We start from the raw sequence: 54,426 nt of genomic DNA on the forward strand, positions 1-54,426 counted from the left end.
GGCTTCCAGCACGATCGACTCGTCGATCATCTTCTCCTGCGCCACCGCGCGGGCGATTTGCAGGATTTCCAGCTTGTTGGCGCTGACCCCGATGGCCATATCCGCGTTCCTTCTCGTTCTACTCGTCAGCCTGACCGTCTTCACCCTCGATGGGACCACGAGCCTTCAGGCTCGCCTCCACGAGAGCGTCGGTCATGACCAGCTTGGCGTCTGCGATCCACTCGAACGGGATGACAGCCGTGTCTTCCTCGCCCGCCAGATCCATCAGTACGTTCTCATCCTCGATCCCGGCGAGCATGCCGCGAAACCGCTTGCGGTTCTCCACCAGGCGATCGAGCTCGATCTTGGCCTCGAACCCTTCCCAGCGCGCAAAGTGCGCCAATGCGGTCAGGGGCCGGTCAATACCGGGCGAGGACACTTCCAGATCATATTCGCCCGAAACCGGATCGGCCTCGTCAAAAATTTCCGACAGGGCGCGCGACAGGCGTGCACAGTCTTCAACCACCATCGTGCCGTCATGACGCTCGGCCATGATCTGCACCGTGGTCTTCTTGCCGCCCATCACGCGCACACGCACAATTTCAAGCCCGAGGGTCTCGGCCAGGGGCTCGGCGATCTCGAGGATGCGCTTGTCTTGCGGGCTGTTTGCTTTCATGGGCGTCGTGTATCTGCGTCTGGGCCGGATGCGGGTACGAAAAAAGCGGCCCGGGACCCCGAGCCGCTCGAACATGTCATCCGACATATCGAACTGTTGAGGCGCTTATACGCCCTGAGCGGCCTCAAAGCAATGGGGGGCGCTCAGCCACCTGTCCAAAGTTTAACCCCGCCCTCTGAAATGACCGGGCATTATTTCCCCCTCAGGGGGAGGAATCACCATGCTCAACGCACTTGCCATAACGCTCGCTCTCATGGCCTGGCAGGCCGAACCCGGCGACGCCTATGCTCAGCTCGCCCCTGACGCGCGCGAGCGCCTGACGGCCTGTGACGTTGATGCAGAGCGCTTTGACGCCCTGATGCAGCTTGAGCACGACGCCTTTGATCAGGATATGGACGGCGGCTGGCGGCGGATCGCCCATCAGGACGGGTGCGAGCACGCCGCCGCCGACCTTCTTGTCGCCTATATGGATCATTCACCGCACTTCAATCCCGAGCAGCCCGGCGTGATTGGCTGGCATGCCGGACAATTGCTGGCCGTCGCAGGGGAGACCGAGCAAGCCATCCCCTATTTCGAAGCCAGGCGCGTCGGCGAGCGGGACTGGGTGCTCTATGTGGACGCCAGCCTGGCCTTCCTGCGCCGCGACCGCGCCGCCGCCGAGGCCGCCCGCGCGGAGCTGGCCGAGCTGCGCCCCAGTGAAGAGATGATGGCGGCGCGCCGTCAGTTCCTGGCCGACAATCCCAACATCACCATGCCCGAAGGCTTTGTGGAACAACCGCAAAATCTCGGCGTGGTGGATCGCCTGCTGGCGTGCTGGGACATGTCCTATGCCGACGCGTATTCGGGCGCCTGCCTGGACTAGGCCTTCACAAAATCAAAGAAGACCGGGTCGATGTCCCCCAGATGCTTGGACTGGTAGCGGGTCACGATGTGATCGGCCGGATTCTGCGTCCAGTCTGACGCCTGCTCGCCCGTCCAGCTCAGCCCACCAGTGTCCATCAGGATCGGCAAGGCGTGATCGGCATAGGCGCGCACATCGGTGGCCACGCGCAGACGGCCGCCCGATTTGAGAAGCCGCGCGAACTCCGCCGCTGTATCAGGCTGCACAAAGCGCCGCTTGGCATGACGTTTCTTCGGCCAGGGGTCGGGGAACAAGAGATAGATCTGCTCAAATGCGCCATCGGGCATGCGCACCATCTCGTCGCGCGCATCCGACCGCTTCACCCGCACATTCTCAAGCTGATGATCCTCGATCCCCACCAGCGCCTTGGCGACGCCGTTGAGAAAGGGCTCGATCCCCAGAAATCCCGTGCGACGCGCCCGGTCAGCCTGACCGATCAGATGCTCGGCGCCGCCAAAGCCCACTTCCAGCACATAGGCGTCAAAGCCGGGCAGGAGGGCTTGAGGGTCAAGCGGGCCTTCATCGGCCCAGCTAAGCGCGGGCAGTTGCGCATCCACCAGCGCCCGCTGGCGGTCGGTCAGCTTGTGACCGCTGGCGCGGCCATAAAGGCGTTTGGGCTGAGGTCGGGTCTCGGTCATGACGGCCCTTTACCCGGCCTGCCTCCAAAAACAAAGAGCCGGGCTGAAACAACCCGGCTCCTAGTTCAGTCCGTGTCTGTCGCTCAGGCGAAGTCCTTGAGCTGATCGACAAGGTCGGTCTTCTCCCAGGAGAAGCCGCCATCGGCGTCCGGGGTGCGACCGAAATGGCCGTATGCGGCGGTGCGCTCGAAGATCGGACGGTTCAGGCCCAGATGGGTGCGGATGCCGCGCGGGCTGAGATTGACCAGTTCGCGCAGGCGGTTTTCCAGCTTGGCTTCATCCACATCGCCGGTGCCGTGAGTGTCCACATAGACCGAAAGCGGCTTGGACACGCCGATGGCGTAGCTGAGCTGGATGGTGCATTTGCGCGCCAGGCCCGCCGCCACGACGTTCTTGGCGAGATAGCGCGCCACATAGGCCGCAGACCGGTCCACTTTCGTCGGGTCCTTGCCCGAGAAGGCGCCGCCGCCATGAGGCGCTGCGCCGCCATAGGTGTCGACGATGATCTTGCGGCCGGTCAGGCCGGCATCGCCGTCCGGACCGCCAATGACGAACTTGCCGGTCGGGTTGACGTAGAACTCGTCCTCAGGCGGGAACCAGCCATCGGGCAGCACCGATTGCACCACCGGGCGCACCAGCTCGCGCACATCATCCAGGCTCACGCCATCCTTGTGCTGGGTGGAGACCACCACGGAGGTGACGCCCACCGGGCGACCGTTTTCGTATTTCAGAGTGACCTGGGATTTGGCGTCCGGCTCGAATTCGGGACGTTCGCCCGATTTGCGCAGGCGCGCCATTTCGCGGAGAATCTGGTGCGAATAGGTGATCGGCGCCGGCATCAGCTCCGGCGTCTCGTCGCAGGCGAAACCGAACATGATGCCCTGATCGCCCGCGCCTTCATCCACATACGAACCCGCGCCTTCGTCCACGCCCTGGGCGATGTCAGCAGATTGTTCGTGCAGGAAGTTGTGCAGCTCGGCGGTGTTCCAGTGGAAGCCGTCCTGCTCATACCCGATATCACGCACGGCGCCGCGGACCACGGCTTCGATCTCGTCATCATTGATCTCGCCGGCGCAGCGCACTTCGCCCGCCAGAACGATACGGTTCGTGGTGGTCAGGGTTTCACACGCGACGCGTGCAACCGGATCCTTGCTCAGGAACAGGTCCAGAATCGCATCAGAGATGCGGTCGCATACCTTGTCCGGGTGACCCTCGGACACGCTTTCACTGGTGAAGAGATAGGACGAACGGGCCAACGCGTGCTCCATATAAAGCGATCTTTATATGGCGGGCTTAAACCCTATCGGCGCGCGGAAAGCAAGGCCCGTCCGGTCACAGTCTGTTTAAGACGCAGCACCCGTTGCGGTCGCTTCGGCTTCTTCAGCCGCCAGGGTCCGCACCAGCTCGAGAATCCGGCGACGCACCTTGGAGTCCTTGATGCGGGCAAAAGCCTGAGCCAGCGCCACACCATCCGCAGACTGGATGAAGTCATCGACGATCGGGGTCTGGTCGCCTTCAGAGAAGCCCGGCTGGCCCACCGTTTCCGCAACGCCGTCATAGAAAAACGACACCGGCACATCCAGAACCTTGGCGAGATTCCACAGGCGGCCTGCGCCAACCCGGTTGGTGCCCCGCTCGTATTTCTGGACCTGCTGGAAGGTGACCCCCAGCTCTTCGCCCAGCTTTTCCTGACTCAGATTGAGAAGCTGACGCCGAAGCCGGATACGTGATCCCACATGGCGATCCACCGCGTTCGGGCCTCTCGGATTGGCAGTCATCTCGAATTCCTTATCTGCGCAGGCATACAACCATAGTTTGGTCAGATGCGATACGCTCAACGCCCCTCGACGGGCTGCCGACTTCTACCTAAATGCGCAGATGTCACAACCGATAGAAAATGCGCTACTGCAGCCAAAACCAGCAAAACAATTACCCAGAGTGCATTTCCGTACATCCCATACGGCGTCTCGCCCAATCCTTCAAGCAATGTAATCATCAATACTTCAGTTGATTTTGAAGGAATGGATTCAATGAGCCTACCATAAGGATCGATCTGTCCTGAAATTCCGGACGCCGCTACTCTTACCAGGGGTAGGCCTTCTTCTATAGCGCGATATTGAGTTTGGTTAAGCAACTGTTGAGGTCCAGATGAATTCCCGTACCAGGAGTCATTAGAAATATTCAACAACCATTCTGGTCTATTTGACTGTCTTGGCGAATACCTCGGATAGACCGCCTCGTAGCAAATCAACGGCGCCAGACCTGGCAACCCCTCTAGATTGAGCGTCCGTGCGCCACTCCCTGGCGAGTAATACGGGGCGATCTCTGACAAACTGTCGAAACCAAACCATTCCGTAAGTCCGCGCAACGGGTTGCCCTCACCAAACGGGACCAAGCGCGATTTATCGTACTGTGCCTCAAGCACAGCGTGATTTTCTTCCAAAATTATGGAGACCAGTGAATTAAAATAGGCGCGCGGTTGCCCGTTCAGCCCGATCTCCGAACGCGCTGTTCCCGTGATCAGTCGCGTCCCGTCCGGAAAGCCGTCGGCAAGGTCCGCCAGCAGGTCCGGGGAATCCAGCAACATGGCGGGGATGGCGCCTTCCGGCCATATCACGGCATCCGTCCGGGACAGGTCCACGTCTTCTGAAAGCGCGAGATAGGCCTGCAGGATGTCATGGCGCGCGGAATAGCGGCGCTCGGTCTGCGGCAGGTTCAGGGACACCAGCAAGAGCTGGTCTTGCGTGCGCTCAAGCCCGTCCGCCCCGGACAATCGCGCCTGTCCATATCCCCAGCTCGCCAGGATGAGCCCGGCGCCCAGCGCCAGCGGGACCAGGCGCGACAGGCGCGAGCCCGGCCCGGACAACGCCGCCGGCGCAGAGAACACAAACAGCGCCAGCACCGACAGGCCATACGCCCCGATCAGGCTGGCCGTCTGACTGATCGCGCCGCCTGCTTCAAAGACGTGGCCGGGCAGGTTCCAGGGAAAACCTGACAGGATGGTGCTGCGCAGAAATTCAAGCGCCATGAGGCTCAGGACGAACATCCCGATCCGGCCGGCGTGACGCGGAGCGAAGCGCACATAGAGCGCGCCAGCCGCCGCCCAGAACAGGGCCAAGCCTGCGGGCAGGACGATCAGAGGCGCCCAGATCAGCCAGGCATACTCCCCGGCGCTGACGAGGAAGGCGTTCGCCACCCAGCCGGTTCCGGCCAGAAAGGCGCCGCAGGCAAACCAGAAGCCGCGTATGAAGCCGCTTCGCAGCGGGCGGGCGCGCCGTCGGGCGTCATCAAGCGCGCAGACAAGCGCACTCAGAGACACGGCATAGGCGGGCCAGAAGAAAAACGGGGCGTGACCCAGTACACTGAACGCGCCCAGAACAAATATCAGCAGGAACAGTCGCCAGCCGGACAGCGCGCGGAACGCCGCACGAAGACGGCGCGCACGATGCAGGAGCCCCGTCACCGCCTAGTCCGGACTGAAGGCGCCAGCTGCGGCCCGACTGGCCTCATCGCCCGCCAGGGTCGATCCCGCGCCGGGCTTCACGCGCAAGCGCTTGATGCGGCGCGGATCAGAATCAAGCACTTCAAACTCAAAGCCTGACGGGTGCGCCAGCACTTCGCCGCGCTCGGGCACGCGGCCGGCCAGGTGGAACACCAGACCGCCGAGCGTATCGACGTCGTTTTCCTCTTCCTCGCTGGCGATATCGCAGCCGACGATTTCCTCGAGATCCTCGATCATCGCGCGCGCATCCGCTTCCCAGCAATTGGGGCCCTTGGCGAGAATATTGGGCGTTTCCGCCTCATCATGCTCGTCCTCGATATCCCCCACGATCGGCTCGATCAGATCCTCCAGCGTCACAAGACCGTCCGTGCCGCCGAACTCATCGACCACGAGCGCCATGTGCATGCGCCGCGACTGCATCTTCAGCAGCAGGTCAAAGGCGCGCATGGAGGCGGGCACATACAGGAGCGGCCGTCGGATGGCAGGCAGGATGCGCATGTCCGCCCAGCTGTCCGGACCGGCGCCGGAGCCTTCCTCGGCGAAGCGGGACATATAGCCCAGCACGTCCTTGATATGGGCCAGGCCCACAGGATCATCGAGCGTTTCGCGATAGACAGGCAGGCGCGAATGGGTCGCCTCGCCAAAGACACGCGCCAGCTCTTTGAGCGGAGTTTCGATCTCGATCGCGACAATGTCGGCGCGCGGCACCATCACGTCGTCCACGCGCATGTCCTGAAACTCGCGCATGTTCACAAGGAAGGCGCTGGCGTCCATGGGATCAGGCGCGCCGTTCACGATCGGCTCGTCAAGCTGAGGAGCCTCCTCAGGACGCGCCCCGTTAAAGGCCCGTTTGAAACGGGCCATAAGACTTCGCGAAGACGGATCGTCGTTCATACCTATTCCTGTACGAGGTAGGGGTCTTTCAGACCCAGGCCTGTCAGAACCGCTGTCTCCAGCGCTTCCATCTCGGCCGCCTCGTCTTCCTCCTGATGGTCATACCCGTTTAAATGCAAAACGCCGTGAAGCGCCAGATGCGCCGCGTGAGCAATGAGCGAAATCCCGGCCGCCTGTGCTTCCGTCGCGCAGGTCTCGTACGCCAGGATCACATCACCGGGATAACCCTCGCGCTCGGGCGCCGGAAAGGACAGCACATTGGTGGGCTTGTCCTTGTCGCGGAAGCGGCGGTTCAGCTCATGCACGGTGGCGTCATCGGAAAACAGGATCACCGCAGCGCCGTCGCGCGGCGCCTCGATCGCCGCCAGACCGGCCTCGATCGCCTTCAGGCACGCTTGCATCAGCCCGTCATGGCCGGACCAGGCGTCCGCCTCGACCACAAACTCAACGCGCTCGTCTTCAATCACCGTGTCAGCCATGGTCCGCCTCATTGCCGCGTGCGGCATCATCGCGCTCATAGGCGTCCACGATGCGCGCCACCAAACCGTGACGCACCACATCAGATCGGTCAAACCGGTGCACGGCGATCCGTTCTTCATTCTGAAGAAGGCGTAAGGCATGTGGCAGGCCGGACGGCTCGCCGCGGCGCAAATCGGTCTGGGTCGGATCGCCCGTCACCGCCATGCGCGAGCCTTCCCCAAGTCGGGTCAGAACCATGCGCATTTGCGGGATGGTGGCGTTCTGGGCCTCGTCCACGATCACAAAGGCCTTGTTCAGCGTCCGACCGCGCATGAAGGCCAGCGGCGCCACTTCAACCCGGCCTTCCTCGCGCATCTTCTCGCTGATGCGCTGACCCAGAGAGTCGCGCAGCGCGTCCCAGATCGGCAACAGATACGGATCGATCTTCTCGGTCAGATCACCGGGCAGAAAGCCCAGACGCTCGCCCGCCTCCACGGCGGGGCGGGTGATGATCAGACGCTCGACACTGCCCAGCGCCAGTTGCGACGCCCCATAGGCGACCGCCAGAAGCGTCTTGCCGGTGCCGGCCGGGCCCACGCCGAAGATCATGTCATAGGCGCGATCGTTCTTGAGCGCCTTCACATAGCTTTGCTGGCCATTGGTGCGCGCAGCGAAGCTCGCCCCGCGCGGCACGCGAATGACCGCGTCGATCTCTTCACCCGCATCGTCATCAGCCATCAGGCAAGCGGCGCGCGCGGCGGGCGGATCGATCGGCAGGCCTTCGCTGGCGCGGCCATAAAGCGCGTTCAGCACCCGGCGCGCCTCGATGCGCGTACGGGCCTCCTCGGCGGTGATCACGACCTGACCGCCGCCGGGCGCTTCGAGCTGAACCTCCAGTTCGCGCTCGAGCGTGGCGAAGTTCTCGTGACCCGGCCCGGCAATGATGCGAACGAGATCGGAATCTTCAAAATGAAGCGTTTCGGACGCCGCCCTGCGGGGACGGCGCGGTTTTGATGAGCGGCTCACGCGGCGGCGCTTTCCTTTGTAGCCAGACGTCCGGACAGGGCGTTCTTGGTCGCCCCGGTTATCTCCACATTGGCGATCTGACCGATGAGTTCAACCGGGCCTTCGCAATGAACCGCCTGAAGATAGGGGCTACGACCGGATAATTGGCCCTCAAAACGCCCCTCACGCTCAAACAGAACCGGCAGGGTCTTGCCGATCATGGACTGGTTGAACGCGATCTGCTGGTCGGTCAGAAGCGCCTGCAAGCGCGCCAGACGCTCGCCTTTCACGCCTTCATCGATCTGGTTGAACATGGCCGCGCCCGGCGTGCCTGGACGCTTGGAGTATTTGAACGAGAAGCAGGAAGCGTAGTTCACCTGACGCACCAGCTCCATCGTCGCTTCGAAATCCGCCTCGGTCTCGCCGGGAAAGCCCACGATCATGTCGCCGGAGATGGCGATGTCGGGACGGGCGGCGCGCAGGCGCGCGATGATGTCGAGGTACTCTTGCGCCGTGTGCGACCGGTTCATGGATTTGAGGATCTTGTCCGACCCCGCCTGCACCGGCAGGTGGAAATACGGCATCAGCTTGGGTTCGTCCGCAAAGGCCTGGATGAGATCGTCATCCATGTCTTTCGGGTGAGAGGTGGTGAAGCGGATGCGCTCGATGCCGCCGATCTTCGCCAGATGGCGCACCAGCTGGCCCAGCCCCCAGACGCCGCCTTCGGGATCGCCCGTCGGCGCGTCGCCGTGAAAAGCGTTGACGTTCTGGCCCAGCAGCGTCACCTCGCGCACGCCCTTGGCGGCCAGCGCGCGGACTTCCGCCACGATCTGATCGACCGGGCGGGACCATTCGGCGCCACGGGTATAGGGCACGACGCAGAAGGTGCAGAACTTGTCGCAGCCTTCCTGCACGGTCACAAAAGCGGTGAAGCCATCCACATGGCGCTCGGGCGCGGCGAGGGCGTCAAACTTCTCCTCGACCTCGAATTCGGTATCCAGCGCTTCGCCGCGTTCGCGGTGCACGTTGGCGATGAGTTCGGGCAGCTTGTGATAGGTCTGTGGGCCCACAACGAGATCCACCATGGGCGCCCGGCGCTGGATTTCCGCGCCTTCAGCCTGCGCCACGCAGCCCGCCACCGTGATGGTCATGGGCTTGCCGGTGGAGGCCTTTTCTTCCTTGAGCGTCTTCAGACGCCCGAGCTCGGAATAGACCTTCTCGGCGGCTTTCTCGCGGATATGGCAGGTGTTCAGGATCACAAGATCCGCGCCATCGGGCTCGTCCGCCGGCTCATAGCCCAGCGGCGCCAGCACGTCGCGCATGCGCTCGGAATCATACACGTTCATCTGACAGCCATAGGTCTTGATGAACAGGCGCTTGCGCTCTTTTCCCGTGGTCTCGGCGTCGCGAATGATATCGGTCATGGGCGGAGCCGGCCTCCCTGGCGGCGAAAGTCTGTGGATAAGGGAGGACGGGTTATGGGGATAGAGTGGGGCGGATGCAAGGCGCCGCTTGCAAATCCGCAGCGCCAAGCGCGGTTAACGCGCCTCTATTTGCCGTCCTCGATCTTGATGCCGTAAAGCTCGAGCCGGTGATCGACCAGCTTGTAGCCCAATCGCTTGGCGATCGCTTCTTGCAGGCGCTCGATCTCTTCATCCACGAACTCGACCACATCGCCGGTTTTCAGGTCAATGAGGTGGTCGTGATGGTCGTCAGACGCCTCTTCATAGCGCGAGCGGCCATCGCGGAAATCATGGCGCTCGATGATGCCCGCTTCTTCAAACAGGCGCACGGTGCGGTAGACCGTGGCGAGCGAGATGCGCGAATCCACTTCAGACGCGCGACGATGCAGCTCTTCGGCGTCCGGGTGGTCTTCAGCCTGGGAGAGAATGCGCGCAATGACACGGCGCTGTTCGGTCATGCGCAGGCCTTTTTCCACGCAAAGCTTCTCGATCCGGTCCGGCATCGCCATCTCCCTTGGCTGTGGGGTTTGAACCCCGTCAGTGACTTGATACCCAGCCTCGGCGGGGCGTGTCCATATGTCGCGCGAAAACTAACTCAGGTCCGGGCTCAGACCAGATCGCGCGCCAGCACCCGTGCGGCGCTGCCATCGCGGTAATAGCCCTTGCGCAGGCCGATCTGGCGATAGCCCTCGCGCTCATAGAGCCCGCTGGCGGGTGCATTGCGTTCAGACACTTCCAGAAACAGGCGTTTGGAGCCGGCGCGGCGGGCGGCGAGCTCCGATTGCGCCAGGAGGAACGCCCCGACGCCCGTGCGGCGTGCGGCGGGCAGGACCCCAATGGTCAGAAGCTCGCATTCTCCCGCCACGCTGCGAATGAGCGACAGGCCCTGTGGCTCCTCATGGGCGCGGGCGATCAGGCCCTGAACCCCTGACGAGGCGAGAAGCCTTGCAAAATCGGCTTCGCTCCAGGAATCGGGAAAGCAATCGGCATGAAGGGCGGCATAGAGGTCGGCCGCTTCCGGTCCCGCCTCGAAAATCTCGGGCAGGCTCATGCCGGGGTCTTGCCGCCGGGCAGTTTCGCATCCGGTGGCCGGGCATAGAGCGGAGAAGGAGAGGGCGCGTCCGCAGCCGCGCGTTCGGTCAGCGCCAGAAGCTCATGCAGGGGCGGCGCCGGATCAAAATGGCTGGGATCCGCGCCCAGATGCACGGCGCCCGAGCCGGTCAGGATCACATCGCCAAAGGCTTCAAACTCATCCGCCGCGTCCCGCGCATCCCCATAGCTGACCTCGGTGACCGGGCGGCCATGGGTGAAGATGCGCCAGACGAGATCGCCGCGCCTGGCGTCGTGGATCGCCATGACCGTGCGGTCGCCTTCAGCATCAGCGCGCAAGGCGAGGGCGTCGAGATTGGAGACGCCCAGCGCCTTCGCGCCCGTCGACAGCGCCAGACCCCGGACAAAGGCGACGCCCACGCGCGTTCCGGCGAACCCGCCGGGGCCGATATTGACCCCGACCCGGTCCAGCGATGGAGGGCTGATGCCTGCATCCTCAAGGAGCTCGGCCGCCATCGGCGCCAGCCGTTCGGCATGGCCGCGTCCGATGTTTTCAGCCCGTTCAAACACACCATCCCCGGTGCTCACCGCGCAGGCGCACCAGGGACCAATCGTGTCCACCACCAGCAAGGCGGGTTTCGTCATGTCTTACTTCAAAAGCTTGGCGCCCTGTTCGAAGGCGAGCTTCGGCAGACGCGGGAACAGTTTCTCAGTGGTGCCATAGCCCACATTGATCAGGAAGTTGGACCGCCAGGCGCCCATTTCAGAGTCATTCTTGAAGAATTCCTCGTCCACGCCGTCCTTGTCGAAACCGGACATCGGACCGCAATCAAGGCCCAGCGCGCGCGCCGCCATGATCAGATAGGCGCCTTGCAGGGTGCCATTGCGGAAGCCGTTCTCAAAGCGGGCTTCATCGGAAGCGAACCAGTCCTTGGCTTCAGGGGCATGCGGGAAAAGCTGGGGAATCTTGTCGTGGAAGTTCCAGTCCCAGGCCAGAACCACCGTCACCGGCGCGGTCATGGTCTTTTCGACATTGGACTCAATCAGGTGCGGCTTGAGCCGTTGCTTGCTTTCACCCGTCAGGAACAGGAAGCGCGCCGGAGACTGGTTGGCGCTGGTCGGACCATATTGCAGCAGCTCATAGAGTGCGCGAATGGTGGTTTCCGAAACCGGCTTGTCTTCCCACGAATAGAAAGTCCGCGCGCCGCGGAACAGCTGATCAAGCGCATGGTCGCTCAGGACCGAATGGCGATCTTCCAGGGCGAGCGGGGCTTGGCTGTCAGACATGGGAGGCTCCGGATACGGTAATGGGATAATGATCAGATGCGATATCCGATCGTTTCTGTAACGACCATCGCGTGATTTGGTTCTGAAGCGATTAAAGCACCGCTTCGACGCTCGATACCTCTGGCACATAGTGTTTGAGGAGATTCTCGATGCCCTGTTTGAGGGTCAGCGTCGAGGACGGGCAGCCTGCACAGGCGCCGCGCATGTGAAGGTTCACCACGCCCGTCGCCTCGTCATAGCTGTGAAAGACGATATCGCCGCCATCGCGCGCCACAGCCGGGCGCACGCGGGTATCGATGACATCCTTGATTTCCTTCACGATCCCGGCGGCTTCGCCCTCATAGGCGGCGTGGCCGTCATCCTCGGCATCAGCAAACAGGGATTTGCCGCTTTCCAGGCAATCCATGATCGCGCCCAGAACGGCGGGCTTGATATGGGGCCAGTCCACGCCTTCCGCCTTGGTCACCGAGATGAAGTCCTGACCGGCGAAGACCCGGATCACGCCATCCACGCGGAACAGTTCGCGCGCCAGATAGGAGGGTTCCGCCTCTTCCGGGGTCGCAAAATCACGCGGGCCATCCATGGACACGGACTGGCCGGGCAGGAATTTCAGCGTATCAGGGTTCGGGGTGTCTTCGGTCTGGATAAACATGACGGGCTTTCCGGGCGCTTGTTTCGCCCTTGAAATGGCCTTCTGGCCGGACGCGTTCAACCCCAGAAACAGTAGGGGGAAATGCGCTGGTTCAGGTCAGCGCCTTGATGTCTTCGCGTGACAGATTGCCCGGCACCACCGTCACCGGAATGGTGCGCTCCTCAAACAGGCCCTTGCCGCGGCCCAGCGCATTGACCAGCGGGCCCGGTCCGTCCTTGCCCACAGCCGCGCCCAGCACCAGGATCGAGATCGCCGTATCGCTCTCCAGAAGCTCGCGAAGCGCCTCGATGAGATTGCCTTCCTTGAGAATGACTTCAGGCCGGGTCTCGGTGACCTCCTCCACATCCTCAGACAGGCTTTCGAGCGCCTCTTCAGCGGCGGCGCGGGCTTCGGCGCGCATGGTCTCGCCCACGCCCAGCCAGTGTTCGAACCCGCCTTCGGTGTTCACAACAGCCAGAACGGTCACAACGCCGCCGGTATTGCGGGCGCGTCTGGCGGCGAAATAGGCGGCTGACCGGCTTTCATCGGTGCCGTCGGCAATCAGCAGGAATTTACGGGGTGCGCTCATGAGCGAACGTTGCCGCGTTCCGTCATTTCCGGCAAGAGGGCGTGTAAACGCCCGCACTGAGACAGATCGCCATGACTGACGCCCCGATCGCCCGACTGAAAGATCGCCGCAACCCGATCAATCCCGCCCGTGAGGTGATCCTCTATCCGGACCGGATCGAATGGGTGGAGAGCGGTAAGCTGGAGCGCCGTATCGCGCTGGACGCCGTGTCCAGCGTACGCTTGTCCGTCGAGCTGGCGGGCCAGCAAAGCCAGGTGGTGTGCCGGATCGGCGGACCGTCCGGCGAGATTGTGTTCGGCAGCCGCAAGGCGGTCAGCCCCGGCGTCTGGGACGACAATGCGCTTGAGTTCCAGACCTTGCTGGTGCGCGTGCATGAAAGCCTGCGGCCCCGGTTTGACGGTGTGCGCTTCACCGAAGGCCAGACCCTGGGCTTCCGGCTCCTGATGGGCGGGATCGGCGTGGTCATGACCAGCATGGCCATCAGCTATATGGGCTGGATGCTGCTCAAGTCAGACAACACCATGCTCGCCCTCGCCGGGCTGCCCTTCGCCGTCATCGGCGGATATCTGGCGTTCGTCTTCCGTCCCGGACGCCCTGTGCCCTATGACCCTGAAGGCCTGATCACGCGCTTCAAGGCCGTGCCCAAAACCGACTAGCCGAGCTTGTCTTTCAGCGCCTTTACAAAGACCTGACCCAGATCCGGACCCTGTTCGGGGTAGAGATAGGGCTCGATGATCTCGAGCTCCATCAGCACGAGCTCGCCTTCAAGACCGCGCACCATGTCCACGCGGGCATAGAGGAACGCCTCCTCGCCGGTGATCTCGCGCGCCGTGGACAGCACCTTGCGCGCCAGCGCCAGCTCGTCCTCGCCCGGCGTCCAGACCATTTCGGTCGCGCCATAAAGCGACTGCACCCGATAATCTCCCGATTTGGGGCGCTTGTTGAGCGCGTGAGAGAAGCGGTCGCCAAAGAAGATCATCGAGTATTCGCCCTCCGCCGGCACGCCGGGCAGGAAGGGCTGGATCAGACAGGCGCCCAGCGGCAAATCATCGGCAGAGGGCAAGGGCTCGCCCTTTTTGATCAGGGCCTGACGCCAGGCGCCGCCGCCCACCAGCGGCTTGACCACGATTCTGTCCCCGCCAAAGCGTTCAAAGCCTTGAGCAATCGCGCTGGCGTCCGCCTTGTCCGCCCAGAGGGTGGGGATGGAGGGCGCGCCCGCAGCCTCCATTTCGCGCAGATAGGTCTTCTCGATATTCCAGCGCACCAGGGACGGGCTGTTCCAGACCGGCGCGATGGCGTTCAGCCGATCCAGGGTCTTGAGAAACAGATCCAGCTTGGGCGGGTAATCCCAGACCGTGCCCACCATGAAGCCGTCATAGACCGAAGCGTCGAAATCCTGATCCCAGATGCACGCTTCCAGTGAAATGCCAGCCGCCTCACAGGCTTTTGATAACGCGCCGAATTCGAGGTCGAACTCGAACCAGTCCTCCCGGGCGCCGGGACGGTCTTTCATCATGTCGGCGGAGGTCAGAAAACAGATGCGGGTCATGGGTTTTCCTGAAGCTTGTGGCGCTGGCGCCTCCGCTTACCGCGCCTCCTGCCGCTTTACCAGAACCTGTCTGCGGGTTGAGTTTGCGCAAGCCGCGCGGTACACGCGCCCCGATTTCAGCTTCAGGAAGTTCCGCTCATGACCGATACCCGCTTCGACGTTCTTGGCGTCGGCAACGCCATTGTGGACGTGCTCGCCTCTGTGGACGACGCCTTCATCGAACAGCACGGCCTGGCGAAAGACGCCATGCTGCTGATCGACGAGGAGCGGGCCAATGCGCTGTATGAAGCCTTTCCACCGGCTCAGGAAATTTCCGGCGGCTCGGCCGCGAACTCGCTGGCGGGCGTAGCAAGTCTTGGCGTGCGCGGCGCCTATATCGGCAAGGTCGCCGATGACCAGCTGGGCGAGGTCTTCGCCCATGATCTGCGCTCGATCGGCGTGCATTACGACACCAGGCCCCTCAAGGACGGCCCGTCCACGGCGCGCTGCCTGATCGCTGTGCCGTCTGACGCCCGCCGCGCCATGAACACCTTCCTGGGCGCGTCCACAATGATGGATGAGGATGATATCGACGCCGATCTCGTCAAATCCGCGACCGTCACCTTCCTTGAGGGCTATCTGTTTGACCGCCCGGAAGCCAAAGCGGCATTCGTCCGCGCGTCGGAAATCGCCCAGGCCGCCGACCGCCGCGTCGCCCTGACCCTGTCGGACCTGTTCTGCGTGGATCGTCACCGCGACAGCTTCCGTCACCTGGTGAAGAACCATATCGACGTGCTTTTCGCCAACGAGGCCGAGATCAAGGCGCTCTATGAAGTGGATGATTTCGAGACCGCGCTGGCGAAAGTTCGCGCCGAAACCCGCGTCGCCGCCATCACCCGCTCTGAAAAAGGCGCGGTGATCGTGTCCGGCGACGAAGAAGTGCGTGTGGACGCTGATCCGGTCGAGCATGTGGTGGACACCACGGGCGCTGGCGACCAGTTCGCCGCCGGCTTCCTGGCGGGCTATTCGCGTGGCGCAGACCTGTTCACCTGCGGTCGTCTGGGTGTTATCGCCGCCGCCGAAGTGATCTCCCATATGGGTGCGCGCCCGCTGGTGTCGCTGAAGGATCTGGCGGCCAGCAAAGGCGTCTCTCTGGACTAAAAGCCGGGCTGAATTCAGCCGTAAAGACTTCCCGAGACTCATCAAGGACTCTGCTTTTGCAGGGTCCTTTTTGATTTCCGGGCCGTCCTTAACCTGATTTTTAGCACATCAGTTCAGGCTGAGGCTGTATCGCGTGCATTTCGCACGCTCCTCGCCTGCAGCTGGGGTCCTGATGGCGCCGATCCGACACGCAATTTCCAGAGTCATGCGATCTCTGGTCATGAAATTCACTCTGCTTTGCGGGGTGATCCTTGTTGTCGCAACCACCGCGCTCATGGCTGTCGAATACCAGCTCAAGGCGCAGGACAACCAGGCCGCTGGCCTGGTACACGCCGAACTGATCACCGAGCTTTTCACCACCACCGCCGCCAATGCTGTCGCTGTCAGCGATATTGACGGGCTCAGCAACCGCCTGCTCGCCGATTTTGGCGCGCGCGACGATGTCAGCTCGGTCTATGTCGCCAACGTCAATCGCCGGGTCATCGCCTCCTATGGCGACGTGCAATACGAGATCGGCGACCGGGCTGCGGACCATCTGGTCCAGTCCGCCGTCGGCGCCGTGGACACCCGCGTTGAAATGGTCGGGGACGAGATCCGCGTCGCCGAGCCCGTTTTCTACAATGGCCGCCTGATTGGCGCCGTCGTCGCCACCGTGCCCATGTCCGCCGTGGTCACGCCCGCCATCGACATCATTGCGCGCCAGGTACTGATCGCTTCAGTCGCCCTTATCATCTTCCTGCCGCTGGTCGCGCTGATCGTGCGCAAGGCTCTAGGCCCGGTCCGTCGCCTGACCGAAGCCGCCCGGCTCGCCTCCTCGCGCAAGCTGGACCTGCGCATCGAAGTGAATACCGGCGATGAGCTTGAAGTTCTGGCGAATGCCTTCAACCGCATGTTTGCGCGCCTCGACGCGTCAGTGAAGCGCGTGCACCGCCTTGCCTATGTGGACATGATCACCGAGCTGCCCAACCGCGAGCGTTTCCGCAAGGAAGTCGAGCGCGTGGCGCGCGAGGCGACCGAATCCGGCGAGGAAGGCGCGATCCTGTTCCTTGATCTCGATCGCTTCAAACGCGTCAACGACTCCCTTGGCATTGGCGAGGGCGACCGGCTTCTGGAAGCCGTGGGCCGCCGCCTGCGCGAGGCTGTGCGCGGCTGGGATCTGTCGCAGGGCGAGCTGACCAAGGAACCGTCCATGGTGGCGCGTCTGGGCGGGGATGAGTTCACCGTTCTTTTGCCGCGCCTGCGCGACAGCGCCGACGCGGCGCGTCTGGCGCGCCGGATCGTGGATTCCGTGCGGCGTCCGTTCGAGATTTCCGGCCACCAGGTCTTCCTGGGGATTTCCGCCGGCATCGCCTGCTTCCCGCGCGACGGCTCGGATCCTGAAACCCTGCTGCGTCATGCGGACCTGGCCATGGCTTCGGTCAAGCGTGCGGGCGGCAATGCGTGCGAATTCTTTGAAAGCTCCATGAACCAGAGCGCGTTCGAGCGTCTGGTGCTGGAAAACGAGCTGCGCGAGGCCGTGCGCGATGACCAGCTGGTGGTGTTCTACCAGCCCAAGGTCTCCATGGTGGACGGCTCCATCGCCGGCGCCGAGGCGCTGGTGCGCTGGCGTCACCCGACCGCGGGCCTTCTGTCACCGGGCGCCTTCATCCAGGCCGCCGAAGAATGCGGCCTGATTGGCGAGATTGGCGACTGGGTGCTGCGTCGCGCCTGTCAGGAAGCCCAGATCCTGCGCGAGCGCGGCATGAATATCCCGGTCGCAGTCAATGTGTCCGCCATGCAGTTTGAAAGCGAAGGCTTCTCCCAGACCGTGCTCGAAGCGCTGCAGGATTCCGGTCTGCCGCCCGAGCTGTTGGAGCTGGAGCTGACCGAATCCACCGCCATGCGCGAGCCTGAGCGCGTGATCGAGCAGATCGAGCCGCTGCGTCGTCTGGGCGTCACCTTCGCCATCGACGATTTCGGCACCGGCCACTCCTCGCTGTCCTATCTCACCCGCATGCCGTTCGATGTCTTCAAGATCGACCAGAGCTTCGTGCGCGATATGAGCCAGGACGAGCACGCCCGCATCGTGGTCGAGACCATTCTGGCCATGGCGAAATCGCTGAAGCTGAAAACGGTCGCCGAAGGCGTGGAGACCAACGACCAGTACCGCGCCCTGCGCGCGCTGGGCGCCACCCTGGCCCAGGGCTATCTGTTCGGTCGTCCGATGCCGTTTGCGGAGCTGGAAACCTTCGCTGCGCCGGGCGGTCAGCAAAGCGTCGCCGGTTAGGCCTGATCACAACAGCGTGATACATAAATATCACGCACAAGGCCTTTCAACTTTTTAATTCGCTTTTCTTGCGTTTTGTGGCATTCTTACACCTGCAGCTGAGGGCTGCTCCTGAATGCGCACCGTCCCCCCGACGCTTCAGGATTGTCATGGCGTATCCCCCAGCGTCATGACAGCGCTCCGTCCCTGATGAGCGCGAGGCAAAACGCCCGGCGACTTCACCCCAGGTCGCCGGGCGTTCTTCATTCAGGCGCTACACCGCTCCCTGTCGTTCCGGCTCAAGCCGGGTTAAACAGGGCCCATGACCGATTTTGATCCCTCTCCCTCTGACTCCAGCGGCGCCGAAGACGAGATCGCGCGCCTGCTTGAGGAGATCCCGCTTCTGTACAAGGCGCGGGCCTTTGCTGAATCCGTGGGCGATCCCGCCTTCTTCTCGCGCCTGGGCGAGCCGCTGGATTCGCGCGAGATCGCGCTGGCGCGCGCCTATCTTGACGGTCTTGGCATTCCCGAAGCCGAGCCGGCCGAAATGGGAGACTGGTCAGACGCCATTGCGGCTGCAGAAACGCTTGATCGCGATCCCTGGGCCTGGGAGGCCGAAGAGATGCAGCGCGCCGCTCTGGTCGAACGCGCTCTGGAACGCCTTGATGAGCAGGCCCTGCAGGCAGCCTTGACGCTTGTCGCCTCCAAGATCGGCGAGCTGGCCAAACAGGCCGCCGAAGCCAGCGCCTCGGTTGATGACATGTATGACGAGGCGGTGATCAACGCCGCCGCCGGCGGTCTGGTCCAGGCCGCCCATGGCGCGGTTCTTGTCTTGCTGGCCGAAGCCGAGGACGATGAACCGCCTCATCCCTTCCTCGCCCGTTGGCGATTGTATGTGCGCGGCCGTTGGCCCGTTGGCGTCGCTGGCGCCACCTACAACATTCTCTGAGTTCCGCCTCACGCCCGTCTGTCAGGATTTCCAATGACCCCGTTCACGCTCGCCACCTGGAACATCAACTCGGTCCGCCTGCGCGCGCCCCATGTGGCGACTTTCGTGAAGGAGGCCCAGCCGGACGTGATCGCCCTTCAGGAAATCAAATGCCTGCCGGACCAGTTTCCGCGCAAGGAATTCGAGGAAATGGGCTTTCCCCATATTCACATCGTGGGTCAGAAAGGCCTGCATGGCGTCGCCATCGCCTCGCGCACACCCATCGAGCCGCTGGATCAGGACAAGTTGTGCCCGCGCGGCGAGGCGCGCTTCCAACGCGTGCGAGTGAACGGCGTTGAGCTTCAGAACTATTATATTCCCGCTGGCGGCGACGAGCCCGATCCCGAGATCAATCCACGCTTCGCCCACAAACTCGAGTTTCTCGAGCGCCTGAAGGGCTATGCCGCGGACCGGGCGAAGGAAAACGCGCCGCTCGTTCTGGTGGGCGATTTCAACATCGCGCCGCGTGAACATGATGTCTGGTCGCACAAACAGCTTCTGAAAGTGGTCTCCCACACCCCGGTCGAGGTTGAGGCCCTGAATGCCTGGCTGCATGCAGGCGAGTATCTCGATGTGGCGCGTGAACTGATCGACGAGCCGGAAAAACTGTTCACCTGGTGGAGCTATCGCTCCAAGGACTGGCGCGCCTCCAACCGGGGCCGGCGTCTGGATCATATCTGGGTCAGTCCGGCGCTGAAGGATGCTGCGCTCAAAGGCGGTCGCGACAGCTTTCGGATCTGGGACAACACCCGGGACTGGGAGAAGCCCTCCGACCACGCGCCGGTGACGCTGCGTCTTGGATAGGTATCTGTAATATATTTATAAATCGCCCTCAGTTGGTTATATCATATGTCTAATATGAATATGAATTACCGTTACTGAGGGCGTGAATCTCTCAACAGTCAGGGCGACTGGGGAGAGAGGTATGAACACTCAGGATCGCACGGATCGCCTGGATTTTCTGGGCTTTGACCCGGAGCTGCGCAAAGCCCTGACGCTTTGCGGCCCAACGGTCGAAGAGGCTCTGCCTCGCGCGCTGGACGCCTTTTATGCCGTTGTCCGTGCGAACCCGGCGACGCAGCGCTTCTTCAGTGACGATGCTCATATCCAGTCTGCGCGCCAGCGCCAGCACGCCCATTGGATGTCCATCCTGTCAGGCCAATATGACAGCGTCTATTTTGACGGCGTGCGCAAGATCGGTCTTGCTCACAGCCGACTGGGTCTGGAACCGCGTTTCTATATCGGCGGATACGCCCATCTCGCCTCAGCCCTGATTCGGGCCGTGGCGGCGCCGGTTGGCGCCTGGCCCCGCTTTGCCGCAAAAGACGCCGCCCAGCGAGCGCAACAGCTCGACGCGCTGGTCAAGGCGATCTTCCTGGATATGGAACTCGTGGTCTCTCTCTATCTCGAAGAGACCGAACTCAGCGCCGCGCATGAGCGTGACGGGATCGCCAGCACGTTTGAACAAGGCGTCGGCCATGTGATCCAGACCCTTCAAACCGTCTCTGAAACCACGGGCGCCGCGTCCGAAGAGGTCTCCCGAACAATCGGGACGACACTGGAACGCGCCATCAAGGCCGCCGCTGGCGCTGAAAGTTCAGCTGACAGCGTACGCGCCGTCGCTGCGGCGTCCGAACAGATGCAGGCGGCGACCGGGGAGATCGCCCAGCGCGCGCAAGCCCAGGCAGACATCGCCCGCAACGCAGAAGGACTCGCCTCCATGGCCACGACGGATATCGAACGGCTTAATCAGGCTGCAACCCAGATCGGGGGCGTGGTGACGCTGATCCAGCAGATCGCGGAACAGACCAATCTTCTGGCGCTCAACGCCACGATCGAAAGCGCCCGGGCTGGCGAAGCGGGCAAGGGCTTTGCCGTGGTCGCCAGTGAAGTGAAGCTGCTGGCCAGTCAAACCGCGCGCGCGACCCAGGACATTGGCGGCGAGATCGCCGCCATTCAGGCGGCCACCCACGCCGTCGTGGAGGCCATGGCCCAGATCCGGGACACGATCTCGCAGATCGCGGAAACCTCGACCAGCATCAGCGCCGCAGTTGAGGAACAGGCCAGCGCAACTGCTGAAATCACCCGCAGTTCCACGACCGCCGCCCAGGGCAATGAGGCCGTCGCCGTGGCCGCGTCTGAGATGGAGCAGTCCACGCGGGAGGTCTCCGGATCAGTCGCCACCATGACAACCGCTTCAGCCCGAATGCAGAGCTGTTCGGCGGAGCTGTCCGCCTCGGTGGACCAGTTCCTCACCTCACTCAGACGCGCCCTCTAGGAGACCGGAATGACCCTTGTTCGGCTGATTTACACCTCGTATCCGGCCTTTCCCACACGTGCGGGCTGGCTGACCGGACCGCTGGGCGAAATCGTCAGCGCGGGGCGTGACCATAACGCGCGCAATCAGATCAGCGGCATTCTGGGTGTCGAGGTGAACCGGTTTTTCCAGATCATCGAGGGCCCGCAAATCAATGTGCTGGAGACCTACAACCGGATTCGCACGGACAAGCGGCACTATGATGTCCAGCTCAGGCAGTCCTGCGAAATCTCCCAGCGCATGTTCAAGGACTGGTCTGTCGGCTTTGCGGCCCGCGCCTTCCTGCCGGCGAACGAACCCGCCCAGATCGATTTTGATGCGGCCACCCCCGACCTCATCATCAAGCGGGGCATTGTCCTGCGCCAGTATGGCGTCATCGCCGAAGCCGGTCTTGAAAGCCCTAGCGCTTCAGAATCCTGAAGGTGCGACCGTCCCGAACAGCCGCATCATAATCGTCCTGCTCGATGCTCAGATGATGGCTGTGTAGGGCTGTACCGCCCAGATCATCTGGAATGGCGGTGGACACGGCCTGAAAATAGCCCAGGCCTGACGGCATCATCGTCTGCCAGATATTCTCCACTACAAGGACCCGGCCTTCAAAGGCGCCGGCCTGTCTGAGACGGTCAAAATGGGTATCCACCTCCTCGCCCAGCAAGCCATCCAGGCGCTCGCCGCTTTCCAGCATGGCGTATATGCCGCCTTGCGAGCGGAACCCTTGCGAAAACTCGATGAGTTCAATGCCATCACCCTGCGCGCGGATCAGGCTGGCCGCCGTCGGCGCGGTACGCACCGCCAGACGCCATTGATCAAAGCAGGACCGAAAGCGGTTTTCTTCCAGCAGACGCAGGATCTTCGCGTGAAGCTGCAAGGAAGGCTGCTTGGTTCCAGATTCAATCCGGGAGTAATAGGCTTGGCTGATCCCCAGACTATCCGCCATGGCGGCTTGCTTGACGCCCGTCTGACGCCGGAACGTCGACAGCTGTTGAGCCAGGTGCATCTCCTGAATCTGTAACACGCATCCCCCCTTGTTATACCTAGGGTGATGCAATCGAACGCCTCGCCACCTCAAGGTATTTTATATACACATTACCTATATGGATATTGCACGGTCGTGTAGCCCATGCAGCTGAAATACTTGCGAAAAAAAACCGCCAGAGCCGGGTTCGGCTCTGGCGGATCAATGCTCATACCTGAGGTTGATGTTTACATCTGCAGGCGATATCCGCCGCTTTCAGTGATCAGAAGACGCGCATGCTGGGGATCGGATTCAATCTTCTGGCGCAGGCGATACACATGGGTTTCCAGCGTGTGGGTGTTGGCCTCGCGGTGATAGCCCCAGACCTGGTCGAGCAATTCCTCGCGCGCCACGGGCTGTCCGCCGGCGCGATAGAGGTACTTGAGAATATTGGTTTCCTTCTCGGTCAGACGGGTCTTGCGATCCTCGCCATCGATCAGAATCTTCATGGACGGCTTGAAGCGGTAGGGCCCGACCTGAAGCACCGCATCCTCGCTCTGCTGGTGACGACGCAGTTGCGATTGCACGCGCTCAAGCAAGACGACAAAGCTGATCGGCTTGGCCAGAAAGTCATCCGCGCCCGACCGCAAGCCCAGCACATGGTCCGCATCGCCGGACTGGGCGGTCAAAAGGATAATCGGCGTGCTCACCCCGTCCTTGCGCAAATGACGGCAGGCTTCGCGGCCATCCATGTCCGGCAGGCCCACATCAAAAATGATGATGTCCACCGGCTCTGACTTGGCCAGCTCCATGCCCGGCTTTGCGGCATTCGCCGTCAGCACCTTGAAATCGTCTTCAAATCCGAACTGCTCGGCCAGCGCCTCGCGCAGATCATCGTCGTCATCAACCAGAAGGATTGTCTTTTTGTTCGTCATGGTTCTGTCTCCAGTCGGGCGGACCGACAATGTGTGCCGACCGGTAGAAGTCTACCGGCAAGCCTTGCCTGTCCGCACCTGATTGCGCAACGGCAAACGCGCAATCTCTTTGCAGAACCGATGTACTTCAAACGGCGTGAAACTTGCCTGACGGCTTTGTGAGCCTTGCGAATTTTTTCGTGAGGCCTCCCGCCGTGGTGGGGGAGGCGAGCGGAGCGCGTCAACGCCTTGTCAAACAGGCGAATACGGCTCCGTCGCCGACCCCGCACGGTTGCGGATAAGTGTTACATATAAGGGGATTTCCCTAGACCCGCGGGGCTCCGCCATGCCGATCTATTCCGCCAGCGCCAGCCGCAAGCAGCTCCAAGGACCGGACTTCACAGCGCCGTGTGCGATCGGCCGATCCGGCGTGATTGAGGCGGAGAAGAAGACCGAAGGCGATGGCATGAGCCCGATCGGGCGCTGGTCCGTACGACGCGCCTACTGGCGCGCTGACCGCATCGACAAACCCGAAACCGGGCTGGTGATCGATCCGATCCGTCCCGATGACGGCTGGTGTGATGCGCCGCAGGATCCCGCCTATAACCAGCCGGTCCGCCTACCTTATCCGGCGTCATACGAGACGATGACGCGCGAGGACGGCCTGTATGATCTGGTTGTCGTGCTGGGCCATAATGACGACCCGCCCAAAGCCGGTCTCGGCTCGGCCATCTTCCTGCACTGCGCCTCGCCCGCCTTCAAACCGACCGAAGGCTGCGTTGCGATCGAGCGCAGTCGTTTGATCGAGCTGGTGAGCCGATTGACGCCTCGGGACTGGATCGAGATTGCGCCCTAATGAGCGTCTCGCTCACCAAAAAGCGCCGAACCAACCCGAACAGACGTCGCGCCCAGACGCACGCCCAGCTCGAAATCCGCACTCATCCCCATGGAGAGTTTCGCCACATCCGCCCGCGCCGCGAGCTTGGCGAGCAGGGCGAAATGGGGCGCAGCAGGCTCTTCCACCGGCGGAATACACATCAGGCCTTCCACCGGCAGATCGAGATCACGCCGGCAATGGCGCACAAACTCCACGCATTCATTGACGGCGAGGCCCGCCTTTTGCGGCTCATCACCTGTATTCACCTGCACATAGAGCGCCGGGCGACGCCCGGTCTTCTCCATGGCTTTGACAAGCGCGCCCGCGAGCTTTTCGCGATCCAGCGTCTCGATCACATCAAAGAGCGCGCAGGCGTCATCCGCCTTGTTTGATTGCAAGGGACCGATCAGGCGCAGCTCGAGATCGGGATAGCTCGTTCGGCGCTCTGACCATCGCTTCTGGGCTTCCTGCACCCGGTTCTCGCCGAAGATGCACTGCCCGGTCGCCAGCATGGCGTCCACGCGATCCTCAGGCTGGATCTTGGAGACCGCCACCAGATCAATGTCGGCGGGTGACCGCCCGGCCTGCTTGGCCGCTTTGGCGATCCGGTTCAAAATCTCGGCGCGCGCCGCAGCGATGCCGTCCGGTGAAGAGGGATAAAGGTCTGTCATGGGGATCAGGGGGTATGATGATACAGCGCGGCTGGCAAGTCTGGCCCGGCGGCTCGACGGGCCGCGCGGTGCGCTTCCCGCCCTGTTCTGCCTGACAGACCCACAGCGCACGCCGGACCTTGTCGCACTGGCGCACGCCTTGCCCACCGATATCGGCATGATCGTGCGCACATTCGGTCAGGAGAGGATCCGCCGTCAGGCCTGTGAGGTCGTGAGCATCCGTCAGGATTTAGGCGGGCTCTGCCTGATCGCAGCGGAGCCTGATCTGGCCCGTCTGACGGGCGCGGATGGCGTGCACTGGCCCGAACGACTGCTCAACCGCACCAATGTCCGACGCTCTTCAGGGCTGATCAGCACAAGCGCCCATAGCCCCATGGCCCTCAGACAGGCGCAGGGTCTGGCCGATCTCGCCTTTGTCTCCACCACGTTTGCGTCATACAGCCCGAGCGCAAAACGGCCCATGGGCGCGTTCAGGCTGGCCGCCTATGCATCGCACAGCCCCATGCCGGTCTACGCACTGGGCGGCGTGAATACCCGCACAATCAAGCGTTTGGAAAATCTCGGGATTTCAGGAGCTGGCGCTGTCGGCGCACTGGGCGGGCCGCGGTAAGCGCCTAGAAGCGGAACGCAGACTCAAACCGGATTTCCGGAGCCTTGTCCTGGCCGTCCTCGCCAAAGACCTGCTCTTCGGGCGAGGTGAAGCGGACTTCACCGCCAAAGCGGAAATGCTCGGAGAATTCGTAGAACGCGCCAGCGCTGAAGTCTTCAAGGTCAACGCCCTGAGCGCCACGCGCCGGAGCCATATATCCCAGGGTCACGCCCCAGCGATCACCCGCTTGCAGGTGGAACTCGTCAGAGGGCTGCGCCCAGACCGACCGGGTTTCGGACGGCGCCAGGGTGAAGCGCTCATACCAGGGCAGCGCCGACGCCGAACCGCGATCCTCGATCACGACCGGACGGGTCGGCGCGCTGATATCGGCCTGAGCCGTCTCGGAGGCGGCGCCCAGCGAGTCAAAGCCGCGCAGGGACAGCGTAAACGGTTCCAAAACCGGCGCCAGGCTAGCCCCGCCGGTCAGCGCGAACGCATTGTCCTGGCTGGAGTCTTGCGCATACGCCGAACCGCCGGCGCAGAGCGCGCCGGTGCACAGCAGTGTCGCAAGAAGCGTGTTGATACGCATGGGTCCATCCAGACAGTTCACACTCACATATAGCGGAGCGATGTGACGCTGGTAAGGCGCCTGACTGGCCGCAGGCGCACAATCAGGTCAGGGCGTGTCAAAAACGCAACCCTGTCTCCACAAGCAGTTGAAGACTGTCGCGGTCTGCGCCCGGCCCGTTCTCCCGCACGCTCATCACGCCCACGCCGATCAGGCCGCGCTCGCCCACCAGTCTGGACGCGCCCACGAGCACGCTCCGGCTCTCGGTCTCAACCAGATCACTGCGGCCATACCCCAGCTCCAGCCCGTAGACCCAATCGCCCTGCTCATAGGCCAAGTTCAGGCCCAGACTATGATAATCGGCGTCGAGATACCCGTCTGACCCGGTCAGACCCGACAGGTTCACCGTCAAATCGCCTGCTTCGCGGACAAGATCGGCGCGCACCAGCCAGGGATCGTCAAAGATCGCGGCCGCGGCCCCGTCCGCCTGCGCGTGTTCATAGCCCAGTGCAGCGCTCCAGCGCACGCCCGAGGACGGAATGCGCCGGTCAAAGCTGGCCGCCAGCGACCAGACCGATTTGAGATCGGCGCGCAGCACCTGACGCCCGGCCGGATGACAGCTCCGGGCGCAAGGATCGGCTTCGGGCGCAAAGGAAGCGGACACGCGCAAGCCGATAATCCGCTGGCTTTGCACCGATAGCCCGGCTGATCCCTCGGCCAGGCTGAGATTGGTGTCGGCGATATTCAGACCGCCGGGATCGATCGCGCCGCTCTGGGCCCGGCTCAGTCGAAAGACGTGCAAGGGCCGGGACGCTTCCTGAACCGCAGCGGTCTCCCCGGGTCCGGCCCGCAGTTTCACCCAACGCGTTTGCAGGTAAATCTGCGCTTTTTCGACCAGAATGCGCGAACTTGAGGCGTCCAGACCCGGATCGGACGACAATCCGGTCAGAAGCCCCGCGACCGGGAGTCCGCTCTCGACCGGACCTGTCAGACCCGGTCGGGCCAGGCCGCGACGGCCATCCCCGGTGGTCAGACGCGTCTGCGCCTCGACGCCAAAGCGCCAACCCCGGTCCGTGAAGCTTTCCGAAGAACCGCGCAACAACAGATCCGCATAGGGCGCATCCTTGGGCGCATGCGTATCGCCAAAACCGACCACAAGATCGAGATCAGCTTCGAACGAAAACTCTGTATCAGGAAAAAATCTGGAGAGCCCGGGAGCCTCCTGGCCCCATGCCGCTGTCGGCGCGGCCACGAGCCCGCCTGAGAAGACGCATGAAATCAGCGTCTTACGGAAACAGGTCATAACTCGTGGCCTCGCCGAACGGCCCCGTCCCCCCGGACGTGCCCTTGTTTTCTCCGACTATCAGCCCCGAACCGTCAAGCTGACGGCGCCGGTCTAACCGCAGATGTGAATATTTGTGACATGAAAACAACAGCTGTTCCTCCCAGAGCGCCAGCCTGAAGACTGGCGTCCCGGCACCGGCATGGTATAGAGCAATAAGACAAAGACGCGTCGAAGACCGGCGCAGAACTGCTTGGCCGGGAGCCGCTTACATGTTGTTTCGCCGTTTGATCACCCCGTTCGCCGTCGCCGCCTGCGTCATGAGCCTGGCCGCTTGCGCCTCACGGAGCGACAGTTCTCAGGATCGTGGTCTTCTGGGCGGCGTGTTCGGCGGCGCCGGGCAAGTCAGCGACGCGCCCGAAGCCGGCATCGGCGTGAACAGCTTCCTGTGGCGCTCCTCGCTGGAAGTGCTGTCCTTCATGCCGCTCTCTGAAGTGGATCCGTTCGGCGGCGTCATCATCACCGACTGGTACGCCAACCCGGAAATCCAGAACGAGCGTTTCAAGGCGACCGTCTACATTCTCGATACCCGCCTGCGTGCGGACGCCCTGTCTGTTCAACTGTTCAAACAGGTGCGCAGCGAAGCGGGCGAGTGGGTGGACGCCGAAGTCGATCCTGCGACCCGCATTCAGGTCGAGAACGCCATTCTGACCCGCGCTCGCCAGCTGCGTATCCAGACCATCCAGGACTAGGCGCGGCTCATGCTGTCCCTGCGCTCCTCCCTGCTTCGCACCGGCCTGCTGACGGTTGCGCTGATCAGCCTGTCCGCCTGCGGCTTCAAGCCGCTTTATGGCGGGGCAGGCTTCAGCCAGCTTCCAGGTCTGGAGATCAGCCGGGGACAGGAGCGCGTGGATTACCTCATCGAGGATTCGCTGCGCGATTTCCTCGGTGAAGGACGCAGCCCCTATCATCTGACGCTTGATAACGAGATCGCCCAGCGCTCTCTCGGGCTCAGCGCGACCGGCATCGCGCGTCAGTACGCACTGGTCATCACCACCGAATACAGTCTCACCGATGCTGGCGGCGCGGTCATCGCGCAAGGCCGTCTGCATGAAGAATCCCTGTTTGACGCCGGCTCTGATCCCTATTCGCTCGTCTCGGGCGCCTCAAACGCCGAAGAGCAGGCGGCAGAGGCCATGGCCGAACGTCTTGTGCGGGAGATCGCGGTCGCGCTGCGCCAGCGCGAAGCGAATACGAACCGGTGAAGCTCAAGACCCGGGATGCAGACCGGGCGCTCGCCCAACCTGACGGCTCCTACACGGTCTATCTGATTTACGGGCCGGATGGCGGCATGGTGCGCGAACGCGCCGACACGCTGTCCAGAGCGCTCGTCAGGGATCCTGATGATCCCTTCACTGTCACCCGCCTGACTGATGATGACATCAAGGCCGATCCCGCCGCTCTGGCGGACGCTCTGGCAGCGCTGTCGCTGACCCGGGAGCCACGTCTGGTCCGCCTGCGCCTGACAGGTGATTCGGCGCCTGTCGCAAAGCTGATTGCTGAAGTGGATGAAGGTGTTACGCCCTCAGAAGCCACTTTGGTGATCGAATCGGGCGATCTGAAAAAGACCTCCAAGCTGCGCAAGACGGTTGAGGACGGCAAACGCACCCTCGCTGCGCCCTGCTATGCAGACACCGCGCGCGATCTCATCGGGCTCGCCGAGGAGATGTTCCGGGCCGAGAACCTGTCTCTGGACTCAGACGCCCGCGCCATGCTCGCGCCCTTCCTGGAGGGCGATCGCGCCCTTGCCCGCAGCGAAATCGACAAGCTGATCCTGTATAAGGGACTCGCCGAGCAGCGCGGTGGTGAAGCGGATGTCATCACGCGTCAGGACATCACCGACATCTCGGCGGTGGGGTCTGAAGCCGCCATGGACCAGATCCTTGATCCCGCCCTCAGCGGTGATGTGCGGGCAGCGGACGCCGCCTATGCGCGCGGACTGTCAGCCGGGCTCAATCCGGTGGGCATCTTGCGAGGCTTGCAGCGCCGCATTGACCAGTTCGACACCTTCCATTCAGGCGGCGGTGATGCCGGTGCGCTCGCAAGGGCCGGCGCACCGCGCTTCGGCCCGCCGGCCGATCAGTTCAAGCGCTCGGCCAAACTCTGGACCGGACGTCGGCTCGATCAGGCGCGCAAATACGCCTTCGACGCTGAGCGAGCGGTCAAGCGCTCCGGCGCCCCCGCCGAAGCGATCGTCGGCGACCTGATTTTGAGATTGTCTCGCGCAGCCGCTCAGCTGCGTCGATAAATACCAATTATCTCAGTGGTTTATAAGAAAATCGCGCTGAGAGCGCCTGAAATCTGAAACATCGTATCTGTCTACGCTTCAGACGCTCTCACACGCATGATTCTCAGGACCTAGAACGCGCCTGAACCCGTCTGGCTCAAACGGCGGCAGACATCATCGAGTTGCTCGAGATTGGAGAACTTCACCCGAAGCTCGCCCTGCTCACCCTTAGCCTTGATCTCGACCGCCAGACCCAGACGCGAGGACAGGTCTGATTCAAGCGCGCGGGTGTCCGCATCCTTGGCCTGAGGCGCGCCAGAGGACGCCTTGCGTTCGGGCGCGCTAGCGCCTGATGCGTTGCGCGCCAGGGCTTCAGCGGCGCGCACAGATAAACCATCACGGACAATCTGTTCGGCCAGGGCTTCAGGATTGGGCGCTGTGGCGATAGCACGCGCATGACCTGCGGTGATGGCGCCCTCTTCAAGATAGGCCAGAACCGATTTTGGCATCGCCAGCAGGCGCAGCGTGTTGGCCACATGGGCGCGAGACTTGCCCACGGCCTTGGCCACTTCTTCCTGGGTATGACCGAAGGTCTCCACCAGCTGGCGGAAAGCGCGAGCCTCTTCAACCGGGTTGAGATCGGCGCGCTGGACGTTCTCGACGATCGCGATTTCCAAGGTCTCGCGATCGGTTAGCTCACGAACCAGACACGGGACTTCATGCAGCTGCGCCCGTTGCGCCGCGCGCCAGCGACGCTCGCCGGCGACAATCTGGTAGCGCTCGGTCTCACCACGCATCGGACGGACCAGGATCGGCTGCAACAGGCCTTTTGTGGCGATGGACTCCGAAAGCTCGGCCAGATCGCTCTCGGTAAACACCTTGCGCGGCTGGTCCGGATTGGGCTCGATCAGCTCGATCGGCAGGGTCTGAACGCCATTCCGATTGGCGCTGGAGCGGGGCGCATTTGCACTATCGGCGCGGATCGCCTCGGCCTCTTCCCCCTCGCCCAGCAAGGCGGACAGGCCGCGGCCCAGGCCCCGGCTCGGTTTGCGGTCGTCTGCACTCATGCGGGGGTCAGCGCGTCAGCTGCGCGCCGCTCCTGTTTGACCACTTCACTGGCCAGTTTCAGATAGGCTTGGGCGCCGGCGCATTCGAGATCGTACAGCAGCACGGGCTTGCCGAAGCTCGGCGCCTCGGAAACGCGGACATTGCGCGGTATGACCGTGTTATACACCTTGTCGCCAAAATGCTCGCGCACATCCGCCGCCACCTGCGCGGACAGATTATTGCGACGGTCATACATTGTCAGGACAACCCCTTGGATTTCCAAGGATTTATTAAGATTGCCCCGGACCAGTTCAATGGTGCGCATCAGCTGGGTCAGACCTTCGAGCGCAAAGAACTCCGTCTGCAGCGGCACCAGCACGGAATCCGCCGCCGTCATGGCGTTCACGGTCAGAAGGTTCAGCGAAGGCGGGCAATCGATCAGGATGTAATCGCAATGCTCGCCCATACCCGCCAGGGTCCGACGGAAGCGATCAATGGCATGGCGAAGCCTGTAGGAACGCCGCGGCGCATCTGACAGTTCAAGCTCAACCCCTGACAGGTCCACATCGGACGGGATGATCGCCAGGCCCGGCACATCCGTGTCGATGAGCGCATCCTGAAGCGGGCGCTCACCCACCAGAACGTCATAGGAGGTTGCGCGTCGGTCTGCGCGCGCCACACCCAGTCCGGTCGAGGCGTTGCCTTGCGGATCCATATCCAGAACCACGACGCGTTGGCCAATGGCCGCGAGTGCGGTCGCCAGGTTGATGGCGGTCGTGGTCTTGCCCACGCCCCCCTTCTGGTTCGCCACGGCAATAACCTTGGGCGGCGCGATGCGGGATTCTTCAGACACGGGCAAGCCCCCTGATTTTAAGAATAGCGGCCTCGGGCGATGTCCGGCTCGGCAAGACCTCTGCTTCAAAAGTCCAGCTTTTCCGCGCCTCGGTCAATTCCTCTTTATACCGTGCACCCTTGGGAAGCAGGGCCACAGCCCCTTTATCCACAAAAGGATGAACGTAACCGAGTAATTTACCAAGCGGCGCCATGGCGCGCGCGGTGACCACATCGACCTCCGGGACAGGATGGATCGATTCCACCCGGTCGGCACGCGCAATCGCGGGGGCTTTGGTCTCTCGAATGACCTGGTTCACAAAGGCCATCTTCTTGGCGACCGAATCCACCATCAGCACATGGCCGTCGCCCCCATGGCGCTCCATCAGGGCGAACGCAATGGCAAGGCCCGGGAAACCGGCGCCTGCACCCAGATCCGCCCAGCGTTTCGCCTCGGGCATGAGCTCAAAGACCTGCCAGCTATCGAGCGCATGGCGATGCCAGAAGTCCGTCAGCGTCCCCCGCCCCACCAGATTGGTGTGAGCGCTCGTCTCGTCCAGAAGCCGGCGCCAGATCTCGAAGCGCTCGAGTGTTTCACGTGAAACATCGGTTTCGGCCTGAAACTGATCAGGCCCGTAGTCTGACGCGTTCATGCTGATTGAGCTCCGGCCGGGCGACGCTTGAGATTGGCCAGAAGCGCGGTCAACGCACCCGGGGTCACGCCTTCAATGCGGGCCGCCTGACCCAAAGTATCCGGAGACGCCTTGATCAGCTTCTCGCGAACTTCGTTGGAGAGGCCGCCCACCTGAGCGTAATCAAAATCGGCGGGAATACGCACGCCCTCATCCCGGCGGAAGGCCAGGATGTCCGATTGCTGGCGGTCGAGATAGCCGTGATAGACGGCGTCGATCTCCACCTGCTCGGCCACGCGCGGCTTGATCTCTCCGAGCTCGGGCCAGATGCGCACCATGTCACTCCAACCGATATCAGGATAGCTCAGCAGCTCCATGACAGAGCGGCGCTTGCCGTCTTCATTGACCTTGATGCCATGGCGCTTGGCTTCAGCGGGGGTCAGGGTCAGGGTCGTCGCCTGTTCCCGGGCCCGCGCGAGATCGGCCTGACGCTGACGCCAGGATGTTTCACGTGAAACACTCGCCGCGCCCAGAGTAATCACCTTGTCGGTCAGGCGCTGATCCGCATTATCAGCCCGAAGCGTCAGGCGATATTCGGCGCGTGAGGTAAACATACGATAGGGCTCGGTCACACCGCGCGTGATCAGATCGTCGATCATCACCCCGATATAAGCTTCAGAGCGATCGAGGATGAAGGGATCAGAGCCGGACGCTTTTAGCGCCGCGTTAAAGCCCGCCATCAAGCCCTGGGCCGCTGCCTCTTCGTATCCGGTCGTGCCATTGATCTGTCCGGCCAGAAACAAACCGCTCATGGCTTTCACTTCCAGAGCGGCGCTCAACTCGCGCGGATCGACGTAGTCATATTCGATCGCGTAGCCATAGCGGCGCACCTTCACATCCTCGAGCCCCGGAATGGTCTTCAGGAACGCGTCCTGAACCACATCGGGCAGCGAGGTGGAAATGCCGTTCGGATAAACGGTGTCGTCATCCAGACCTTCGGGCTCCAGGAAAACCTGATGCTGGCTGCGGTCGGCGAAGCGCACCACCTTGTCCTCGATGGAGGGGCAATAGCGCGGTCCCCGTCCCGAGATCGCGCCGCCATAGACCGCGGACTGATCGAGATTGTCCGCGATGATCTTGTGGGTGGCTTCCGTGGTGCGGGTGATGCCGCAAGCGATCTGCGGGACGGTGATCACATCATTGAGGAAGGAGAACGGGACCGGGGTCTCGTCCGCCGCCTGCATGTCCAGCTGATCCCAATGAATGGTCGACCCATCCAGACGCGCCGGCGTGCCGGTCTTCAACCGGCCCATGCGCAGGCCCAGACCATAAAGCGTCTCTGACAGACCATTCGCTGGCGCTTCGCCATGACGGCCCGCCGGAATGCGCTCATGGCCGCGATGGATGACGCCTTTCAGGAAGGTGCCCGTGGTCAGCACCACAGCGCCCGCGCGATAGGCCCGACCCTCGCCATCCATGACGCCGCAGCAACGTCCATTCTCGATAATGAGATCCTCGGCCGCCGCCTCGACAATGCTCAGATTAGCCTGTTCAGACAGCGCCGCCTGCATGGCTTCGCGATAGAGCTTGCGATCAGACTGGGTGCGCGGACCGCGCACAGCCGGGCCCTTGGAGCGATTGAGCAGGCGGAACTGGATGCCTGAGGCATCCGCCACGCGGCCCATGACACCATCAAGCGCATCCACCTCACGCACCAGATGCCCCTTGCCCAGACCGCCAATGGCCGGGTTACAGGACATCTCGCCAATCGTGGAGGCCTTGTGGGTCAGCAACAGCGTGCGTGCGCCCAGACGCGCCGATGCGCTGGCCGCTTCACAGCCGGCATGGCCGCCGCCAATTACAATCACGTCCCAGGGCTGCGCCTGGGCTTGGGTCTGATCAAGTCTCATGGGTCAACTCTCGGGCGCGGGTTCGCTGCGTCGCGCCGGGGCGGCTTACATAAGGCGCCCGACATTCGGAGTCGAGGGATTAGCCGGGCTTCAGGGCCTCAATATGGCGCCTATTTTCCGATGCAGAACTGGCTGAACACCCGGTCGAGCACATCTTCCACATCAATACGGCCCGTCAGGCTTTCGAGCGCACGGATCGCCAGGTGGACATCGCTCGCGGCCAGCTCCGGCGCGCGCGCCAATTGCGATTGCGCCGCCTTCAGATGTTCGAGCGCCCGCTCCACCGCCTGTCGATGGCGAGCGCGAGACAAGGCCGGAGCTTCGCGACGGCTCAGCCGCTCCCGCACCACACCCTCCAACCAGCCTTCCAGGGCAGGCAATCCGGACCCCGACTTCGCGCTCAACTCGAAGCGGGTCATACCCAGCTCATCCGATACATCAAGCGATCGTCCCTGATCGACCTTGTTCAGAACCAGCGCATCATCGGCCGTCAGGGATTCCAGAAGTTTGGGCGGCAGTGTTTCACGTGAAACATCGACGACGCCCAGACGCAGATCCGCGTTTTGAGCGCGCTCAAGCGCCCGGCGAACGCCTTCCGCCTCGACCTGATCAGCCGCATCACGCAATCCCGCCGTGTCCGCCACGATCACCGGGAAGCCGGCCAGCACCAGACGCACCTCCACCACGTCCCGCGTGGTGCCCGGAATGTCCGTCACGATCGCCGCATCGCGTCGCGCCAGAGCGTTGAGCAGTGTGGATTTGCCAGCATTAGGCTCGCCGATCAGGGCGATGGAGAAGCCCTCCCGCACCCGCTCCCCGCGCCGCCCGTCTTCCAGGTGTGCGGTCAAAGCGTCCGCCAGCATCGCAAGCGGCGGACCCGCGGTTTCTGACAGGGTTTCAGGCACATCCTCCTCATCGGGAAAATCCACCTCCCCTTCGATCGCTGCGAGGACAGAGATCAATTGCTCGCGCCAGTCTTCGTAAAGGCTGCGCAAGGCACCGGTCATCTGCGACAGCGCCTGCTCGCGCTGGCCCTCGGTTTCCGCATCAATGAGATCGGCGAGGCCTTCGGCTTCAGTGAGATCCATCTTGCCGTTCTGGAAGGCGCGGCGCGTAAACTCGCCCGCCTCGGCCGCGCGCACGCCCAAGGCCAGAAACCGCTCGGCCATGGCCTCGATCACGGCGCTTCCGCCATGCACGTGAAACTCCGCGCAATCCTCGCCTGTGAAGCTCGCAGGCCCCTCAAACCAGAGCGCCAGACCCTGATCAATCACCACGCCGTCACCGCTTCGGAAAGCGCGCAGCGCCGCCAGACGCGGCCTGGGTCGCGGCAAGCCGGCCACCGCATCCAGAACCGCCCCGGTCTCAGGCCCGCTCACCCGGATAACCGCCACGCCGGAACGGCCCGGCGCGCTCGCCAGTGCAAAGATCGTCTCGCTCATGAAATCAGATCAGCTCTTGTCAGTGGACGTCGAACGGCCGGTCGCCGCCTGGCTCATCAGGCCCATCATATGCTTCTGCCACTCACCCCCCATGGTCATCCAGGACCGCATCAGGGTTTCGGGCTCCATGGCGTCCATATTGGCGCTCATGCGCTTGCTCATTTCCTCGACCAGCTGGGCATTCAACCCCGTGACATCAGGCAGGCCCATAAAGGTCCGCGCCTCTTCAGGGGTGCACTCGATATTGATGTTGACCTTCATGGGGGCCTCGCCTCAGTGTCGCCACGCTGGGAGCGGAGCATTCAAGGCCCAGTCTACGCCGCCGCAGAGCGCATGACAAAGCCGGGTGCTCAGATACGCAAGGAGACGTCAAATGCCAGGTTCAGACATCATCATTCACGGCCCGGACGGCGATTTTTCCGCCTACAAGACCGGCGAAGGTCCGGTGCTGATTGTCCTGCAGGAAATCTTCGGCGTGAACGCGGTCATGCGCGAGCTGTGTGACGACTACGCCGCCCAGGGTTTCACGGCGATCTGCCCGGATCTGTTCTGGCGCATCGAACCCGGCATTCAGATCACGGACAAAACCGACGAGGACTGGAAAAAGGCCTTTGATCTGTTCGGCAAATTCGATGTCGATGCCGGCATTCGCGATGTGGCCGCCACCATCGCCCAGATGCGCGCCGAGGGCGCGGACAAGGTGGGCGCTGTGGGCTACTGCCTGGGCGGACAGCTCGCCTATCTCACCGCCTGCCGCACCGATGCAGACGCCTGTGTCGGCTTTTACGGCGTGAACATCCAGACCCGTCTGGGTGAAGCCGCCGCGATCAAACATCCGCTCATGCTGCATATTGCGGGCAAGGACGAATATGTCCCTCCCCAGGCGCAAGGCGAGATCATGGATGCGCTTTCCAAGCATGGACTTGTCACGATACATCATTATGCAGAACGCGATCACGCCTTCGCGCGGCCCGGTGGGGCGCACTATCACGCCGAAGATGCTGAACTCGCCAACGGACGATCACTCAACTTCTTGAATCAAAACCTTAAATAGGAAAACCTGCATGCGCTTCCTTCTTGGCGTCAGCCTGTTCGCCCTCGCAGCGTGTTCTGCGGAAGCGCCAGCGCCCGAACAAACCGCCGATCTTCCCGATATTCATGCCGAGCATGCTGAAGCGGCGGCGGCCGATCTCTGGCTCACCGGCGTGGATCTGCCCGCCTATCTCGATTGCGCCCGCGAGCAGAGCGTGACCCTGCTGCAGGCGCACCGGACGGGGGATCGCCCCGGCGCAGCCGAGAACTCCATCGGCGCCATGCAGGCGTCACTCGATGACGGCGCCCTGTTCATGGAAATGGACGTGGCCAAGACGGCCGACGGCGTGCTCATCCTGATGCACGACGATACGGTTGATCGCACCACCAATGGCACGGGCCGGGTGGACGAGATGACTTATGACGAGATCTCCGGGCTGCGCCTCGTGGATGTGGACGGTACTGAGCTGGATGAAGGCGTTCCGACTTTCTCGGACGCCCTCGCCTTCCTCGAGGGTCGCGGCTTCGCCCAGGTCGATCTCAAGGATACGAGCTTTGACGAGATCGCAGCGGCCCTCGTGACGGCGGATGCGGTGGATCGCTCGGTCGTGATCACCTATTCCATTGATGACGCCATCACCCTTGCCGGCATCCTGCCGGAGGTGGCGCTGTCCACCGGCGCACGTTCGTCTGAAGACCTTGAGCGTCTTGATCAGGGCGGCGTGGATTTCACCCGGACCACGATCTGGCTTGGCGTGGGAACCGGCCATCCTGAATGGGATGGCGTGCTCGCCAGTCTCGGCCTTGAAACCAGCTTTGGTGATTTTGGCGGCGAGCGGAACGGAACCGTGGATTACCAGCTGCTCAATCAGAACGGTGCGGAAGTGATCTCGGTCGATGATGTCCCGGCCGCAGCCGCAGCGCTGGACGCCCATACCGCGTCCCGCACCCTGCTTGAGGCCTGCCCCGCCGCGCAGGGCTAGGCGCTCTGCACCACCAGAACAAGCAAAAGCCGGCGAGTGACCTCGCCGGCTTTTTTGCGCCTAATCCGCGCTGGCCCGCTGCCAGGCCGGTCGCTGACGCAAGCGATCAAAATAGGACCGCACGACATCCGGCGCGCCATCAAACTGTTTGACGATCTTCAAGAGGTAGAACAGATAGCCCAGCGCGATATCGGCGGCCGTAAAGCGGTTGGCGGCCAGATACGCCCGACCCTCTCCCAGACCGCGTTCGGCGATCAGCCTGAATTGCTTGTCGAGCTCCATCCGCGCCCATTTGGCGAGCGCCGGATTGCGCTGATCCTCGGGCAGGAGCGTGGTGTGCGCCAGGGTCAGATTGACCGCCATGGACATGGTGCCTTCGCTGAAATGCATCCATTCCAGATAGCGATCATAATCCGGCTCATCCGGCGTCACCGCCAGATCGGTCGGACCGTATTTGGTGACGAGATATTCCACCATCGCCACCGATTCCAGCATGACCCGATCGCCATCCTTGAGCGCGGGAATTTTCTGCATCGGATTGATGGCCTTGAAGGCTTCACCGCCCATATTGCCGCGCTGATTGGCCGTAATCGGTCCCAGATTTTCGATGCGGTGCGGCAGCTCCATTTCCTCAAGACACCAGCGCACCCGCACAGAGCGGGACATGGGCGCGTGATACAGGGTAATATTGGGTTCAGACATCGGTTTCCTCCCCGATACTTTAGCTTTTAAGCATCCTCCCATATCTCAAACCCGCAACGCTAGCCCCAAACGCAAACGGCCGCCCCGTAGGGCGGCCGCTGTAACACGATAAAGCTCTGATAAATCAGGTGTTCATGGAGTCGTAGAACTCGGCGTTGTTCTTGGTTTCCTTCAGTTTGGAAAGCAGGAACTCGATCGCGTCCTGAGTGCCCATCGGGTTGAGGATCCGGCGCAGGACATAGGTCTTCTGCAGATCCTGACGCGGCACCAGAAGCTCTTCTTTCCGGGTGCCCGACTTGAGAATGTCGATGGCCGGGAAGACGCGCTTGTCGGCGACCTTGCGGTCCAGAATGATCTCGGAGTTGCCGGTACCCTTGAACTCTTCAAAGATCACCTCGTCCATGCGCGAGCCGGTATCGATCAGCGCGGTCGAGATGATGGTCAGGCTGCCGCCTTCCTCGATATTCCGCGCGGCACCGAAAAAGCGCTTGGGACGTTGCAGGGCGTTGGCGTCCACACCGCCGGTCAGCACCTTGCCGGAGCTGGGCACCACGGTGTTGTAAGCGCGGCCCAGACGCGTGATGGAATCGAGCAGAATGACCACATCGCGCTTGTGTTCAACGAGGCGCTTGGCCTTCTCGATCACCATTTCAGCCACCTGGACGTGACGCGTCGCCGGCTCGTCAAAGGTGGAGGCCACGACCTCGCCCTTCACCGTGCGCTGCATGTCGGTCACTTCTTCAGGACGCTCGTCGATGAGCAGCACCATCAGATAGCATTCAGGGTGATTGGTCTCGATGGCGTGGGCGACGTTCTGCATCAGAACCGTCTTACCGGTCCGCGGCGGCGCCACGATCAGGGCGCGCTGACCCTTGCCCAGCGGCGACACGATGTCGATGACCCGGCCCGACCGGTCTTTCTTGGTCGGATCCTGGATTTCCATGTTGAACCGCTCATCGGGATAGAGCGGGGTCAGGTTATCGAAGTGAACCTTGTGGCGGGATTTCTCCGGCTCCTCGAAATTGATCGAAGAGACCTTCAGAAGCGCGAAATAGCGCTCATTGTCCCGCGGCGCGCGGATTTCGCCTTCGACCGTGTCGCCCGTGCGCAGGCCAAAGCGGCGGATCTGGCTGGGGGAGACATAGATGTCGTCCGGGCCCGGCAGATAGTTGGATTCCGGCGCGCGCAGGAAGCCGAAGCCATCCTGCAGCACTTCCAGCGTCCCGCCACCGGAGATTTCCGCGCCCTCATCGGCCAGGGCCTTGAGGATAGCGAACATCATGCCCTGCTTGCGCAGCGAGGAGGCGTTTTCGATATCAAGGCTTTCAGCCAGCTCCACCAGCTCGGCGGGCGACTTTTCCTTCAGTTCCTGAAGCGACATGCGACGGGTCGAAACCGGATTGGAGTCGCGGCCATCCTGCGGCTCGGTTTCAGGGGTATCAGTCATGAGTTTCTCAGACAGCTTGGTTCACAAGGCCTGATCTGTTCAGGCCCTGGTGAACACCAGACGACGAACTGCGCCAGCCCCGGCGCGGATCGACTATGGAATTGGGTGGTAGCCCGGGCGCTGTCAGACGATGACGTCGGCGCGGCCCGCAGCCAATTGGAGGGATCCTTATCAAGGAGTCCTCCAATCCCTGCCACGCACTGCGCTCAAGGTCAATGATTTTCGAGGCTCAGAACGGCTTAACGACAGCCAGAAGCACGATGAAGATGACCAGAATGGCCGGGCCTTCATTCATGATCCGCCAGAACTTCTCCGTGCGCGGACGCTCGCCCTTGGCGAACTTCTTGGCGCTCGCGGCGTAAAACCCGTGAATGCCGGACATCAACAGCACCAGCAGCAGCTTGAAATGGAACCAGCCCTGACTGAACAGCGTCGGATTTGCCATGATCATGGTGACCGCCAGAAGCCAGACCGCAATCATCGCCGGATTGACGATGATTTTCAGAAGATTGCGCTCCTGGATCAAAAGCGCGCCCTCCAGCTCTCCACCCGCCACAGACTGATGGTGATAGACGAACAGACGCGGCAGATAGAGCATCCCCGCCATCCAGAAAATCACCGCAATGATGTGAAGCCCCTTGATGACCAGATAGCCAATGGAGCCGGGCAGAAGAAAATCAATCATGCAGCATCATCCTTGAATGCCATGCCCGCTTCCCGGCATGGGCAGCGGCCGAATTTGGCCGGGCAAATCGGTTGGTCTTGCGGCGGCTTGAGGCCAGTCCCGCCAGTAAGCGCATCCACCGTCAACCCGGCCAGCGCCGCGATGAAGTCCGGATGATCCCCCAGCGCCGGAACACGATCATAGCCTTTCGCGCCATGCTCGCGCGCCAGATCGCCATATTCCTCATCGAGCTCGACCAGCGTCTCGATATGCTCGGAGACAAAAGCGATCGGGGTAAGGATGATGTGCTTGCCCTCCTGGCAGGCGCGCTCGATGGCCTCTTCGGTGGACGGTCCGATCCATTTGAGGGGGCCCACGCGGGACTGATAGCAGATCTCATGGTTCTTCAGGGCTTCAGGCAGGCGCGCATTGACCGCGGCCACGGTCTGCTCGACCTGCCATTGATAGCTGTCGCCTTTTTCGACCACGACTTCGGGCAAGCCATGCGCCGAATAGAGCACCCGCGCCGTTTCGGGTTTGCCGGCCTTCTCCCACTCCGCCTCGATCAGACGGGCATGGGCGGCGATAAAGTCCGCCTTTTCAGGATAACAGCAGATCGCCCGCGCCTCGGGCCCGCCCGCATCCCGCCAGGCCTTGAAGGAGGAGGCGGTCGTCGTCGTGGAAAACTGCGGATAGAGCGGCAAAAGCACAATCTCGTCAGGTGCATAGGCTTTCACAGCCTTTACCGCTTCATCCACAAAGGGGTGCCAGTAGCGCATGGCGAGAAAGCACCGCACCTCGTCGTCTGCGCCCAGACGCGCCTGCAGCGCCGTAGTCAGCGCCTGCGCCTGTTTCTCGGTTTCAGGCACGATCGGCGAGCCGCCGCCCATCTTGGCGTAATTGACGGTCGCTTCCCGGGTGCGCGTGGTCGAGATCAGCCAGGCCAGAAACTCCCGGATCGGGCCGGGCGCGCCAATGATCGCGGGATCGCGAAACAGATTGCGCAGGAAGGGGCGCACATTCTCGGGCCTGTCCGGCCCGCCCAGATTGAACAGCACCACTGCAATGCGCCGCGCCATGCCTCAACTCCTGTGTGAAACCGGATACGCCAGAGAGATTTAAGCCTTGAACGCCCGCACACGCTCAATCAAGCGCGTGACGTTTTCAGGCGGCGTATCCAGATGAATGCCATGTCCGAGATTGAAGACATAGGGCCGACCCGCCCAGGCGGAAAGGAGGCGATCAATCTCTGAATCCAGCATCTCCCCGCCCGCGCGCAGCACAGCCGGGTCAAGTTGGCCCTGAAGCGGCAGATCCCTGGGGAAGGCCTCACGCGCCCAGTTTGTATCCAGCCCATGATCGAGCGCCAGACACTGAATGCCGGTCTCCTTCGCGTAGCGTACCGCCTGAGGCCCGGCCCCGCGCGGGAAGCCGATCACCGGCAAGGTCACGCCCATCTGGCGCAAGCGATCAATGATCAGCTTGGTCGGACGGATCACCACCCGGTCAAACAGCGGGTCCGGCAGGCCCTCCGCCCAGGAATCAAACAGTTTGAGCGCATTCGCGCCCGCATCGGCCTGCGCCTTGAGATACTGCGCACTGGCTTCAGCCAGAAGGTTCAGGAGCGCGTCAAACGCCTCAGGCTGGGTCCAGGCGAGCGTGCGGGCGTTGATCCGGTCCTTGGACCCACCGCCCTCAATCATGTAGGTGGCGACCGTCCAGGGTGAGCCGGCGAAGCCAATCAGAGAGCAGGTCTCCGGCAAGCCTGCGCGAACCTTGCGAATGGTATCGCTGACGGGTCTGAGAACTTCATTGGCTCTCTCGACAGACAGCGCCCCCAGATTTTCAAGCGCCAGGGGTTCAAGCTTGGGCCCTTCGCCTTTCTCAAACCACACTTTCTGACCAAGCCCGTAAGGGATCAAAAGGATGTCGGCAAAGACGATGGAGGCGTCAAAGCCATAACGGCGAATGGGCTGGAGCGTGACTTCAGCGGCAGCGTCAGAGTTCAGACAGAAATTGATGAAGTCCGGCTGGCTGGCGCGCACTTCGCGATATTCAGGCAGATAGCGACCGGCCTGCCGCATCAGCCAGATCGGCGGCGGAGAGACGGTCTCGCCGGCAAGGGCGCGCAGGAAGGGCTGGTTCTGATCAGTCATCGATAGCTCTCGTCAGCGCCGGGGTTTGAGGGTTTTCCCCGGACAGGTCAGACCCGGTCATACCGTTCTTTTTCATTGAATGAAAAGAAGGGGTGATAGTAGAGGCGCCCATAACGTGGATAACTGCGACGCTTCACCGCTGGCGCCGGATATCCACACCCTGTGAAAGCCGGTCATCCACGGTCTGACTTTTGTATCAGAATGGGACGTTAACCCATTTTTTACCTTCGTTAACCGTGGCCTAGCGAAGTGTGTCGCGAAAGATCGGTCTAAAACCGAGAAAATGACTCAGGCAATTGTCGACAGATCGGCGCTCTGACGCCGCCTGTTTATTCCCGTTTGTGAATGTGTGGGCGCCGATTGGGCGCCAATCGGGACCGGCTCTGTGTTCTGTCCCCGGACCGGGCTGAATCGTGGACAAGCAGACAGGGTTATTCACAGCTTGCGCGCACTGGGCTACCGATGGGGGATGAAAACGCTCAAGGAGCCGCGCATGCCCCGGTCCGCTGACATCAGCATCTATTTTCATGTGCATATGATCTCGGACTCTACGGGTGAGACCCTGATGGAGGTGATGCGCGCTTCGGTCGCCCAGTTCCAGAATGTGCTGCCGATCGAGCATTTGTATGCGTTGGTGCGGTCGCCAAGACAGCTGGAGCGCGCGCTTGAGCATATCAAGGCCTATCCGGGCATTGTCATGTTCACGCTGGTCAATGCCGAGCTGCGTCGCGATCTCGAAGACGCCTGCGCGTCCATGGGCATGCCGGCGCTGGCGGTGCTTGATCCCATTCAGGCCACGATGTCGAGCTATCTGGGCGCGCCGGTCCAGGGTAAGGCGGGCGCCCAGCGGGTTCTGGATGCGGATTATTATCGCCGGATCGAGGCGATGAACTATTCCATGGCCCATGATGATGGGCAGGGCGATGATCTGGCCAGCGCGGATGTGATCCTTCTGGGGATTTCGCGCACGTCCAAGACCCCGACCAGCATCTATCTGGGCCATCGCGGTGTGCGCACCGCCAACATTCCGCTGGTGCCGGGCGCGCCCTTGCCTGAAATCCTCTACCGGCTGAAAAAACCCCTGATCGTGGGGCTGACCGCCTCGCCTGAACGCATCGTCCAGATCCGGCGCAATCGCTTGCTGAATCTGAAGGAGGACCGCTCCACAGAATATGTGGATGAGGAAGCCGTGAAAGAGGAAATCATTCACGCCAAGCGTCTGTTTGCCCGCTATAACTGGCCCTCCATCGACGTCACGCGACGCTCGATTGAAGAGACCGCGGCGAAGGTTCTGAACCTTCTCCAGGAGCATAAATCCAAATTCTAGAGCCTTGTCATGAGCTTCATCCTTGCCTCGGGTTCGGCGTCTCGCCGCGCCATTCTTGAAAACGCCCATGTCGAGTTCGAGGTGGATCCCGCCGATATCGATGAAGGCGCCGTCAAGGACAGCTTTTCCGGGGATCCGGCGGCGCTGGCGCTGAAACTGGCGGAACTGAAAGCGCTTGAGGTGTCAAACCGTCGTTCGGGCGCGCTGGTGCTGGGCTCTGATCAGGTGCTCGAATTTGACGGTGCGGCCTATGACAAGGCTCGCTCGGTCAAGGAAGCGGAAGACCGTTTGCGTCAGTTGCGCGGGCAAACCCATTACCTGCAAGGCGGGATCGCCTTTGCGCGGGATGGCGAGATTGTCTGGCGGCATCAGGCGACATCCATGCTGGTGATGCGGGATTTCTCGGACGCGTTCCTGGCTGATTATCTTGAAAACGCTGGCGATATCCTTACCAAGGGTGTGGGCTGCTATGCCTTTGAAGGTCTGGGCGCGCAATTGTTTGAACGCACTGAGGGCGATTACTACGCCATTCTGGGCCTGTCCCTGATCCCCGTGCTTGGCGCCTTGCGTGAGCATGGCGTGCTGGCGGGTTGAGGGTATGGCGAGCGAATGGCCCAAAGCGGCGGTGGTGGGCTGGCCCGCCAAGCACTCCCTTTCACCGCTGATCATGAAGACCTGGCTTGATGAAACCGGCCAGCCGGGTGATTACGCGATCATTGAATGTGAACCCGACGCCTTTGAAGCTGCGGCCCGCGCGCGTTTCAATGCCGGTCTTGTGGGGGTGAATATCACGGTTCCCCACAAGGAAACGGCGCTGAAAATCGCTGATACGGCCTCTGACGCCGCCCGCGCTATCGGCGCGGCGAATGTGCTGATCTGGCGCGAAGGCCGGATCGAGGCGGACAATACCGACCATGTGGGGATCGCCCGCGCACTTGAATCAGATTCAGGTTTTGGGCCGGCGGTGCTGATTGGCGCCGGGGGCGCCGCGCGCGCCGCGCTTTACCATCTCAAGGCTCAGGATCGGGAGGTCCGTATCCTCAACCGCAGCCGGGATCGCGCCGAGGCACTGGCGGATGAATTTGGACTATCCGCACACATTCAGACGCTTGATGATGCCTCCGCCTTTGAAGGCGCCCGGCTTGTGATCAACGCCACCTCGCTGGGGATGACCGGCCAACCGGCTTTAGAGGTTGATTTGTCAGGCACGGCCGAAGACGCGCTGGTGTTTGATATGGTCTATTCACCGCTAAAGACCGGGCTGCTGATGCAGGCCGAGCGTCTGGGACGACGTACGGCGGACGGGCTGATCATGCTGGTGGGACAGGCGCGACCGGCCTTTGCGCGCTTCTTCGGCGCGCCGGCGCCGGACCATGACGGGGTCCGGCATGGCCTGCTGGCCGAGCTGGAGCATCGTTCATGATCATTCTTGGTCTCACTGGCTCCATCGGCATGGGCAAGTCCACCACCGCAAACCTGTTCAAGGAAGAAGGCGTGCCGGTGTTTGACGCGGACGCCGCCGTCGCCGGTATGTATCAGCCGGGCGGTGAGGCCGTGCCCCTGATCGAACACGCCTTTCCCGGTTGCACCAGCGAGGCGGGGGGTGTGGATCGCGCCGCGCTGACCGCCGCCCTGCAGGCGGACCCGTCAAAGTTCGAGACCCTGAACGCCATTGTTCACCCGCTGGTGGGCGCGGCGCGGCGGCGCTTCTTCTCTGAGGCGGAACAGGCGAACGCGCCCATGGTGGTGCTGGATGTTCCGCTGCTCTTTGAGACCGGCCAGCATGATCAGGTGCATCATGTGGTGGTGGTTTCCGCGCCCGAAGCAGTCCAGCGTGAGCGGGTCCTGGCCCGGCCGGGCATGAGCGTGGACAAGTTTGAAGCCATCCTCGCGCGCCAGACGCCGGATGCGGACAAGCGCGCCCGGGCTGATCATGTCATCGACACCAGCCAGGGTGTGGACCATGCCCGCGCGCAGGTGCGGGCGCTTCTGGAAGAATTGAAGTTGAGCGGGGATACGCGGTGAGCAAGCGCGAGATCATTTTCGATACCGAGACCACCGGCCTTGATCCGCGCGGCGGCGACCGCGTCACAGAGATCGGCTGTGTTGAGGTGATCGACCTGATCCCCACGGGCAAGGATCTGCGCATCCTGATCAATCCCGAGCGCGACATTCCCGCTGAAGTGACGGCGGTGACCGGGCACACCTGGGAAATGCTCAAGGACGAGCCGAAATTTGCTGAAGTGGTCGATCAGTTCCTCGACTTCATCGAGGACTCAACGCTAGTCGCGCACAACGCCATGTTCGATATGGGCTTCATCAATATGGAGCTTGAGCGCTGCGGCAAGCCGATCATTCCCAAGGCGCGTTTCATCGATACCGCCGCGATTGCGCGGGAGAAATTCCCCGGTGCGCCGGCCAGCCTTGATGCCTTGTGCAAGCGCTTTGACGTTTCGCTCGACAGCCGGACCAAGCACGGGGCGCTGATCGACTCCTACCTATTGGCGGAGGTCTATCTCGAGCTCAATGGCGGACGGGAGCAATCCCTGAGCTTTACGGGCGCGGATGGCGGGGATGGCACGGTGGTCTATCCCACCCGCGCGCCACGACCCAAAGCCCTTTCCAGCCTGGTCACTGAACAGGAACGGGCCGCCCATGCCGAGTTTATCTCGGAAATGGACGACCCGCTCTGGCAGTCTCTGGGACTGTTGAAGGCTGACGTATCAGCTCAATAATCTAGGCGTCGGACGGCGGGGTCGCCGGGGCGCCTTGCTGGGCCTGGGCGCGCTGGGCCGCTTGCTGACGGTAGAGCGCGGCAAAGTCGACCGGCTCCAGCATCAGCGGCGGGAAGCCGCCATCGCGGGTGGCGTCAGACAGGACGCGACGCGCGAACGGGAAGATCAGGCGCGGGCATTCGATCAGAAGGAAGGCTTCGCGCGATTGCGGATCCACATTCTGGATCTGGAACAGGCCGGCATAGGTCAGCTCGACGATGAAGACCGGGTTCTGTTCGCGCTGGGCGCGGGCGCCGATGATCAGCGCGACTTCATACATGTCATTGCCCAGATCGCGCGCCTGAACGTCCACGCTCAGATCGATATTGGGCTGGCCGGCGCCGCGCAGGCTTTCGGGCGCGCCGGGATTTTCAAATGACAGGTCTTTGACATACTGACCCGCCACACGAATGGCGGGAGGCATCGGCTGGTCGCCGCCTTGCGGCGTCGCGGGCGCGTCGGTCATGTTGGTCAACTCAAGCTTTGGTCGGGAGCATGCAACAGCATAAATCCCGCAAACAACTAAGGGTGAAGCGGGGCGGGTAGCACGCAGGGGCGCCTGCGGCAAGCGCAACCGCCCGCGTGACGCGGCGGACTTGAACCCCTATATCTGCATAAACACCGCCTACAAATCTTGCGCGAGCGTCTTTATGGACATTCTTCAAATCCTGTTCTTTGCCGGTCTGGCCGTGTTCCTGGGCGTGCGCCTGTACATGGTTCTGGGCAAGCCCTCCGGGCGCACCGCCGAGGATGTGGAGCGTGAACAGCGCGAGCGTGCAGAAGCCGCCGGGCTTGGCGCACCGCCGCCCTCCATGCGGCCCCAGGCTGATGAAACGCCTTTTGCGGTGCAGTTTGCGGGTCCGGCCGGTGAAGGCCTGATGCAGATCGCCCGCCAGGACCCGTCCTTTGATCCTGAAGAGTTCCGCAAGGGCGCAAAGGCCGCTTATGAAATGATCGTTCTGGCCTATGCCAAGGGCGATCGCGAGGCGCTTGAGCCGCTTCTGACCGAGCGTGTGATGAAGGCCTATGACCAGGCCATCGCGGCGCGTGAGGAGAAGGACTGGACGGTGACCACGGAGATTGACCGCATCAAGTCTGCGGACATTTCTGAAGCCTCTCTTAACGATAATCGGGCCAAGGTGAAGATCGCCTTCTCCGTCGAGCTCGCCAGTGAAACCCGCAATGCTCAGGGAGATGTGGTGGAGGGCAACCTCACCACACTGAAAACGGTCGATGAGATCTGGAGCTTTGAGCGTGACGTCACCAGCGAGAACCCCAACTGGCGCCTGTCCGGGGTCAAACCCGCTTAGGCTTTTTGGCCTCTTCGCCCTGCTCGTTCTGGCGGGCTGTTCCAGCGCGCCCTCACCCTCTGCTCCGTCCCAGCCGGGCCATCCGACGCGCCCCGGCGGCCAGCCGCCGCGTCCGGCGGTCTCTTCGGTCGAGCTGCATGCTGTACCGTTTTCCTCGGTTGAGGGCTGGCGTCATGTGGATGCGCATTCGGCGCTCACCGCCTTTGTGCGCTCGTGTGAGCGGATCGAGCAGCGCCCCGATCATGAGCCGATGAACCCGCGCGTACGCTATGCCGGCAATGCAGGCGACTGGCGCGGCGTATGCCTGCAAGCGGCGATGCTGGACGGCATGAACGCGGGTCCGGAGGATGCGCGCGCCTTCTTTGAACGCAATTTCACCCCGGTCGCGCTTGAGGGCGCGGGCCGCCTGACCGGCTATTACGAGCCGGTGGTGGAGGTCAGCGCCGCCCCGACGGCGGAGTTCTCCATGGCGATCAGGGGCCTGCCGGGCGACCTTCTGACAGGCGATCTCGGTCAGTTCATCGCCGGGCTTGAAGGTCAGCGCGTGGTGGGCCGGGCGGCGGATCGCCAGTTCGTCCCCTATCAGTCCCGCGCGGAGATCGAGGCGCAAAATCTGGGCGTGCCGCTGGCCTGGGGCCGTCCGATTGATGTGTTCTTCCTGCAGATCCAGGGCTCGGGCCGACTGCACTATCCGGACGGCTCTGAAGCGCGGGTGCGCTTTGCTGCCCATAACGGGCGTGATTACGTGTCCATCGGGCGCATCCTGATTGATCGGGGCGAATTGTCTGAACACAACGCCTCCAAACAGGATATCGAGAACTGGCTGCGCCTGCGCGGGCCCCAGTCCTGGCGGCCTTTGTTTGATGAAAACCCGCGCTATGTCTTCTTCACGCTCGATAGTCTCGATGACCATACCGAGGGCCCGATCGGGGCGCAGGGCGCGCCTCTGACGCCTATGGCTTCGCTCGCGGTAGACGCGGCCCATCACGCCTGGGGCGTGCCGGTCGTGCTCAACGCCGCCATTCATGGCGAGCCGGACTGGACGGGGCTTGTGATTACCCAGGACGCCGGCGGCGCCATTCAGGGCGCAGCGCGCGGCGATCTGTTCTTTGGGTGGGGTTATGAGGCGGGCGAGCGCGCCGGGCGCCAGAATGATCCGGCGGCGCGCTGGACGTTGCTCCTGCCCAATGCGCTGGCGTCCCGTCAGTTGCGATAATGGGCAAGCGGCGCACACCCCGCGGGCTCAAGCCTGAAGAGCGCGAGCTCTGGACCCGGTTTGCGCGTGGGGTGAAACCGATCGATGAAGACCGTCTCAAACGGCTGGAGCGCGAGGATATCGAGCCGCCCAAGCCTAAATCCCTACCCATCCCCCAGACCGAACCGATCAAGACCGGCGCGCTGCAGCGCGATCTGATGCGCGAAATGGCCCAGCGCCCCAAGCGGCGCGTGCCCGTGGACCGCAGCCCGGAAAAGAAGGTCCGCCGCGGTCAGGTGGAGGTCGAGGCGCGGCTCGATCTGCATGGCATGACCACCTCGCACGCACGTCAGGCCTTGCTGGGATTTCTGCATCGCTGCCGGTCCAACGGCATGCGGACCGTGCTGGTGATTACCGGAAAGGGGGCGGGCGCCCGCGCGCTGGATGACCGCCGTTACCAGCCCTGGCAGCCCGATGAGCGGGCCTTGCCAGGCATTTTGCGCCGCTCCTTCACCCAATGGATGCGCGATCCGGACTTTGCGCTTCTGGCCTCGGGCTATGCCGAAGCCAATCGCCGTCATGGCGGTTCAGGCGCCTTCTACGTCATGCTCCGCGCGCTCTGATCCAAAGATGCGCAGGCGCGCCTCGAACGCGGTCCCGCTGCGCGCATAGACCGGCAGGCCCGGCGGCGGCAGCAGCACGTTGCTATAACGCACATGCACGGGCGGCTGGATCTGGCAGGCCCGCAAGGCCTTGGCCATGTCCGGGTCGAGATCGGGCATGGCGGCATAGCAGAATTCGCCAAAGCCCATGGCCAGCCAGGCGTCGAATGGCCCGTAATGGCGGTCATACGGGTTGGGCAGGGCGGCGGACTTGCAGCGCGCCTTGAACTGGCGATGGGTTGAGCCGTCCCAGCCATAGCGCACCAGAACAGGCGCTTCCGCGATCAGGGCGTTCAGGCGGGCTCTCTCAGCCTCGGGAAACTCGAAATCCTCGCTATCAAGGGCATAGAGCGCCATGGCGGCGCCGGGCCGGGCCAGCACCAGACCTTCATGCTCGCCTGAGCCGCCACCCAGCACCAGCTGGTCTTTCCGGCATGGAAAATCCTCCCGGAAAAAGCCGTTCTCGGGGCCGGGAATGTCCTCAAGCGGTCGATAGAGCGGCAGGCCCGCCATATAGCCCACCAGCACATGATCATAGGAGTCGATATAGCTCATGCAGGCAGAGTAGAGCGTCGTCGCGAGCCGCGCTATCGCTTTCAGATCAAAGGCGTGAGAGCGATCAGATTCCGCCAGACATCCCGCAGTTTCCGATAAAACTAAGTTTTTAGTTGATTGCCGTCCTGCGCTGTGCGACAGAACTTAAAACTAAGGAATTCGTAGATGGCCCGCACCCCTTCCCCGACCCTCACCGAAGCCGAACACCGCATCATGAGCGTGCTGTGGGAGCGCGGCGAAGCCAGCGTGCGCGAGCTCACCGATGCGCTCGAACCCGCCTATGGCCTTGCCTACACGACGGTTCTGACCACGGTGCGCATCATGGCGGACAAGGGCTATGTCAATTTCCGCAAGGAAGGTCGGGCGCATATCTATGCACCGGCCTTGTCCCAGGAAGGCGCCCAGCGCACCGCATTGGGCAGCGTGCTCAAATCCTTCTTCGGCGGTTCGCCCCAGGCGCTCGCCCAGCACCTGATTGAGGACGAGGCGCTGACGCTGGATGACATTGACGCCTTGCGCGCCGAACTGCTCCGGCAGAGCGAGGAGAAAGGCGGCGGCGCATGAATTCCGCCCTGTTTCAGGCCGCCCTGTTCGTGCTGATCGCCTCGACGGTGTTCGCGCTGGCGACTTTGGTGCTTGACCGGGTCGCGCCGCAAACGCGCATCCGCGAGCGTCATGATCTGGCTTTGGCGCTGGTGTTCACCCTGCCGGTGATCTTCCTGATCGCCCTCAGTCCCGCGCGCGGCAAGGCGATTGACGGGCTCAGCGTCAGCCCGGGCGCGATTGCGCCAGTGCCTGTGATCTCGCCCGAGACGCTGGCGGCTCTGCCGGTCGAGGCGCTGACGGCGCAGGATCCCGGTCTGGCGCTGGCCCATGTGCTGACCGGGCTCGGTTTTGTGCTGGTGTTTGCGTGGATGATCGGGCTGGTCTGGGCGGGTCTGGGTCTGGTCCGCGATCTGTGGGCTCTCAACCGGCTGACCCGTCGGGCTGTGCCTGTGACGACTGATCTCGCCCTGTCGCGCCGGGTTGATCTGCGCCAGAGCCGGGACGTGCTCTCTCCCATGGTGGCCGGATTTGTGCGCCCCGTGATCGTGATCCCTGAAGACTTCCGTTTTGATGAGGCGGGGCAGGCCGTGCTCGAACACGAGATCGCTCATATCCGGCGCCATGACGCCCTGACCGGGCTGGCCCAGCGCCTGATTGCCTGTGCGTTCTGGTGGGCGCCGGGCGTGCATCATCTCAACCGCCATGTGCGCAGCATGCGCGAGGCGCTGTGCGATGAAGCGGCTGTGCGCACCCATGGCAAGCCGCTGGTGCTGGCCCATGCGCTGCTCGACGCCGCTCAGAAAGCGGTTCTGGCGCGTCCCCTGACGCTGGCGGCGCAACCGCCGCGCAAATCCGAATTGAGGTTTCGAGTGAACGCTTTGGCTCATGTGCGTGCAGGCTCCGTGCGTCGTTCTTTCCTGAACATGATGATCGCCCTGCCGGTCCTTCTGGTGCTTGCGATCGTTTTCACCCCCCGCGTGGGCGCCATGGATCTGCTGGAATCGCGCCTGATCCAGGCCGTGCGCCAGGGTGATCTCGCCACGGTTGAAGCGCGGCTTGAGCGCGGCGCGGATGTGAACCGCATCTGGCCGACCGATGGCACGGCGTTGATCGAGGCGAGCCGTCGCTCGGACGTGGCCATGGTCGCATTGCTGCTGGAAGCCGGCGCCGAGCCCGATCTTGTCACCCGTCAGTCCGGCACGGCCCTGATCGTCGCGGCGCGTGCGGGCAGCCTGGATGTGGTGGATCTGTTGCTGGAGGCGGGCGCGCAGGTGGATTTGGCCGCGCCCCAGAATGGCTCCCCGCTGACCAATGCAGCCCGAGGCGGTCATTTGCAGGTGATCACCCGGCTTCTGATCGCTGGCGCGGACCCGAACGGCTATGTTCCCAGCGATGAGACGCCGCTGATCAATGCGGCGGCGGCCGGACAGATCGGGGCGGCCCAATTGCTGGTGATGGCGGGCGCGGATGTGTCCCTGACCGTGCCTGCGGCGCCGGGCGATTTTGGCGGACCCTATCGTTCGCCCCTCAGTGAAGCCCAACGCCATGAGCAAATGGCGATGGCGGACTGGCTGTTAGAACATGGCGCGCGCCACCAACCGCCTCAGACAAACTAACCTACTCTAAAAACAACAAAAAACAGACTTTCTGGTAATCCGTCGATTGATGGAAAGGAGACCCCTATGCCTTCATTCCGCTTAACGCCCGCTCTGTCGGCCCTGATGCTGGGCGCTGCAGCGCTGGTTTCAACACCGATACTGTCCGCCTGCCAGCCGGCTTCGGCGTTCACCCGGACAGGCCCTGAGAGCTTTACCGACAGCCTGCGCGGGCGCTTCTCATATGATGGCGTTGTCGAGCGCTACACGCTGGAAGAGCGCATGGCCCATTACGGCGTGCCGGGCGTCGCCGTCGCGGTGATCGAGGATGGCCAAATTGTCTTTGCACAGGGCTATGGCGTGTTGCAGGCCGGGTCTGATGCGCCGGTGACTGCGGATACGGTGTTCTCGGCGGGCTCGGTCAGCAAGATGGCGACCGCCTTCATGACGCTGAATCTGGTTCAGTCCGGCGCGCTCGATCTCGATGCCGATATCAGCCACGCTTTGCCTTATTGGTCGCCGGACGCGAGCGCGTTTGGCGATGCGCCGCTGACTGTGCGCATGCTTTTGTCCCATACGGGCGGGCTCAATCTTCACGGCTTTGCGGACTTCCTGCCGGGCGAGGCCCTGCCGACCCGCGCGCAGACCCTGAACGGGCAGGCCCCGGCCGAGCATGACCCCCTGCGGATCGAGGCGCGTCCGGGCATGAGCTATCGCTATTCGGGCGGCGGTTACACGCTTCTGGAAGGTCTGATCGCCCAGGCGACGGGCATGACGTTTGAGGACAGCGCCGAACAGGCCCTGTTCGGCCCGCTGGGCATGAGCCGGTCAAGCTTCGCCAATCCGCTGCCGGAAGACTATGGCGATATCGCCAAGGCCCATGACCGGAACGGCGCCCCTGCCGCCTTGCCGCGCGGCTATGAAGCCTTTCCGGAAATGGCGGCGTCCGGCCTGTGGACCAGTGCGAATGATCTGGCGCGCCTGACGGCGGAGATGATCAACGCCTATCGCGGGCAGAGCGGGTATCTGCACCCGGTTCTGGGCCAGCAGATGATGACGCAGGTTTCTCCGTCCGAACATGGTCTGGGGCCGCGTCTGGAAGGCCGGGGCGAGAGCTTCATCTTCCATCATGGCGGGACCAACAATTCCTACCGCACCTGGATGGAGGGCCATCTGGCCACGGGTGACGGCCTTGTCATTCTGACCAATGGCGCGAACGGCATGGATCTGGCGGTCGAGATCCGCAATGCGATGAATGATGTGATGGGCTGGACGGTCAATCCCGTGCTCGACGTGCCCTCTGTTCGCCTGACCGAGGCGCAGCTGGCGCGCTATGAGGGCGTGTATTCGGTTGATCCTGATTTTCCGCTCGACCTGCAGGTCCAGATGGCGGCGCCGCCCTTCATCTTTGACCTGACCATTTATCTTCAAAACGGTCAGCTGATGGCGAGCTATAATGGGGGTCAGAACGGCTCCCCGCTGGTTCCCGTGGCGCCGGACCGTTTCTACATTACTGATTTTTCACTAAGATCAGGCGTTTTTGAACTCAAGTTCAACACCAATGCACTTGCGCAAGTGACCTCGGTTGAGGCTTCTATGGCGTCAGCTGAGACGGTGTATCTCCCCGCTTCATAGCGTGCGGCTTCGGCCGGCGCCGCTTTCAGCTCGCGCCGCGCCGGTCCCCTTTTTTCGGCGCGGCGCACCCTTATGGGGCGCCGCGTCGGCTGAGTCACATTTCCCTCTCCCGGACCAGATTTGAGCGGGACTCGCCTCTTGTTTGCAGGCATTCTGCTGACAGGCGAGGGGGAATTGATATGGATCTGGCGGTTTTACTGGCCGCCCTGCCGTTCGTGCTGGGCGCATTAGGTTTGATCTTTCGGTTCGGATACCGCCGGGTCAGCAGTAATCTTAAAAAATACACGCATATCGAGAATCTGGTGTCAGCCCTCTATATCAAGCTGGGCCGGGATCTGAGCGAGCGGGTGGAGGATGTGGTTCGCAACAAGATCCGGGCGAACGAGTTCCTGTCCTCGGACGTGATAAATGAGAGCCTGAAGGCCGTACTGGAGGAGATGGCGGAGGTTTATTCGCGCGAACTCTCCGACAGCCTCGCTATCGCTAATTTCCCGCCGATAAGTGAGGAAGAGCGTAACAGGATCA

The 54,426-nt window shown here is 62.5% G+C and carries 62 protein-coding genes (2 of these 62 running past the window's edge); 27 read left to right on the top strand and 35 right to left on the bottom strand.

Annotation, left to right across the window (positions count from 1 at the left end):
• Positions 1-99 carry the start of a transcription termination factor NusA gene (gene nusA / locus ACFELO_RS14040; protein WP_440958394.1) on the bottom strand. It extends 1,638 nt beyond the left edge of the window, so the window shows 99 of its 1,737 coding nt (coding positions 1-99); its start codon is at positions 97-99; the stop codon falls past the left edge of the window.
• Positions 100-118: 19 nt separating this feature from the next.
• The gene (rimP, locus tag ACFELO_RS14045; RefSeq protein WP_440958395.1) at positions 119-655 is read right to left on the bottom strand and encodes a ribosome maturation factor RimP; all 537 of its coding nucleotides are present in this window, start codon (positions 653-655) and stop codon (positions 119-121) included.
• A 220-nt stretch (positions 656-875) separates the two neighbouring features.
• Here rimP and ACFELO_RS14050 point away from each other — a divergent pair, with 220 nt between their 5' ends.
• Positions 876-1,517 (top strand): hypothetical protein, encoded by a 642-nt coding sequence (locus ACFELO_RS14050; RefSeq protein WP_440958396.1) that lies wholly within the window; start codon positions 876-878, stop codon positions 1,515-1,517.
• Here the strand turns inward: ACFELO_RS14050 and trmB are convergent.
• The 14 genes from trmB to ACFELO_RS14120 form a co-directional block, all read right to left on the bottom strand.
• On the bottom strand, positions 1,514-2,194 hold the full coding sequence (gene trmB / locus ACFELO_RS14055; RefSeq protein ID WP_440958397.1) for a tRNA (guanosine(46)-N7)-methyltransferase TrmB: 681 nt from the start codon (positions 2,192-2,194) through the stop codon (positions 1,514-1,516). The two genes, ACFELO_RS14050 and trmB, sit on opposite strands and share 4 nt — an antisense overlap.
• A gap of 83 nt (positions 2,195-2,277) precedes the next feature.
• Positions 2,278-3,462, bottom strand: coding sequence for a methionine adenosyltransferase (gene metK / locus ACFELO_RS14060; RefSeq protein ID WP_440958398.1), 1,185 nt, complete (start codon positions 3,460-3,462; stop codon positions 2,278-2,280).
• 75 nt (positions 3,463-3,537) lie between these two features.
• Complete coding sequence (locus ACFELO_RS14065; protein WP_009802440.1) at positions 3,538-3,972, bottom strand: helix-turn-helix domain-containing protein; 435 nt, start codon at positions 3,970-3,972, stop codon at positions 3,538-3,540.
• A 56-nt stretch (positions 3,973-4,028) separates the two neighbouring features.
• Positions 4,029-5,657 carry an apolipoprotein N-acyltransferase gene (gene lnt, locus ACFELO_RS14070; protein ID WP_440958399.1) on the bottom strand — a complete coding sequence of 543 codons (1,629 nt, stop codon included), beginning with the start codon at positions 5,655-5,657 and terminating at the stop codon, positions 4,029-4,031.
• Positions 5,658-5,660: 3 nt separating this feature from the next.
• Entirely contained in the window at positions 5,661-6,590 is a 930-nt protein-coding gene (locus tag ACFELO_RS14075) for a hemolysin family protein (protein WP_440958400.1), read from the bottom strand.
• Between the two features lie 2 nt (positions 6,591-6,592).
• Positions 6,593-7,069, bottom strand: a complete 477-nt coding sequence (ybeY, locus tag ACFELO_RS14080; RefSeq protein WP_440958401.1) for an rRNA maturation RNase YbeY — start codon at positions 7,067-7,069, stop codon at positions 6,593-6,595.
• On the bottom strand, positions 7,062-8,075 hold the full coding sequence (locus ACFELO_RS14085) for a PhoH family protein (RefSeq protein ID WP_440958402.1): 1,014 nt from the start codon (positions 8,073-8,075) through the stop codon (positions 7,062-7,064). Before ACFELO_RS14085 ends, ybeY begins: the two co-directional genes overlap by 8 nt.
• Entirely contained in the window at positions 8,072-9,478 is a 1,407-nt protein-coding gene (gene miaB, locus ACFELO_RS14090; RefSeq protein WP_440958403.1) for a tRNA (N6-isopentenyl adenosine(37)-C2)-methylthiotransferase MiaB, read from the bottom strand. Before miaB ends, ACFELO_RS14085 begins: the two co-directional genes overlap by 4 nt.
• 125 nt (positions 9,479-9,603) lie before the next feature.
• Positions 9,604-10,020 (bottom strand): Fur family transcriptional regulator, encoded by a 417-nt coding sequence (locus tag ACFELO_RS14095; protein ID WP_440958404.1) that lies wholly within the window; start codon positions 10,018-10,020, stop codon positions 9,604-9,606.
• A gap of 104 nt (positions 10,021-10,124) precedes the next feature.
• Positions 10,125-10,568 (bottom strand): GNAT family N-acetyltransferase, encoded by a 444-nt coding sequence (locus tag ACFELO_RS14100; protein WP_440958405.1) that lies wholly within the window; start codon positions 10,566-10,568, stop codon positions 10,125-10,127.
• On the bottom strand, positions 10,565-11,212 hold the full coding sequence (tsaB, locus tag ACFELO_RS14105) for a tRNA (adenosine(37)-N6)-threonylcarbamoyltransferase complex dimerization subunit type 1 TsaB (protein WP_440958406.1): 648 nt from the start codon (positions 11,210-11,212) through the stop codon (positions 10,565-10,567). The genes ACFELO_RS14100 and tsaB overlap by 4 nt, the downstream gene beginning before the upstream one ends.
• Positions 11,213-11,215: 3 nt before the next feature.
• Entirely contained in the window at positions 11,216-11,854 is a 639-nt protein-coding gene (locus tag ACFELO_RS14110) for a malonic semialdehyde reductase (protein ID WP_440958407.1), read from the bottom strand.
• A gap of 91 nt (positions 11,855-11,945) precedes the next feature.
• Positions 11,946-12,506 carry a NifU family protein gene (locus ACFELO_RS14115; protein WP_440958408.1) on the bottom strand — a complete coding sequence of 187 codons (561 nt, stop codon included), beginning with the start codon at positions 12,504-12,506 and terminating at the stop codon, positions 11,946-11,948.
• 91 nt (positions 12,507-12,597) lie between these two features.
• Positions 12,598-13,074 (bottom strand): universal stress protein, encoded by a 477-nt coding sequence (locus tag ACFELO_RS14120; RefSeq protein WP_440958409.1) that lies wholly within the window; start codon positions 13,072-13,074, stop codon positions 12,598-12,600.
• 71 nt (positions 13,075-13,145) lie between these two features.
• Between ACFELO_RS14120 and ACFELO_RS14125 the strand changes: the two genes are divergently transcribed.
• Complete coding sequence (locus ACFELO_RS14125; RefSeq protein ID WP_440958410.1) at positions 13,146-13,730, top strand: hypothetical protein; 585 nt, start codon at positions 13,146-13,148, stop codon at positions 13,728-13,730.
• Here the strand turns inward: ACFELO_RS14125 and ACFELO_RS14130 are convergent.
• Positions 13,727-14,623 (bottom strand): ATP-grasp domain-containing protein, encoded by an 897-nt coding sequence (locus ACFELO_RS14130; RefSeq protein ID WP_440958411.1) that lies wholly within the window; start codon positions 14,621-14,623, stop codon positions 13,727-13,729. The genes ACFELO_RS14125 and ACFELO_RS14130 overlap by 4 nt on opposite strands.
• Before the next feature lie 138 nt (positions 14,624-14,761).
• Between ACFELO_RS14130 and ACFELO_RS14135 the strand changes: the two genes are divergently transcribed.
• The 6 genes from ACFELO_RS14135 (at position 14,762) to ACFELO_RS14160 (ending at position 21,733) form a co-directional block, all read left to right on the top strand.
• Entirely contained in the window at positions 14,762-15,763 is a 1,002-nt protein-coding gene (locus ACFELO_RS14135) for an adenosine kinase (protein ID WP_440958412.1), read from the top strand.
• A gap of 220 nt (positions 15,764-15,983) precedes the next feature.
• Complete coding sequence (locus tag ACFELO_RS14140; RefSeq protein ID WP_440958413.1) at positions 15,984-18,029, top strand: putative bifunctional diguanylate cyclase/phosphodiesterase; 2,046 nt, start codon at positions 15,984-15,986, stop codon at positions 18,027-18,029.
• A 301-nt stretch (positions 18,030-18,330) separates the two neighbouring features.
• Positions 18,331-18,957, top strand: coding sequence for a hypothetical protein (locus ACFELO_RS14145; RefSeq protein ID WP_440958414.1), 627 nt, complete (start codon positions 18,331-18,333; stop codon positions 18,955-18,957).
• A gap of 33 nt (positions 18,958-18,990) precedes the next feature.
• The gene (gene xth, locus ACFELO_RS14150; RefSeq protein ID WP_440958415.1) at positions 18,991-19,800 is read left to right on the top strand and encodes an exodeoxyribonuclease III; all 810 of its coding nucleotides are present in this window, start codon (positions 18,991-18,993) and stop codon (positions 19,798-19,800) included.
• 121 nt (positions 19,801-19,921) lie between these two features.
• Positions 19,922-21,274, top strand: a complete 1,353-nt coding sequence (locus ACFELO_RS14155; RefSeq protein ID WP_440958416.1) for a protoglobin domain-containing protein — start codon at positions 19,922-19,924, stop codon at positions 21,272-21,274.
• A 9-nt stretch (positions 21,275-21,283) separates the two neighbouring features.
• On the top strand, positions 21,284-21,733 hold the full coding sequence (locus ACFELO_RS14160; RefSeq protein WP_440958417.1) for a BLUF domain-containing protein: 450 nt from the start codon (positions 21,284-21,286) through the stop codon (positions 21,731-21,733).
• Here the strand turns inward: ACFELO_RS14160 and ACFELO_RS14165 are convergent.
• Together ACFELO_RS14165 and ACFELO_RS14170 are read right to left on the bottom strand one after the other, a co-directional pair.
• On the bottom strand, positions 21,714-22,328 hold the full coding sequence (locus ACFELO_RS14165) for a helix-turn-helix transcriptional regulator (protein WP_440958418.1): 615 nt from the start codon (positions 22,326-22,328) through the stop codon (positions 21,714-21,716). The genes ACFELO_RS14160 and ACFELO_RS14165 overlap by 20 nt on opposite strands.
• Before the next feature lie 188 nt (positions 22,329-22,516).
• The gene (locus ACFELO_RS14170; RefSeq protein WP_440958419.1) at positions 22,517-23,203 is read right to left on the bottom strand and encodes a response regulator transcription factor; all 687 of its coding nucleotides are present in this window, start codon (positions 23,201-23,203) and stop codon (positions 22,517-22,519) included.
• A 325-nt stretch (positions 23,204-23,528) separates the two neighbouring features.
• Here ACFELO_RS14170 and ACFELO_RS14175 point away from each other — a divergent pair, with 325 nt between their 5' ends.
• Complete coding sequence (locus ACFELO_RS14175; protein ID WP_440958420.1) at positions 23,529-24,038, top strand: L,D-transpeptidase family protein; 510 nt, start codon at positions 23,529-23,531, stop codon at positions 24,036-24,038.
• Here the strand turns inward: ACFELO_RS14175 and ACFELO_RS14180 are convergent.
• The gene (locus ACFELO_RS14180; RefSeq protein WP_440958421.1) at positions 24,035-24,730 is read right to left on the bottom strand and encodes a YggS family pyridoxal phosphate-dependent enzyme; all 696 of its coding nucleotides are present in this window, start codon (positions 24,728-24,730) and stop codon (positions 24,035-24,037) included. The genes ACFELO_RS14175 and ACFELO_RS14180 overlap by 4 nt on opposite strands.
• On the opposite strand from ACFELO_RS14180, the gene ACFELO_RS14185 reads away from it, so the two are divergent.
• The gene (locus ACFELO_RS14185) at positions 24,729-25,340 is read left to right on the top strand and encodes a thiamine phosphate synthase (protein ID WP_440958422.1); all 612 of its coding nucleotides are present in this window, start codon (positions 24,729-24,731) and stop codon (positions 25,338-25,340) included. The genes ACFELO_RS14180 and ACFELO_RS14185 overlap by 2 nt on opposite strands.
• A 4-nt stretch (positions 25,341-25,344) precedes the next feature.
• On the opposite strand, the gene ACFELO_RS14190 is transcribed toward ACFELO_RS14185, so the two are convergent.
• Positions 25,345-25,908 (bottom strand): NtrZ family periplasmic regulatory protein, encoded by a 564-nt coding sequence (locus tag ACFELO_RS14190; protein WP_440958423.1) that lies wholly within the window; start codon positions 25,906-25,908, stop codon positions 25,345-25,347.
• A gap of 97 nt (positions 25,909-26,005) precedes the next feature.
• Positions 26,006-27,190, bottom strand: a complete 1,185-nt coding sequence (locus ACFELO_RS14195; RefSeq protein WP_440958424.1) for a hypothetical protein — start codon at positions 27,188-27,190, stop codon at positions 26,006-26,008.
• A gap of 251 nt (positions 27,191-27,441) precedes the next feature.
• Here ACFELO_RS14195 and ACFELO_RS14200 point away from each other — a divergent pair, with 251 nt between their 5' ends.
• From ACFELO_RS14200 to holA, 3 genes are read left to right on the top strand one after another with little or no spacing between them, the layout of a single operon-like run.
• Positions 27,442-27,921, top strand: a complete 480-nt coding sequence (locus tag ACFELO_RS14200; RefSeq protein ID WP_440958425.1) for a DUF3576 domain-containing protein — start codon at positions 27,442-27,444, stop codon at positions 27,919-27,921.
• Positions 27,922-27,930: 9 nt separating this feature from the next.
• Positions 27,931-28,434: an LPS assembly lipoprotein LptE gene (gene lptE, locus ACFELO_RS14205; RefSeq protein WP_440958426.1), complete on the top strand. Its 504-nt coding sequence runs from the start codon at positions 27,931-27,933 to the stop codon at positions 28,432-28,434.
• Positions 28,431-29,477, top strand: coding sequence for a DNA polymerase III subunit delta (gene holA, locus ACFELO_RS14210; RefSeq protein WP_440958427.1), 1,047 nt, complete (start codon positions 28,431-28,433; stop codon positions 29,475-29,477). The genes lptE and holA overlap by 4 nt, the downstream gene beginning before the upstream one ends.
• A 110-nt stretch (positions 29,478-29,587) precedes the next feature.
• Here the strand turns inward: holA and ACFELO_RS14215 are convergent, their stop codons facing one another.
• The 6 genes from ACFELO_RS14215 to ACFELO_RS14240 all read right to left on the bottom strand — a co-directional run bounded on the left by ACFELO_RS14215 (position 29,588) and on the right by ACFELO_RS14240 (position 35,579).
• Positions 29,588-30,523: a ParB/RepB/Spo0J family partition protein gene (locus ACFELO_RS14215; RefSeq protein WP_440958428.1), complete on the bottom strand. Its 936-nt coding sequence runs from the start codon at positions 30,521-30,523 to the stop codon at positions 29,588-29,590.
• Positions 30,520-31,338, bottom strand: coding sequence for a ParA family protein (locus tag ACFELO_RS14220; protein ID WP_440959926.1), 819 nt, complete (start codon positions 31,336-31,338; stop codon positions 30,520-30,522). The genes ACFELO_RS14215 and ACFELO_RS14220 overlap by 4 nt, the downstream gene beginning before the upstream one ends.
• Positions 31,339-31,348: 10 nt before the next feature.
• Positions 31,349-31,987: a 16S rRNA (guanine(527)-N(7))-methyltransferase RsmG gene (locus tag ACFELO_RS14225; protein WP_440958429.1), complete on the bottom strand. Its 639-nt coding sequence runs from the start codon at positions 31,985-31,987 to the stop codon at positions 31,349-31,351.
• The gene (mnmG, locus tag ACFELO_RS14230; protein WP_440958430.1) at positions 31,984-33,876 is read right to left on the bottom strand and encodes a tRNA uridine-5-carboxymethylaminomethyl(34) synthesis enzyme MnmG; all 1,893 of its coding nucleotides are present in this window, start codon (positions 33,874-33,876) and stop codon (positions 31,984-31,986) included. The genes ACFELO_RS14225 and mnmG overlap by 4 nt, the downstream gene beginning before the upstream one ends.
• A 110-nt stretch (positions 33,877-33,986) precedes the next feature.
• The gene (gene mnmE, locus ACFELO_RS14235) at positions 33,987-35,318 is read right to left on the bottom strand and encodes a tRNA uridine-5-carboxymethylaminomethyl(34) synthesis GTPase MnmE (protein ID WP_440958431.1); all 1,332 of its coding nucleotides are present in this window, start codon (positions 35,316-35,318) and stop codon (positions 33,987-33,989) included.
• A gap of 9 nt (positions 35,319-35,327) precedes the next feature.
• Entirely contained in the window at positions 35,328-35,579 is a 252-nt protein-coding gene (locus ACFELO_RS14240) for a DUF6489 family protein (RefSeq protein ID WP_440958432.1), read from the bottom strand.
• 112 nt (positions 35,580-35,691) lie between these two features.
• Between ACFELO_RS14240 and ACFELO_RS14245 the strand changes: the two genes are divergently transcribed.
• Positions 35,692-36,372 (top strand): dienelactone hydrolase family protein, encoded by a 681-nt coding sequence (locus tag ACFELO_RS14245; protein WP_440958433.1) that lies wholly within the window; start codon positions 35,692-35,694, stop codon positions 36,370-36,372.
• A gap of 10 nt (positions 36,373-36,382) precedes the next feature.
• A complete protein-coding gene (locus ACFELO_RS14250; protein WP_440958434.1) occupies positions 36,383-37,333 on the top strand; it encodes a glycerophosphodiester phosphodiesterase family protein in 951 nt (316 codons plus the stop codon).
• A 60-nt stretch (positions 37,334-37,393) separates the two neighbouring features.
• Here the strand turns inward: ACFELO_RS14250 and ACFELO_RS14255 are convergent, their stop codons facing one another.
• The 5 genes from ACFELO_RS14255 to hemE form a co-directional block, all read right to left on the bottom strand.
• Complete coding sequence (locus ACFELO_RS14255; protein ID WP_440958435.1) at positions 37,394-38,035, bottom strand: glutathione S-transferase family protein; 642 nt, start codon at positions 38,033-38,035, stop codon at positions 37,394-37,396.
• 124 nt (positions 38,036-38,159) lie between these two features.
• On the bottom strand, positions 38,160-39,482 hold the full coding sequence (gene rho / locus ACFELO_RS14260) for a transcription termination factor Rho (RefSeq protein WP_440958436.1): 1,323 nt from the start codon (positions 39,480-39,482) through the stop codon (positions 38,160-38,162).
• Positions 39,483-39,711: 229 nt separating this feature from the next.
• Positions 39,712-40,167, bottom strand: coding sequence for a protoporphyrinogen oxidase HemJ (gene hemJ, locus ACFELO_RS14265; protein ID WP_440958437.1), 456 nt, complete (start codon positions 40,165-40,167; stop codon positions 39,712-39,714).
• Positions 40,164-41,225, bottom strand: coding sequence for a ferrochelatase (gene hemH / locus ACFELO_RS14270; protein WP_440958438.1), 1,062 nt, complete (start codon positions 41,223-41,225; stop codon positions 40,164-40,166). Before hemH ends, hemJ begins: the two co-directional genes overlap by 4 nt.
• Positions 41,226-41,264: 39 nt before the next feature.
• Positions 41,265-42,302 carry a uroporphyrinogen decarboxylase gene (gene hemE / locus ACFELO_RS14275; protein ID WP_440958439.1) on the bottom strand — a complete coding sequence of 346 codons (1,038 nt, stop codon included), beginning with the start codon at positions 42,300-42,302 and terminating at the stop codon, positions 41,265-41,267.
• 493 nt (positions 42,303-42,795) lie between these two features.
• On the opposite strand from hemE, the gene ACFELO_RS14280 reads away from it, so the two are divergent.
• From ACFELO_RS14280 to dnaQ, 5 genes are read left to right on the top strand one after another with little or no spacing between them, the layout of a single operon-like run.
• Positions 42,796-43,629: a pyruvate, water dikinase regulatory protein gene (locus tag ACFELO_RS14280; RefSeq protein ID WP_440958440.1), complete on the top strand. Its 834-nt coding sequence runs from the start codon at positions 42,796-42,798 to the stop codon at positions 43,627-43,629.
• Positions 43,630-43,638: 9 nt separating this feature from the next.
• Positions 43,639-44,223, top strand: coding sequence for a Maf family protein (locus tag ACFELO_RS14285; RefSeq protein WP_440958441.1), 585 nt, complete (start codon positions 43,639-43,641; stop codon positions 44,221-44,223).
• 4 nt (positions 44,224-44,227) lie between these two features.
• The gene (gene aroE / locus ACFELO_RS14290) at positions 44,228-45,052 is read left to right on the top strand and encodes a shikimate dehydrogenase (RefSeq protein WP_440958442.1); all 825 of its coding nucleotides are present in this window, start codon (positions 44,228-44,230) and stop codon (positions 45,050-45,052) included.
• On the top strand, positions 45,049-45,654 hold the full coding sequence (gene coaE, locus ACFELO_RS14295; RefSeq protein ID WP_440958443.1) for a dephospho-CoA kinase: 606 nt from the start codon (positions 45,049-45,051) through the stop codon (positions 45,652-45,654). The genes aroE and coaE overlap by 4 nt, the downstream gene beginning before the upstream one ends.
• On the top strand, positions 45,651-46,364 hold the full coding sequence (gene dnaQ, locus ACFELO_RS14300; RefSeq protein ID WP_440958444.1) for a DNA polymerase III subunit epsilon: 714 nt from the start codon (positions 45,651-45,653) through the stop codon (positions 46,362-46,364). The genes coaE and dnaQ overlap by 4 nt, the downstream gene beginning before the upstream one ends.
• A gap of 1 nt (position 46,365) precedes the next feature.
• On the opposite strand, the gene secB is transcribed toward dnaQ, so the two are convergent.
• Positions 46,366-46,869, bottom strand: coding sequence for a protein-export chaperone SecB (gene secB / locus ACFELO_RS14305; RefSeq protein WP_440958445.1), 504 nt, complete (start codon positions 46,867-46,869; stop codon positions 46,366-46,368).
• A 184-nt stretch (positions 46,870-47,053) separates the two neighbouring features.
• Between secB and ACFELO_RS14310 the strand changes: the two genes are divergently transcribed.
• Genes ACFELO_RS14310 through ACFELO_RS14320 form a run of 3 tightly spaced genes read left to right on the top strand, consistent with a single transcriptional unit; the run spans position 47,054 to position 49,531 of the window.
• Positions 47,054-47,713 (top strand): Tim44/TimA family putative adaptor protein, encoded by a 660-nt coding sequence (locus ACFELO_RS14310; RefSeq protein ID WP_440958446.1) that lies wholly within the window; start codon positions 47,054-47,056, stop codon positions 47,711-47,713.
• Positions 47,658-48,929: a murein transglycosylase A gene (mltA, locus tag ACFELO_RS14315; protein WP_440958447.1), complete on the top strand. Its 1,272-nt coding sequence runs from the start codon at positions 47,658-47,660 to the stop codon at positions 48,927-48,929. Before ACFELO_RS14310 ends, mltA begins: the two co-directional genes overlap by 56 nt.
• Positions 48,929-49,531: a Smr/MutS family protein gene (locus tag ACFELO_RS14320; RefSeq protein ID WP_440958448.1), complete on the top strand. Its 603-nt coding sequence runs from the start codon at positions 48,929-48,931 to the stop codon at positions 49,529-49,531. Before mltA ends, ACFELO_RS14320 begins: the two co-directional genes overlap by 1 nt.
• On the opposite strand, the gene ACFELO_RS14325 is transcribed toward ACFELO_RS14320, so the two are convergent.
• Positions 49,496-50,125, bottom strand: a complete 630-nt coding sequence (locus ACFELO_RS14325) for a hypothetical protein (RefSeq protein ID WP_440958449.1) — start codon at positions 50,123-50,125, stop codon at positions 49,496-49,498. The two genes, ACFELO_RS14320 and ACFELO_RS14325, sit on opposite strands and share 36 nt — an antisense overlap.
• A 165-nt stretch (positions 50,126-50,290) precedes the next feature.
• Here ACFELO_RS14325 and ACFELO_RS14330 point away from each other — a divergent pair, with 165 nt between their 5' ends.
• From ACFELO_RS14330 to ACFELO_RS14345, 4 genes are all read left to right on the top strand, one after another.
• The gene (locus tag ACFELO_RS14330) at positions 50,291-50,689 is read left to right on the top strand and encodes a BlaI/MecI/CopY family transcriptional regulator (RefSeq protein WP_440958450.1); all 399 of its coding nucleotides are present in this window, start codon (positions 50,291-50,293) and stop codon (positions 50,687-50,689) included.
• A complete protein-coding gene (locus ACFELO_RS14335) occupies positions 50,686-52,287 on the top strand; it encodes an ankyrin repeat domain-containing protein (RefSeq protein WP_440958451.1) in 1,602 nt (533 codons plus the stop codon). Before ACFELO_RS14330 ends, ACFELO_RS14335 begins: the two co-directional genes overlap by 4 nt.
• Positions 52,288-52,353: 66 nt before the next feature.
• Positions 52,354-53,901 (top strand): serine hydrolase domain-containing protein, encoded by a 1,548-nt coding sequence (locus tag ACFELO_RS14340; RefSeq protein WP_440958452.1) that lies wholly within the window; start codon positions 52,354-52,356, stop codon positions 53,899-53,901.
• Positions 53,902-54,080: 179 nt separating this feature from the next.
• Positions 54,081-54,426 carry the beginning of a hypothetical protein gene (locus ACFELO_RS14345; RefSeq protein ID WP_440958453.1) on the top strand. Its footprint extends 374 nt past the window's final position, so the window shows 346 of its 720 coding nt (coding positions 1-346); its start codon is at positions 54,081-54,083; its stop codon lies off the right edge, out of view.

The sequence above is a fragment of the Oceanicaulis sp. LC35 genome (assembly GCF_052055585.1).
Taxonomy (GTDB): domain Bacteria; phylum Pseudomonadota; class Alphaproteobacteria; order Caulobacterales; family Maricaulaceae; genus Oceanicaulis.

Bases quoted from the DNA above. Each gene is read 5' to 3' on its own strand.
- rimP (WP_440958395.1), bottom strand. From the start codon at position 655: ATGAAAGCAAACAGCCCGCAAGACAAGCGCATCCTCGAGATCGCCGAG.
- ACFELO_RS14050 (WP_440958396.1), top strand. From the start codon at position 876: ATGCTCAACGCACTTGCCATAACGCTCGCTCTCATGGCCTGGCAGGCC.
- trmB (WP_440958397.1), bottom strand. From the start codon at position 2,194: ATGACCGAGACCCGACCTCAGCCCAAACGCCTTTATGGCCGCGCCAGC.
- metK (WP_440958398.1), bottom strand. From the start codon at position 3,462: ATGGAGCACGCGTTGGCCCGTTCGTCCTATCTCTTCACCAGTGAAAGC.
- ACFELO_RS14065 (WP_009802440.1), bottom strand. From the start codon at position 3,972: ATGACTGCCAATCCGAGAGGCCCGAACGCGGTGGATCGCCATGTGGGA.
- ACFELO_RS14075 (WP_440958400.1), bottom strand. From the start codon at position 6,590: ATGAACGACGATCCGTCTTCGCGAAGTCTTATGGCCCGTTTCAAACGG.
- ybeY (WP_440958401.1), bottom strand. From the start codon at position 7,069: ATGGCTGACACGGTGATTGAAGACGAGCGCGTTGAGTTTGTGGTCGAG.
- miaB (WP_440958403.1), bottom strand. From the start codon at position 9,478: ATGACCGATATCATTCGCGACGCCGAGACCACGGGAAAAGAGCGCAAG.
- ACFELO_RS14095 (WP_440958404.1), bottom strand. From the start codon at position 10,020: ATGCCGGACCGGATCGAGAAGCTTTGCGTGGAAAAAGGCCTGCGCATG.
- ACFELO_RS14100 (WP_440958405.1), bottom strand. From the start codon at position 10,568: ATGAGCCTGCCCGAGATTTTCGAGGCGGGACCGGAAGCGGCCGACCTC.
- tsaB (WP_440958406.1), bottom strand. From the start codon at position 11,212: ATGACGAAACCCGCCTTGCTGGTGGTGGACACGATTGGTCCCTGGTGC.
- ACFELO_RS14110 (WP_440958407.1), bottom strand. From the start codon at position 11,854: ATGTCTGACAGCCAAGCCCCGCTCGCCCTGGAAGATCGCCATTCGGTC.
- ACFELO_RS14115 (WP_440958408.1), bottom strand. From the start codon at position 12,506: ATGTTTATCCAGACCGAAGACACCCCGAACCCTGATACGCTGAAATTC.
- ACFELO_RS14120 (WP_440958409.1), bottom strand. From the start codon at position 13,074: ATGAGCGCACCCCGTAAATTCCTGCTGATTGCCGACGGCACCGATGAA.
- ACFELO_RS14125 (WP_440958410.1), top strand. From the start codon at position 13,146: ATGACTGACGCCCCGATCGCCCGACTGAAAGATCGCCGCAACCCGATC.
- ACFELO_RS14130 (WP_440958411.1), bottom strand. From the start codon at position 14,623: ATGACCCGCATCTGTTTTCTGACCTCCGCCGACATGATGAAAGACCGT.
- ACFELO_RS14135 (WP_440958412.1), top strand. From the start codon at position 14,762: ATGACCGATACCCGCTTCGACGTTCTTGGCGTCGGCAACGCCATTGTG.
- ACFELO_RS14140 (WP_440958413.1), top strand. From the start codon at position 15,984: ATGAAATTCACTCTGCTTTGCGGGGTGATCCTTGTTGTCGCAACCACC.
- ACFELO_RS14145 (WP_440958414.1), top strand. From the start codon at position 18,331: ATGACCGATTTTGATCCCTCTCCCTCTGACTCCAGCGGCGCCGAAGAC.
- xth (WP_440958415.1), top strand. From the start codon at position 18,991: ATGACCCCGTTCACGCTCGCCACCTGGAACATCAACTCGGTCCGCCTG.
- ACFELO_RS14155 (WP_440958416.1), top strand. From the start codon at position 19,922: ATGAACACTCAGGATCGCACGGATCGCCTGGATTTTCTGGGCTTTGAC.
- ACFELO_RS14160 (WP_440958417.1), top strand. From the start codon at position 21,284: ATGACCCTTGTTCGGCTGATTTACACCTCGTATCCGGCCTTTCCCACA.
- ACFELO_RS14170 (WP_440958419.1), bottom strand. From the start codon at position 23,203: ATGACGAACAAAAAGACAATCCTTCTGGTTGATGACGACGATGATCTG.
- ACFELO_RS14175 (WP_440958420.1), top strand. From the start codon at position 23,529: ATGCCGATCTATTCCGCCAGCGCCAGCCGCAAGCAGCTCCAAGGACCG.
- ACFELO_RS14185 (WP_440958422.1), top strand. From the start codon at position 24,729: ATGGGGATCAGGGGGTATGATGATACAGCGCGGCTGGCAAGTCTGGCC.
- ACFELO_RS14180 (WP_440958421.1), bottom strand. From the start codon at position 24,730: ATGACAGACCTTTATCCCTCTTCACCGGACGGCATCGCTGCGGCGCGC.
- ACFELO_RS14190 (WP_440958423.1), bottom strand. From the start codon at position 25,908: ATGCGTATCAACACGCTTCTTGCGACACTGCTGTGCACCGGCGCGCTC.
- ACFELO_RS14195 (WP_440958424.1), bottom strand. From the start codon at position 27,190: ATGACCTGTTTCCGTAAGACGCTGATTTCATGCGTCTTCTCAGGCGGG.
- ACFELO_RS14200 (WP_440958425.1), top strand. From the start codon at position 27,442: ATGTTGTTTCGCCGTTTGATCACCCCGTTCGCCGTCGCCGCCTGCGTC.
- lptE (WP_440958426.1), top strand. From the start codon at position 27,931: ATGCTGTCCCTGCGCTCCTCCCTGCTTCGCACCGGCCTGCTGACGGTT.
- ACFELO_RS14215 (WP_440958428.1), bottom strand. From the start codon at position 30,523: ATGAGTGCAGACGACCGCAAACCGAGCCGGGGCCTGGGCCGCGGCCTG.
- ACFELO_RS14225 (WP_440958429.1), bottom strand. From the start codon at position 31,987: ATGAACGCGTCAGACTACGGGCCTGATCAGTTTCAGGCCGAAACCGAT.
- mnmG (WP_440958430.1), bottom strand. From the start codon at position 33,876: ATGAGACTTGATCAGACCCAAGCCCAGGCGCAGCCCTGGGACGTGATT.
- mnmE (WP_440958431.1), bottom strand. From the start codon at position 35,318: ATGAGCGAGACGATCTTTGCACTGGCGAGCGCGCCGGGCCGTTCCGGC.
- ACFELO_RS14240 (WP_440958432.1), bottom strand. From the start codon at position 35,579: ATGAAGGTCAACATCAATATCGAGTGCACCCCTGAAGAGGCGCGGACC.
- ACFELO_RS14245 (WP_440958433.1), top strand. From the start codon at position 35,692: ATGCCAGGTTCAGACATCATCATTCACGGCCCGGACGGCGATTTTTCC.
- ACFELO_RS14250 (WP_440958434.1), top strand. From the start codon at position 36,383: ATGCGCTTCCTTCTTGGCGTCAGCCTGTTCGCCCTCGCAGCGTGTTCT.
- ACFELO_RS14255 (WP_440958435.1), bottom strand. From the start codon at position 38,035: ATGTCTGAACCCAATATTACCCTGTATCACGCGCCCATGTCCCGCTCT.
- rho (WP_440958436.1), bottom strand. From the start codon at position 39,482: ATGACTGATACCCCTGAAACCGAGCCGCAGGATGGCCGCGACTCCAAT.
- hemJ (WP_440958437.1), bottom strand. From the start codon at position 40,167: ATGATTGATTTTCTTCTGCCCGGCTCCATTGGCTATCTGGTCATCAAG.
- hemH (WP_440958438.1), bottom strand. From the start codon at position 41,225: ATGGCGCGGCGCATTGCAGTGGTGCTGTTCAATCTGGGCGGGCCGGAC.
- hemE (WP_440958439.1), bottom strand. From the start codon at position 42,302: ATGACTGATCAGAACCAGCCCTTCCTGCGCGCCCTTGCCGGCGAGACC.
- ACFELO_RS14280 (WP_440958440.1), top strand. From the start codon at position 42,796: ATGCCCCGGTCCGCTGACATCAGCATCTATTTTCATGTGCATATGATC.
- ACFELO_RS14285 (WP_440958441.1), top strand. From the start codon at position 43,639: ATGAGCTTCATCCTTGCCTCGGGTTCGGCGTCTCGCCGCGCCATTCTT.
- aroE (WP_440958442.1), top strand. From the start codon at position 44,228: ATGGCGAGCGAATGGCCCAAAGCGGCGGTGGTGGGCTGGCCCGCCAAG.
- coaE (WP_440958443.1), top strand. From the start codon at position 45,049: ATGATCATTCTTGGTCTCACTGGCTCCATCGGCATGGGCAAGTCCACC.
- secB (WP_440958445.1), bottom strand. From the start codon at position 46,869: ATGACCGACGCGCCCGCGACGCCGCAAGGCGGCGACCAGCCGATGCCT.
- ACFELO_RS14310 (WP_440958446.1), top strand. From the start codon at position 47,054: ATGGACATTCTTCAAATCCTGTTCTTTGCCGGTCTGGCCGTGTTCCTG.
- ACFELO_RS14320 (WP_440958448.1), top strand. From the start codon at position 48,929: ATGGGCAAGCGGCGCACACCCCGCGGGCTCAAGCCTGAAGAGCGCGAG.
- ACFELO_RS14325 (WP_440958449.1), bottom strand. From the start codon at position 50,125: ATGAGCTATATCGACTCCTATGATCATGTGCTGGTGGGCTATATGGCG.
- ACFELO_RS14330 (WP_440958450.1), top strand. From the start codon at position 50,291: ATGGCCCGCACCCCTTCCCCGACCCTCACCGAAGCCGAACACCGCATC.
- ACFELO_RS14335 (WP_440958451.1), top strand. From the start codon at position 50,686: ATGAATTCCGCCCTGTTTCAGGCCGCCCTGTTCGTGCTGATCGCCTCG.
- ACFELO_RS14340 (WP_440958452.1), top strand. From the start codon at position 52,354: ATGCCTTCATTCCGCTTAACGCCCGCTCTGTCGGCCCTGATGCTGGGC.